General features: G+C 72.0%; 50 protein-coding genes and 1 pseudogene (1 of these 51 running past the window's edge). 17 read left to right on the top strand and 34 right to left on the bottom strand.

The window, feature by feature from the left end:
- From HNQ58_RS11430 to HNQ58_RS11400, 7 genes are all read right to left on the bottom strand, one after another.
- Positions 1–53 carry the start of an SEL1-like repeat protein gene (locus tag HNQ58_RS11430; protein ID WP_183949057.1) on the bottom strand. 607 nt of this gene lie to the left of the window's left edge, so 53 of the gene's 660 nt are visible here — the first part of the coding sequence; the start codon lies at positions 51–53; its stop codon lies off the left edge, out of view.
- A gap of 229 nt (positions 54–282) precedes the next feature.
- Positions 283–1824, bottom strand: coding sequence for a F0F1 ATP synthase subunit alpha (gene atpA / locus HNQ58_RS11425; RefSeq protein ID WP_183949056.1), 1542 nt, complete (start codon positions 1822–1824; stop codon positions 283–285).
- Between the two features lie 55 nt (positions 1825–1879).
- Positions 1880–2410, bottom strand: a complete 531-nt coding sequence (locus HNQ58_RS11420; protein WP_183949055.1) for a F0F1 ATP synthase subunit delta — start codon at positions 2408–2410, stop codon at positions 1880–1882.
- A 17-nt stretch (positions 2411–2427) separates the two neighbouring features.
- The gene (locus HNQ58_RS11415; protein WP_183949054.1) at positions 2428–2898 is read right to left on the bottom strand and encodes a F0F1 ATP synthase subunit B; all 471 of its coding nucleotides are present in this window, start codon (positions 2896–2898) and stop codon (positions 2428–2430) included.
- A 102-nt stretch (positions 2899–3000) separates the two neighbouring features.
- Positions 3001–3288: a F0F1 ATP synthase subunit C gene (gene atpE, locus HNQ58_RS11410; RefSeq protein WP_183949053.1), complete on the bottom strand. Its 288-nt coding sequence runs from the start codon at positions 3286–3288 to the stop codon at positions 3001–3003.
- A gap of 42 nt (positions 3289–3330) precedes the next feature.
- Positions 3331–4128, bottom strand: a complete 798-nt coding sequence (gene atpB / locus HNQ58_RS11405) for a F0F1 ATP synthase subunit A (protein ID WP_183949052.1) — start codon at positions 4126–4128, stop codon at positions 3331–3333.
- Between the two features lie 23 nt (positions 4129–4151).
- Positions 4152–4520 (bottom strand): ATP synthase subunit I, encoded by a 369-nt coding sequence (locus HNQ58_RS11400; protein WP_183949051.1) that lies wholly within the window; start codon positions 4518–4520, stop codon positions 4152–4154.
- Positions 4521–4740: 220 nt separating this feature from the next.
- On the opposite strand from HNQ58_RS11400, the gene HNQ58_RS11395 reads away from it, so the two are divergent.
- On the top strand, positions 4741–4953 hold the full coding sequence (locus HNQ58_RS11395; RefSeq protein ID WP_183949050.1) for a DUF2061 domain-containing protein: 213 nt from the start codon (positions 4741–4743) through the stop codon (positions 4951–4953).
- A gap of 88 nt (positions 4954–5041) precedes the next feature.
- On the opposite strand, the gene lpdA is transcribed toward HNQ58_RS11395, so the two are convergent.
- The 4 genes from lpdA to HNQ58_RS11375 all read right to left on the bottom strand — a co-directional run bounded on the left by lpdA (position 5042) and on the right by HNQ58_RS11375 (position 11120).
- Positions 5042–6808, bottom strand: a complete 1767-nt coding sequence (gene lpdA / locus HNQ58_RS11390) for a dihydrolipoyl dehydrogenase (RefSeq protein ID WP_183949049.1) — start codon at positions 6806–6808, stop codon at positions 5042–5044.
- Between the two features lie 266 nt (positions 6809–7074).
- Complete coding sequence (locus HNQ58_RS11385) at positions 7075–8637, bottom strand: bifunctional GNAT family N-acetyltransferase/carbon-nitrogen hydrolase family protein (RefSeq protein WP_183949048.1); 1563 nt, start codon at positions 8635–8637, stop codon at positions 7075–7077.
- A 161-nt stretch (positions 8638–8798) separates the two neighbouring features.
- Positions 8799–10184 (bottom strand): dihydrolipoyllysine-residue acetyltransferase, encoded by a 1386-nt coding sequence (locus tag HNQ58_RS11380; protein ID WP_183949047.1) that lies wholly within the window; start codon positions 10182–10184, stop codon positions 8799–8801.
- A gap of 189 nt (positions 10185–10373) precedes the next feature.
- Positions 10374–11120 carry a DUF2884 family protein gene (locus tag HNQ58_RS11375; protein ID WP_183949046.1) on the bottom strand — a complete coding sequence of 249 codons (747 nt, stop codon included), beginning with the start codon at positions 11118–11120 and terminating at the stop codon, positions 10374–10376.
- A 187-nt stretch (positions 11121–11307) separates the two neighbouring features.
- Here HNQ58_RS11375 and HNQ58_RS11370 point away from each other — a divergent pair, with 187 nt between their 5' ends.
- On the top strand, positions 11308–11925 hold the full coding sequence (locus HNQ58_RS11370; RefSeq protein WP_183949045.1) for an OmpW/AlkL family protein: 618 nt from the start codon (positions 11308–11310) through the stop codon (positions 11923–11925).
- A 35-nt stretch (positions 11926–11960) separates the two neighbouring features.
- Here HNQ58_RS11370 and HNQ58_RS11365 read toward each other — a convergent pair whose 3' ends face one another.
- The 4 genes from HNQ58_RS11365 to HNQ58_RS11350 all read right to left on the bottom strand — a co-directional run bounded on the left by HNQ58_RS11365 (position 11961) and on the right by HNQ58_RS11350 (position 15207).
- Positions 11961–13031, bottom strand: a complete 1071-nt coding sequence (locus HNQ58_RS11365) for a GGDEF domain-containing protein (protein WP_183949044.1) — start codon at positions 13029–13031, stop codon at positions 11961–11963.
- Between the two features lie 60 nt (positions 13032–13091).
- Positions 13092–13646, bottom strand: a complete 555-nt coding sequence (locus tag HNQ58_RS11360) for a phosphoribosyltransferase family protein (protein ID WP_183949043.1) — start codon at positions 13644–13646, stop codon at positions 13092–13094.
- Entirely contained in the window at positions 13643–14515 is an 873-nt protein-coding gene (locus HNQ58_RS11355) for a CHAD domain-containing protein (RefSeq protein ID WP_183949042.1), read from the bottom strand. The genes HNQ58_RS11360 and HNQ58_RS11355 overlap by 4 nt, the downstream gene beginning before the upstream one ends.
- A 110-nt stretch (positions 14516–14625) precedes the next feature.
- Positions 14626–15207: a hypothetical protein gene (locus HNQ58_RS11350; RefSeq protein WP_183949041.1), complete on the bottom strand. Its 582-nt coding sequence runs from the start codon at positions 15205–15207 to the stop codon at positions 14626–14628.
- Positions 15208–15362: 155 nt separating this feature from the next.
- Here HNQ58_RS11350 and HNQ58_RS11345 point away from each other — a divergent pair, with 155 nt between their 5' ends.
- The gene (locus tag HNQ58_RS11345; RefSeq protein ID WP_183949040.1) at positions 15363–16034 is read left to right on the top strand and encodes an SDR family oxidoreductase; all 672 of its coding nucleotides are present in this window, start codon (positions 15363–15365) and stop codon (positions 16032–16034) included.
- A gap of 97 nt (positions 16035–16131) precedes the next feature.
- Here the strand turns inward: HNQ58_RS11345 and HNQ58_RS11340 are convergent, their stop codons facing one another.
- Positions 16132–16803, bottom strand: a complete 672-nt coding sequence (locus HNQ58_RS11340; protein ID WP_183949039.1) for a Bax inhibitor-1 family protein — start codon at positions 16801–16803, stop codon at positions 16132–16134.
- A gap of 133 nt (positions 16804–16936) precedes the next feature.
- Here HNQ58_RS11340 and HNQ58_RS11335 point away from each other — a divergent pair, with 133 nt between their 5' ends.
- The gene (locus HNQ58_RS11335) at positions 16937–17707 is read left to right on the top strand and encodes a hypothetical protein (RefSeq protein ID WP_183949038.1); all 771 of its coding nucleotides are present in this window, start codon (positions 16937–16939) and stop codon (positions 17705–17707) included.
- A 22-nt stretch (positions 17708–17729) separates the two neighbouring features.
- Here HNQ58_RS11335 and HNQ58_RS11330 read toward each other — a convergent pair whose 3' ends face one another.
- The 4 genes from HNQ58_RS11330 to HNQ58_RS11315 all read right to left on the bottom strand — a co-directional run bounded on the left by HNQ58_RS11330 (position 17730) and on the right by HNQ58_RS11315 (position 21251).
- A complete protein-coding gene (locus tag HNQ58_RS11330) occupies positions 17730–18512 on the bottom strand; it encodes an NRDE family protein (RefSeq protein WP_183949037.1) in 783 nt (260 codons plus the stop codon).
- A 52-nt stretch (positions 18513–18564) separates the two neighbouring features.
- On the bottom strand, positions 18565–19845 hold the full coding sequence (locus HNQ58_RS11325; RefSeq protein ID WP_183949036.1) for a Xaa-Pro dipeptidase: 1281 nt from the start codon (positions 19843–19845) through the stop codon (positions 18565–18567).
- Positions 19846–19971: 126 nt separating this feature from the next.
- Positions 19972–20571, bottom strand: a complete 600-nt coding sequence (locus tag HNQ58_RS11320) for a DUF924 family protein (RefSeq protein WP_183949035.1) — start codon at positions 20569–20571, stop codon at positions 19972–19974.
- Positions 20568–21251, bottom strand: coding sequence for a sterol desaturase family protein (locus tag HNQ58_RS11315; RefSeq protein ID WP_183949034.1), 684 nt, complete (start codon positions 21249–21251; stop codon positions 20568–20570). Before HNQ58_RS11315 ends, HNQ58_RS11320 begins: the two co-directional genes overlap by 4 nt.
- 174 nt (positions 21252–21425) lie before the next feature.
- Between HNQ58_RS11315 and HNQ58_RS13570 the strand changes: the two genes are divergently transcribed.
- The 5 genes from HNQ58_RS13570 (at position 21426) to HNQ58_RS11290 (ending at position 28079) form a co-directional block, all read left to right on the top strand.
- Positions 21426–23645, top strand: a complete 2220-nt coding sequence (locus HNQ58_RS13570; protein WP_183949033.1) for a methyl-accepting chemotaxis protein — start codon at positions 21426–21428, stop codon at positions 23643–23645.
- 193 nt (positions 23646–23838) lie between these two features.
- Positions 23839–24636 carry an MOSC domain-containing protein gene (locus tag HNQ58_RS11305; protein WP_183949032.1) on the top strand — a complete coding sequence of 266 codons (798 nt, stop codon included), beginning with the start codon at positions 23839–23841 and terminating at the stop codon, positions 24634–24636.
- A 291-nt stretch (positions 24637–24927) separates the two neighbouring features.
- On the top strand, positions 24928–25332 hold the full coding sequence (locus HNQ58_RS11300; protein ID WP_183949031.1) for a host attachment protein: 405 nt from the start codon (positions 24928–24930) through the stop codon (positions 25330–25332).
- A gap of 293 nt (positions 25333–25625) precedes the next feature.
- Complete coding sequence (locus tag HNQ58_RS11295; protein WP_183949030.1) at positions 25626–27467, top strand: diguanylate cyclase domain-containing protein; 1842 nt, start codon at positions 25626–25628, stop codon at positions 27465–27467.
- 240 nt (positions 27468–27707) lie between these two features.
- Entirely contained in the window at positions 27708–28079 is a 372-nt protein-coding gene (locus HNQ58_RS11290; RefSeq protein WP_183949029.1) for a transcriptional regulator, read from the top strand.
- A gap of 3 nt (positions 28080–28082) precedes the next feature.
- Here the strand turns inward: HNQ58_RS11290 and HNQ58_RS11285 are convergent, their stop codons facing one another.
- Positions 28083–28466, bottom strand: a complete 384-nt coding sequence (locus tag HNQ58_RS11285) for a GFA family protein (protein ID WP_183949028.1) — start codon at positions 28464–28466, stop codon at positions 28083–28085.
- Between the two features lie 25 nt (positions 28467–28491).
- Here HNQ58_RS11285 and HNQ58_RS11280 point away from each other — a divergent pair, with 25 nt between their 5' ends.
- On the top strand, positions 28492–29352 hold the full coding sequence (locus HNQ58_RS11280) for a hypothetical protein (RefSeq protein ID WP_183949027.1): 861 nt from the start codon (positions 28492–28494) through the stop codon (positions 29350–29352).
- Between the two features lie 6 nt (positions 29353–29358).
- Here HNQ58_RS11280 and HNQ58_RS11275 read toward each other — a convergent pair whose 3' ends face one another.
- On the bottom strand, positions 29359–30237 hold the full coding sequence (locus tag HNQ58_RS11275; RefSeq protein ID WP_246417318.1) for a DMT family transporter: 879 nt from the start codon (positions 30235–30237) through the stop codon (positions 29359–29361).
- A 231-nt stretch (positions 30238–30468) separates the two neighbouring features.
- On the opposite strand from HNQ58_RS11275, the gene HNQ58_RS11270 reads away from it, so the two are divergent.
- Positions 30469–31761, top strand: a complete 1293-nt coding sequence (locus tag HNQ58_RS11270; protein WP_183949026.1) for a metal-dependent hydrolase family protein — start codon at positions 30469–30471, stop codon at positions 31759–31761.
- A gap of 33 nt (positions 31762–31794) precedes the next feature.
- Here HNQ58_RS11270 and HNQ58_RS11265 read toward each other — a convergent pair whose 3' ends face one another.
- From HNQ58_RS11265 to HNQ58_RS11245, 5 genes are all read right to left on the bottom strand, one after another.
- Positions 31795–32508, bottom strand: coding sequence for a pseudouridine synthase (locus HNQ58_RS11265; protein ID WP_183949025.1), 714 nt, complete (start codon positions 32506–32508; stop codon positions 31795–31797).
- Positions 32505–33581 carry a class I SAM-dependent methyltransferase gene (locus HNQ58_RS11260; protein WP_183949024.1) on the bottom strand — a complete coding sequence of 359 codons (1077 nt, stop codon included), beginning with the start codon at positions 33579–33581 and terminating at the stop codon, positions 32505–32507. Before HNQ58_RS11260 ends, HNQ58_RS11265 begins: the two co-directional genes overlap by 4 nt.
- A 169-nt stretch (positions 33582–33750) precedes the next feature.
- Positions 33751–34560, bottom strand: a complete 810-nt coding sequence (locus tag HNQ58_RS11255) for a DUF3014 domain-containing protein (protein WP_221301276.1) — start codon at positions 34558–34560, stop codon at positions 33751–33753.
- 178 nt (positions 34561–34738) lie between these two features.
- The gene (locus tag HNQ58_RS11250; RefSeq protein ID WP_183949022.1) at positions 34739–35476 is read right to left on the bottom strand and encodes a zf-HC2 domain-containing protein; all 738 of its coding nucleotides are present in this window, start codon (positions 35474–35476) and stop codon (positions 34739–34741) included.
- Positions 35473–35949, bottom strand: coding sequence for an RNA polymerase sigma factor (locus tag HNQ58_RS11245; protein WP_246417317.1), 477 nt, complete (start codon positions 35947–35949; stop codon positions 35473–35475). The genes HNQ58_RS11250 and HNQ58_RS11245 overlap by 4 nt, the downstream gene beginning before the upstream one ends.
- Positions 35950–36165: 216 nt before the next feature.
- Between HNQ58_RS11245 and HNQ58_RS11240 the strand changes: the two genes are divergently transcribed.
- From HNQ58_RS11240 to HNQ58_RS11225, 4 genes are all read left to right on the top strand, one after another.
- Positions 36166–37530, top strand: a complete 1365-nt coding sequence (locus tag HNQ58_RS11240; protein WP_246417316.1) for a S8 family serine peptidase — start codon at positions 36166–36168, stop codon at positions 37528–37530.
- Between the two features lie 94 nt (positions 37531–37624).
- Positions 37625–38338 carry a hypothetical protein gene (locus tag HNQ58_RS11235; protein ID WP_183949020.1) on the top strand — a complete coding sequence of 238 codons (714 nt, stop codon included), beginning with the start codon at positions 37625–37627 and terminating at the stop codon, positions 38336–38338.
- Positions 38339–38418: 80 nt separating this feature from the next.
- Positions 38419–39225: a transporter gene (locus HNQ58_RS11230; RefSeq protein ID WP_183949019.1), complete on the top strand. Its 807-nt coding sequence runs from the start codon at positions 38419–38421 to the stop codon at positions 39223–39225.
- A 218-nt stretch (positions 39226–39443) separates the two neighbouring features.
- Positions 39444–40538, top strand: coding sequence for a hypothetical protein (locus tag HNQ58_RS11225; protein WP_183949018.1), 1095 nt, complete (start codon positions 39444–39446; stop codon positions 40536–40538).
- Between the two features lie 108 nt (positions 40539–40646).
- Here HNQ58_RS11225 and aceE read toward each other — a convergent pair whose 3' ends face one another.
- The 5 genes from aceE to rhlB form a co-directional block, all read right to left on the bottom strand.
- The gene (gene aceE, locus HNQ58_RS11220; RefSeq protein ID WP_183949017.1) at positions 40647–43352 is read right to left on the bottom strand and encodes a pyruvate dehydrogenase (acetyl-transferring), homodimeric type; all 2706 of its coding nucleotides are present in this window, start codon (positions 43350–43352) and stop codon (positions 40647–40649) included.
- A gap of 303 nt (positions 43353–43655) precedes the next feature.
- A complete protein-coding gene (gene gspE, locus HNQ58_RS11215; RefSeq protein WP_221301278.1) occupies positions 43656–45125 on the bottom strand; it encodes a type II secretion system ATPase GspE in 1470 nt (489 codons plus the stop codon).
- A 4-nt stretch (positions 45126–45129) separates the two neighbouring features.
- Positions 45130–47130 (bottom strand): type II secretion system secretin GspD, encoded by a 2001-nt coding sequence (gspD, locus tag HNQ58_RS11210; RefSeq protein ID WP_183949015.1) that lies wholly within the window; start codon positions 47128–47130, stop codon positions 45130–45132.
- 14 nt (positions 47131–47144) lie between these two features.
- Positions 47145–47996 (bottom strand): type II secretion system protein N, encoded by an 852-nt coding sequence (locus tag HNQ58_RS11205; protein WP_183949014.1) that lies wholly within the window; start codon positions 47994–47996, stop codon positions 47145–47147.
- Between the two features lie 62 nt (positions 47997–48058).
- Positions 48059–49837 (bottom strand): ATP-dependent RNA helicase RhlB, encoded by a 1779-nt coding sequence (gene rhlB / locus HNQ58_RS11200; protein ID WP_183949013.1) that lies wholly within the window; start codon positions 49835–49837, stop codon positions 48059–48061.
- Positions 49838–50005: 168 nt separating this feature from the next.
- On the opposite strand from rhlB, the gene trxA reads away from it, so the two are divergent.
- Positions 50006–50332: a thioredoxin TrxA gene (trxA, locus tag HNQ58_RS11195; protein ID WP_183949012.1), complete on the top strand. Its 327-nt coding sequence runs from the start codon at positions 50006–50008 to the stop codon at positions 50330–50332.
- 430 nt (positions 50333–50762) lie between these two features.
- Positions 50763–52169: pseudogene (gene rho, locus HNQ58_RS11190) on the top strand (transcription termination factor Rho); the annotation flags it as partial.
- Positions 52170–52253: 84 nt separating this feature from the next.
- On the opposite strand, the gene HNQ58_RS11185 reads toward rho, so the two are convergent.
- Positions 52254–55565 (bottom strand): ankyrin repeat domain-containing protein, encoded by a 3312-nt coding sequence (locus HNQ58_RS11185; protein WP_183949010.1) that lies wholly within the window; start codon positions 55563–55565, stop codon positions 52254–52256.
- Complete coding sequence (locus HNQ58_RS11180; RefSeq protein ID WP_183949009.1) at positions 55558–55809, bottom strand: YcgL domain-containing protein; 252 nt, start codon at positions 55807–55809, stop codon at positions 55558–55560. Before HNQ58_RS11180 ends, HNQ58_RS11185 begins: the two co-directional genes overlap by 8 nt.
- Positions 55810–56123: the final 314 nt, after the last annotated feature.

The raw sequence follows: 56123 nt of genomic DNA, 5'->3' as shown, positions 1-56123 counted from the left end.
AGGTCTGGGTACGACTCCGCGATCGAGTTACGTGTTTGCACGATTGAGGTCACGGCGCGCTGATCATTGTGCTGGGGAGTTGCCCCGGCACGCCCGAGTGCTGGAACTTGCTTTGCGCCGCCCGGCTCAGCCGCAGTCCGTAGTGTATTTCGGTGCACTCGGTCTGATTCACTAGTGGCCCAGTGGAAGGCAATCAACGCGGCCAGCCCCATCGAAATGCCGGCCGCAAACATAAGCATTCTCTTTCGAGCCATTGGTCGTCCTCAAACAAAAAAGCTGGAACTACCAAGTCTGCTTGAACTCTTCGATGCCCTTCTTGAAGCCGGCCTCGATGTCCTTGTTCCAGTCGCCGCTGGCGTTGACCTGCTCGATCAGCTCGCCATAGTTGTTGGCGAAATGGGCGTGCAGGCCGGCCTCGAAGGCGCCGATCCTGGCCACCGGCACGTCGTCAAGGTAGCCCTCGTTGACGGCGTACAGCGACAGCGCCATCTGCGCAATCGACATCGGGGCGTACTGTTTCTGCTTCATCAGCTCGGTGACGCGCTGGCCGCGCTCGAGCTGCTTGCGGGTGGCCTCGTCCAGGTCGGAGGCGAACTGGGCGAAGGCCGCCAGCTCGCGGAACTGCGCGAGCGCCAGGCGCACGCCGCCGCCGAGCTTCTTGATGATCTTGGTCTGCGCGGCGCCGCCGACGCGCGACACCGAGATGCCGGCGTTCACCGCCGGGCGGATGCCGGCATTGAACAGGTCGGTTTCCAGGAAGATCTGGCCGTCGGTGATCGAGATCACGTTGGTCGGCACGAACGCGGACACGTCGCCGGCCTGGGTCTCGATGATCGGCAGTGCGGTCAGCGAGCCGGTCTTGCCCTTGACGGCGCCGTTGGTGAACTTCTCGACGTAGGCCTCGTTGACGCGCGCGGCGCGCTCGAGCAGGCGCGAGTGCAGGTAGAACACGTCGCCAGGGTACGCCTCGCGGCCCGGCGGGCGGCGCAGCAGCAGGGAAATCTGGCGGTAGGCGACGGCCTGCTTGGAGAGGTCGTCGTAGACGATCAGCGCGTCCTCGCCGCGGTCGCGGAAGTACTCGCCCATCGCACAGCCGGCGTAGGGCGCGATGTACTGCATCGCGGCCGACTCGGACGCGGTGGCGGCGACCACGATGGTATGCGCCAGCGCGCCGTGCTCTTCCAGCTTGCGCACGACGTTGGCGATCGAGCTGGCCTTCTGGCCGACCGCCACGTAGATGCACTTAACGCCGGTGCCCTTCTGGTTGATGATCGCGTCGATCGCCAGCGCGGTCTTGCCGGTCTGGCGGTCGCCGATGATCAGCTCGCGCTGGCCGCGGCCGACCGGAATCATCGCGTCGACCGACTTGTAGCCGGTCTGCACAGGCTGATCGACCGACTTGCGCCAGATCACGCCAGGGGCGACCTTCTCGATCGGCGAGCTGACCTTGGCCTCGATCGGGCCCTTGCCGTCGATCGGGTTGCCCAGCGCGTCGACGACGCGGCCGAGCAGCTCGGGGCCGGTCGGCACTTCCAGGATGCGGCCGGTGGTCTTGGCGGTGTCGCCCTCGCGCAGGTGCTCGTAGTCGCCGAGCACCACGGCGCCGACCGAGTCGCGCTCCAGGTTCAGCGCCAGGGCGAAGGTGTCGCCGGGCAGCTCGATCATCTCGCCCTGCATCACGTCGGCCAGACCATGGATGCGCACGATGCCGTCGGAGACGGAGGTCACCGTGCCCTCGTTGCGGGCCTCGGCGGCGAGCTTGACCTGCTCGATGCGGGTCTTGATCAGTTCGCTGATTTCGGACGGGTTGAGCTGGGTCTGCATGGGATTTTTCCCTGATTGCCCGGCGCCGGGGCCGGGGCTTGGCTGAAAGAAATCGTCAGTGGGCGAGCGCGGACTGCAGGCGCGCCAGCTTGGTACGCAGCGAGCCGTCGATCACCACCTCGCCGGCGTCGATCACCGCGCCGCCGATCAGCGCCGGATCGACCGCCGTGGTCAGCTCGACCTCACGACCGAAGCGCTGCTTCAGCGAGGCCTTGAGCTTGTCCAGCGCGGCAGCATCGAGCGCCGTGGCGGAGGTGACCCTGGCCTTGACCACGCGCTCGGCCTCGGCGCGCAACTGTTCGTACAGCGCGGCGATCTCGGGCAGCAGCGGCAGGCGGCGGTTTTCGGCCAGCGTGGCCAGGAAACGGCGGAACACCGGATCGACCTCGCCCGGCGGGCTGATCAGATCGACCAGGGCCTCGTGCGCGAGCTTGGGGTGGCCCAGCAGCGCCGCAACGCGTGCATCGGACACCGCCTGGGCGGCGAAGCCCAGCGCCTGCGACCAGGCCGGCAGCCCGCCGTGGTCGCGCGCCAGCGCGAAGGCCGCGCGGGCATACGGACGGGCGAGGGTGATGGCGTGGCTCATGTCAGTTCGCTCTCATCTCAGAGCTGGGTCGCCAGCTCGTCGAGCAGCGCCTTGTGGGCGTTGGCGTCGATCTCGCGACGGAGCAGCTTCTCGGCGCCGGCCACGGCGAGCACGGCGACCTGCTGGCGCAGTTCTTCCTTGGCGCGGAACACGGCGGCAGCGATCTCGGCTTCGGCCGCCGCCTTCTGGCGGTTGGCCTCGGCGATGGCGTCTTCCTTCGCCTTGTCGATGATCTGGTTGGCGCGCTGGTGGGCCTGTTCGATGATCTCGTTGGCCTTGCCGCGCGCCTCGCGGAGCACCGCGTCGACCTTCTCCTGCGCCTGGGCCAAGTCCTTCTGGCTGCGCTCGGCCGCCGCCAGGCCCTCGGCGATCTTCTTCTGACGCTCCTCGATGGCATTGAGCAGCGGCGGCCAGATCCGGGTCGCGATGATCCAGATCAGCGCGGCGAAGGCCAGAGCCTGGGCGAAGAGGGTGAGGTTGATGTTCATGGGGTTCGCTCAGCCAGGTGTGACGGGCATGGGCGCGAATGCGCCCCGTGCTTCATCCGATGGTGCGGACCGGCCGCACGGCCGGCCCGCACCCGACCAGGTTCAGCCCAGGCGCTCGGCGATCGCGGTGGCCAGCGGGTTCGCGAAGGCGAACATCAGGCCGACGGCGACGGTGATGATGAAGGCCGCGTCGATCAGGCCGGCGGTGATGAACATGCGGACCTGCAGCACCGGGATCAGTTCCGGCTGACGGGCAGCGGACTCCAGGAACTTGCCGGCCATCAGGGCCATACCGAGACCGGCGCCCAGCGCGGCGAGGCCGATCATGATGCCGATGGCCAGCGCGGTCGAGGCCTGGACGTTGGCGAGGATGGACAGAATGGCTTCCATGGTTTTTCTCCGGAACGGATGTCTGAGGGTTGAACGAAAGGGTCAGTGATGCTCTTCCATGAGGCTCAGGTAGACGATCGAGAGCATCATGAAGATGAAGGCCTGCAGCGGGATGACGAGCAGGTGGAACAGCATCCAGCCGAGGCCGAAGGCGCCGCCGGCCAGCGCACCGAAGATGCCGGCGCCGCCGAGCATCCAGATGAGCAGGAACACGATCTCGCCGCCGTACATGTTTCCGAACAGTCGCATCGCCAGCGACACCGGCTTGCTCAGCAGCTCGACGAAGTTGAGCAGCAGGTTGGCCGGAAACATCCACTTGCCGAACGGCGCGGTGAACAGCTCATGGATGAAGCCGCCCAGCCCCTTGGCGCGCAGCGCGAAGAAGATCATCAGGAAGAACACGCTGATCGACATGCCGAGCGTGGCATTGACGTCGGCGGTCGGCACCGGCTTCCAGTAGTGCACGCCGACCCACTCCAGCGGCTTGGCGATGAAGTCGGCCGGAACCAGCTTCAGGCCGTTCATCAGCAGGATCCAGCAGAACAGGGTGATCGCGATCGGCGTCACCAGTTTGCTGCTGCCGTGGTAGGCGTCCTTGGCCTGCTTGTCGATGAACTCGAGCACGATCTCGACGAAGGCCTGCCACTTGCCCGGCACGCCGGCGGTGGCCTTGCGGGTGGCCAGCCAGAACAGGAACACCATCACCAGGCCGAGCAGCACCGCGGTGATCAGGGTGTCCAGATGCAGCGTCCAGAAACCGCCCTCGCCGACCTTGAAGGTCAGGTTCTGCAGGTGGTGCTGGATATAACCGGTGGGAGTCAGTTCCGCCTCGCCCGCCATGTGTGCCGAACCCCGAAAGTCAGTCAATTCCGTCTGGCGGCCGCCAGCACGAAGGCCAGCTCAGCCGCGAGCAGCCCCGCCAGCAGCGGCAGCGGCGGCAATCGCCACAGCGCCAGCCCCAGCAGCAGCCCGAGCAGCACGACCAGCCACTTGATCAGCAGTCCGCCGACCAGCCGCCAGAGCGCATCGCCCGCCGCCGGCGCCGCGCGCGAAAATCCGCGCCAGCCCGCCACGGCCGTCCCCGCCGCCATCACGCCACCACCGAGCGCCGCCGCCAGCGCCGCCGGCGCCGACCAGGGCCAGAACAGCAGCCCGAGACCCGCCGCGACCGCCAGCTGGGCCAACACACAACGCCGGGTCAGGCGCTTGCCTGCGGCCATCGGTGCGTGCACGGGCCTGTCCGGATGCTCGGTGGATTGATTTGCGACCAGAAACGGCCAGTCAAGACGCAAAAGTATAGCAGTGGCTCCGGAAGCGGGACAACACGGCCGTCCGCCACGGTGACCGCCCCATATGATAGTCAACATCGATTGAAACTTGCGAAACGATCGACTTTACGGCGGGCCCAGCATCGCCAAGAATGGAAACCATTCCGGATAACGGAGCGTCGTCATGGCAAAGACACTGTCCTTCACCGCCGTGCACATGACCATCGCCTTCGCCGTCGGCTACGCGATGACCGGCAGCGCCTGGGTCGGAGGCGCGCTCGCGCTGGTCGAGCCGCTGTGCAACGCCGTGGCCTATCACTTCCACGAGCGGCTGTGGAAGCGGATCGAGTCGCGTCGCCGTGCAGCCTCAAGCCCTCGCACCCTGCTCAACGCCTGACACCGCACGCACGCTTGCGGAAAAGGCAAAGGACGGAAGCCGGCCCGCGCCGCCATGCGCCCGCCCTCGCCCACCCGCCTGCGCGGGGTCACTTCTTCTTCGGGATGTACAGGTCGGTGATGGTGCCTTCGTAAGCCTCGGCCGCCATGCCCACCGATTCGCTCAGCGTCGGATGCGGGTGGATGGTGTGGCCGATGTCGCCGGCCTCGCAGCCCATCTCGATCGCCAGCGCAACCTCGGCGATCAGGTCGCCGGCATGCGGGCCGACGATGCCGGCGCCGATCACGCGGTGCGTGGCCTCGTCGAAGATCAGCTTGGTGAAGCCTTCGGTGCGGCCCAGGCCGATGGCGCGGCCGGAGGCGGCCCACGGGAACTTGCCGACGCCGACCTGGAGCCCCTTGGCCTTCGCCTCGGTTTCGGTCACGCCGACCCAGGCGATCTCCGGGTCGGTGTAGGCCACCGACGGGATCACCCGCGCCACCCACTCGCGCTTCTCGCCGGCGGCGACTTCGGCCGCGAGCTTGCCCTCGTGGGTGGCCTTGTGCGCCAGCATCGGCTGCCCCACCAGGTCGCCGATGGCGAAGATGTGCGGCACGTTGGTGCGCATCTGCCGGTCGACCGGGATGAAGCCGCGCTCGGTCACCTGCACGCCGGCCTTGTCGGCGTCGAGCTTGCCGCCGTTCGGCGCGCGCCCCACCGACACCAGCACGCGGTCGAACCACTGCGCCTGCGGCGCGTTCTCGCCTTCGAAGGACACCTCGATGCCCTTCTTGCCGGCCCGCGCCCCGGCGGTCCTGACCTTGAGATGGACGGCCACGCCCTGCTTCTTGAGGCGGTCGGCCAGCGGCTTGACCAGATCCGGATCGGCGCCCGGCATCAGCTGATCCATCAGCTCGACCACGGTGACCTCGCTGCCGAGTGCGCGGTACACCGTCGCCATCTCCAGACCGATGATGCCGCCGCCGACCACGAGCAGCTTCTTCGGGATCTCGGCCAGCGTCAGCGCGTCTGTCGAATCCATCACCCGCGGGTCGTCCCACGGGAAGCCGGGCAGCTTCACCGGCTGCGAGCCGGCGGCGATGATGCAGTGCGCGAAGCGCACCAGCCTGGTGCCGTCCTCGCCGACCACCTCGACCTCGTGCGGCGAGACGAACTTGCCGATGCCCTGCAGCACGCGCACCCTACGCTGCCTGGCCATGCCGGCCAGACCCTTGGTGAGCTGGCCGACCACCTTGTCCTTGTAGACGCGCAGCGCGTCGAGTTCGATCTTCGGCGCGCCGAAGCTCACGCCGTACTCGCTGGCATGCGCCGCCTCGTCGATCACGGCGGCGGCGTGCAGCAGCGCCTTGGACGGGATGCAGCCGACGTTGAGGCAGACGCCGCCCAGGCTCGGATAGCGCTCGACCAGCACCGTGTCCTGCCCGAGGTCGGCCGAGCGGAACGCGGCGGTGTAGCCGCCGGGGCCGGCGCCGAGCACCAGCACCTGGCATTCGATATCGGCCTGGCGACCGGAGGTCGCCGCGGCCTGCGGCGCGGGCGCGTGGGCCGGCTCGGCGGCGGGAGGCGCCGCTTCGGGCGCATCCGCCCTCGTGGCCGCCGGCCGGGCCGCTTCGCCTTCGGCGTCGAGCACCGCCACCACCGTGCCCTCGGAAACGGTGTCGCCGACCTTGACCTTGAGCTCCTTGACGACACCGGCCGCCGGCGCGGGCACTTCCATCGTGGCCTTGTCCGACTCCAGCGTCAGCAGCCCCTGGTCCTTGGCCACGGTATCGCCCGGCTGCACCAGCAGCTCGATCACCGGCACGTCGCTGTAGCCGCCGATGTCCGGCACCCTGACTTCGATGCGCTGCGCCATGCGCGTCTCCCTGCGGAAAAGATCCTGGATTCTACCGGAGCGCGCCGGCACCGCCCGCCCGGGCATGACCTTCGGCCCATGCCATCCACTGATTTAGTGTTATAGTTTAATACAACACTAAACAACGACTCGCAGAGGAGCCCCGCCATGTACCGGATGCAGCTCTACCGCGGCCTCGTCGCCCTCGCCTTCCTCACCCTGTGGCTGCTGGCCTGGGGCGTGGCCCACCTGGCCGGCCGCACACTCGGCTGACGCATGCCATCGCCTCATCCGCCACGCCGCTTCCAGCTGTATTGGTACAGGTCGTGGCGGCGGTCCTTGAGGTTCTGCACCGTGCCTTCGTTGCGCGCCACGGCTAGATCCTTCAGGCGCAGGTCGGCGAAGGCCACCTGCTCGACATTGGGCGTGGTGTCGGCGGCGACGCCGTCGCGGGCGAAGGGAAAGTCGCAGGGCGTCAGGATGCAGCTCTGGGCGTACTGGATGTCGAAGTTGTTCACGCCCGGCAGGTTGCCGACGTTGCCCGAGAGCACGACGTAGCACTGGTTCTCGATCGCCCGCGCGTGACAGGAATAGCGCACCCGCAGATAGCCTTCGCGGGTGTCGGTGCAGAACGGCACGAACAGGATCAGCGCGCCCTGGTCGATCAGGTGCCGCGCCAGCTCGGGGAACTCGCTGTCGTAGCAGATCATCACCCCGACCGGCCCGCAGTCGGTCATGATCGCCCGCGCGCTGTCGCCGCCCTTGATGCCCCACCACTTGCGCTCGTTCGGCGTGACGTGGACCTTCTCCTGCTCGTGCAGCGAACCGTCGCGCAGGGCGACGTAACAGATGTTGCGGATGTCGCCATCGGCGACCGCGGTCGGGTGCGAGCCGCCGATGATGTTGGCGTTGTATTTCACCGCCAGCGACGCGAGCAGCTCGCGGTAACGGGCGGTGTAGCCGGTCAGCGCCACCAGCGAATCGTGCGGCGACAGCGGCTCGTTCTCGATCGACAGCAGCTGCAGGGTGATCAGCTCGGGAAACACCACGAAGTCGGCACGGTAGTCCGAGGCGACCTCGACGAAGAACTCGACCTGCGTGGCGAACTCCTCGAAACTCTTCACCCGCCGCTGCTGGTACTGGATGGTCGCCACCCGCACCGTCTCGCGCATGCGGCCTTCGCGCTGGGCGGCGGCCACCCGCGGATTCGGATCGAAGCGCGGATTGCGCCAGACCAGATGTGCGGCGTGGCCGAGCGACTCGCGGTCGGTCGGCAGGTAGTCGCGCAGCACACCGATCGGCTCGAAGCCGTTGCCGAGCTGGAAGCTGAGCGCGCGGTCACGAACCCGCCCGGCCTTCACGTCCTCGACATAGGCAGCCGGGTCGCCGTGGTAGCGCTTGCGGCGCGACAGCCCGGGCAGGCGGCCGCCGAACACGATGCCCTTGAGCCTGAGGTCGCTGCACAGACGCTTGCGCGCCTCGTACAGCCGCCGACCGATGCGCATGCCGCGGTACTCGGGATCGACGCAGACCTCCATGCCGTACAGCCAGTCGCCGGATGGATCATGGCGCGAGCCATAGCCGTTGCCGGTGATCTCGCGCCAGCGGTGCGGCGACAGCGCCAGCGCTTCGCCGATGCGGAAGGTGGCGCAATAGCCGACGATGCGGCCGTCGTAGACGGCGACGAACTGCCCTTCCGGAAAATGCGCCAGGTGGCCGGCGACCATCTCGGGCGTGTAACCCCACTCGGGCGAATAGGCGCGCTCGGTCAGCGCGACCACGGCGGCGACATCGGCCGGCGTGGCGCGGCGCACGACGAGTTTTGGTTTGCTGTCGTTGACTTGGCTCATGCACGTCCTCCTGCGGATCCGTGTGGGGCCCTACCGAAACACAGCGCCGGTCAAGCCGGCGCGATGCGCTCCATGCCCGCAGGAACGCCGTGAGCCGCCACCGGCAGCGCGGCGGGCCTCCGCTCGCGGCTCACGCCGCTCCTGTCGCGCGATGGCGCCGCTCAGAGCAGCAACCGGCGCAGGTCACCCAGCACCTGTGCCAGGTAGCTGGTGAAGCGCGCGGCGTCGGCGCCGTCGATCACGCGGTGGTCGTAGGACAGCGACAGCGGCAGCATCAGCCGCGGCACGAATTCCTTGCCGTTCCAGACCGGCTTCATGCTGCTGCGCGAAACGCCGAGGATGGCGACTTCCGGCGCGTTGACGATCGGGGTGAAGGCGGTGCCGCCGATGCCGCCCAGCGAGCTGATCGAGAAGCAGCCACCGGACATCTCGGCCGGACCGAGCTTCTTCTCGCGCGCCTTCTTCGAGATCTCGCCCAGCTCCGTCGACAGCTCCAGCAGGCCCTTGCGGTCGCAGTCGCGGATCACCGGCACCACCAGGCCGTCGGGCGTGTCCACCGCGATGCCGATGTGGAAATACTTCTTCAGCACCAGGTTCTCGCCGGACTCGTCCAGCGAGGCATTGAACTGCGGGAACTTCCTGAGCGCGGCCACGGCCGCCTTGATCAGGAACACCAGCGGGGTGATCTTGGTGTCCTTGTTCTCCTCGCCCAGGCGCTTGCGGAAGGCTTCCATCTCGGTGATGTCGGCCTCGTCGTGCTGGGTGACGTGCGGGATCATCGCCCAGTTGCGAGCCAGGTTGGCGCCGGAAATCTTCTTGATCCGCGACAGCGGCCGGGTTTCGATCTCGCCGAACCTGGCGAAGTCCACCTTCGGCCACGGCAGCAGGTCGAGCCCGCCGCCGCCCGCGGCGGCGGCCGGACGCGCAGCGCCGCTCATCACCGACTTCACGTAGGCCTGCACGTCCTCCTTGCCGATCCGGCCGCCACGCCCGCTGCCGCGCACCTGCGACAGGTCCACGCCCAGCTCGCGGGCGAACACGCGCACCGCCGGGCTGGCATAGGGGACTTCGCCGGGCAGGATGCTCTCGGCACCGAAGGCCACCGGCGGTGTGCGCGCCTCACCGGCAGCGGCCGGACGCGCCTGCGCCGGGCCGGCGGCGGCTTCCGCCTTCGGCTCGGACCTCGGCTCGGACCTCGGCTCGGGCTTCGGCTCGGGCTCCGGCTCGGGCTTCGCTCCGGACTTGTGCCCGGGCATCGGCGCGGGTGCGGCGGGCTCCGTCTTCGCGGGCGCGCCGACGCCCTCGCCGGCCACCTCGATCAGCGCCACCACGGCGCCCTCGGACACGGTATCGCCCACCTTGATCTTCAGTTCCCTGATCACCCCGGCGAACGGCGCCGGCACTTCCATCGTCGCCTTGTCGGATTCCAGCGTGGCCAGACCCTGGTCCCTGGCGACGGTGTCGCCCACCGCGACCAGCAGCTCGATCACCGGCACGTCCGAATAACCGCCGATGTCCGGCACCCGAGCTTCCCTGATTTCGGCCATGTGCGTTCTCCCGAGGATGGTTCCGATGGACGGAAAGGGGCCATTGTCGCCGCGCCGGCGTGCGCCGCCAACCGTACCCGTCCATGCGGCCCGCCGCGAGGCGAAAAAAATCCCCGCCGGCAAACACCGGCGGGGTGGGGAGCGCAATCCCGCAGCGGGCGTGCAACCGCTGCGGGAGGTGTGCGGAACTCAGCGTGTCCGCCCGTCCATGCGCAGAAGCTGCAGGGCACGCCCATCGGCATGCCGGTATTCCAGGCTCGCGCCGAGCTCGGCCAGTCGGGCGAAGCGCGGGCACAGCCCCTCGGCGCGCGCTTCCAGGGCGCGCGCCCCGGTCTCGACCCGGGTTTCGATCTCGCGCTCCAGTCGGGCGGCGCGCGCCTCGATCTCCGATATCCCGGCCCGGTCGCCGGACAGGGCGGCCGTGATCGCGCTCGACACGACGTTGCCGACGACCAAGGGCACGACCTCGCCGACCAGTTGCTCGACGGTGCGCGCCACGAACCGCTCGTCGAAGTGCGCAGTGCTGTCGGCCGTGCGGACCCGGGTGACGAGGTCGGCGCGGGCGTGCTCCAGCCGCGCATGCGCCGGGGCGCTGTCGTCGCTGAAGCTGCGCACCACTTCGGTCAGTGCGGCGAAGGCGATCTCCACCGCATCCAGGGCGATCGCCTTGACCTCCGGCACCAGCGCGCGGACCTCGCTCTCGAACGCCGCGATCCGGCGCACATCGGCCGGATCGAGCGCGACCTCGCGACCGTCCACGATCAGCCGCCCGCCGCGCATCAGCACACTGGCCGGCACACCCTGCGGGCGGGTGAACTCCAGCTCCTGCGCACCGATGCGCAGGTCGTAATCGCTGTCGACGTCACAGCCGCGCACCCCGGCCTGGGCGCCTGCGGCGGACAGGATCGACACCAGCATGAGAACGAGACGGTACATGGGACCTCCGGGCGGCGATATCCGGTATGGACGCAAGCATGGGGGCAAATGGTTGCAGTCGACCTGTGCCTTTGGGTGGGGTGACTTCCGTCCCGGCTCCGTCACGGCCGCGTCGACGCGCCCTTGAGCGGTCACCGCGCATAATCGATCGGCGCGCGCCCCTTGCCCGGCGCGATGGGAGAACGTCATGTCGACTGCTTTGCGGCCACTCGCCGCCACCCTGCTCGCCACCGGCCTGCTCGCGCTCGCGCCGGCCGCCACGGCCGCCGACTTCGCGATCCGCATCGGCGGCCACAGCGTCAATCCCAAGTCCGACAACGGCACCCTGGCCGGGCTGCCGGCACGGGTCGGCAACCAAACCGCCCTGACCGGCGGCATTTCCTGGCACCTGGATCGCCACTGGTTCACCGACCTGTGGCTCGGGCTGGACAAGTTCGGGCACGAGGTGCGCCTGGATGGCGCCGGCACGGTGGCCACCGTCGAGCATCGTCCGATCGCCCTGGGCATCAACTATCGGGCCGGTATCGGCGCGTTCCGTCCGTTCGTCGGGCTCGGCTACGGCTGGGTGCGGGTATCGGGCGAACGCGCCTTCGGCATCCTCACCGGCAGCCGGGTCGAAGCCGGCAACGCCAGCGGCATCACCTACGTGGTCGGCGCCGACATCCATCTCGGCGAGGCGTGGTTCCTGCGCGCCGATGCGCGCCGGCTCGACTTCGACACCCGGGTGCGCGTCGACGGCGCCGACGTCGGCACCGCCAATGTCGACCCCTGGGTGTACGGACTGAGCGTGGGCGTGCGTTTCTGAATGCCCGCCGCGGCCGTCCGCCCCGCGGCGGACGGTCAGTCGGCCGCCACCACCCGGTTGCGACCGGCGCGCTTGGCCTCGATCATCGCCAGATCGGCGCGGTGCATCAGATCGTCGAGCGACTCGACCCGATCCCAGGCCGCCAGCCCGCCGCTGAGGGTGATCCTGACCGCGGCGTTGGCCTCGGAGACGCGCAGGCGGATGCGCTCGGCCACCGCCAGCGCCTGCTCGATCGACGCGCCCGGCAACATCACCACGAACTCCTCGCCACCCAGCCGCGCCACCAGGTCCTGTTCGCGCAGCGTGCTGCGGATCGCCAGCGCGGCGCGCTCCAGGACCTCGTCGCCGGTGGCGTGACCGTAGCGGTCGTTGACCTGCTTGAAATGGTCCAGGTCGAGGTAGAGCATCACCAGCGGCAGCGCCGACTGCCGTGCCACGTCCATCAGCTGCTCGGCACGCGATCCCCAGCCGGCGCGGTTGAGCACGCCGGTGAGCGCGTCGGAATCGGCGCGCCGGAGCAGTTCCCGGCGCAGCCGGTAATCGCGGATCGACAGGCCCTGGCTGAGCCGGAACAGCAGATAGGCGACGCAGGCCGCGACGCTCAGGTAGGACACGTAATCCAGCCAGGTCGGCCCCGGCGCCGCGATCAGCCAGAGCATGGCGAGCGGCGGCAGCAGCAGGGCCACGGTGCCGGCGACGAACAGGCGCGGCCGCGGCCAGAGCGGCCCGAAGGCGACCACCAGCATGCTCAACCCGGCCAGCGCATGCATCACCCAGCCGTTGGGGCTCAGCGCCGCCGTGGCGCAGATGCCGGTCGCGAACAGGCCCAGGTAGGCCACGCCCAGCCACAGCGCCGCCTCGCCGCGAAAGCGCCGCGCCAGCAGCGCCAACAGCAGCAGACCCGCCGCGAAGCCGCCGCGCATCAGCAGCACCGGCCCGGCCCGGTCGCCGTAGATCGCGATCTCGCGCAGGCCGAAGGCGAGGAAGATCACCACGCCGGCCAGCAGCAGGGCGCGGTAGGGGCGCTCGTAGGTCGCCACCAGTTCGGTGACCAGGCCCTCGTACTCGTCGCGCGCGACGGCTTCCGGCTTCGGCGAAGCGGTCATGGATGGATGGGCGGCCGGGACATCGGCATCGTTAGCGGTCGCGGGCCGAAAAAATGTTCTTCAGGGCGCCCCGCTTTGCCGACACAGGGTTATCGCCCATTCAGCCTCGAACGGCGGCACGCTGCATTCGATCACGTCGTCCGGGGCGATCCGCAGGGTGGCGCCGACCACCTGCGCGCGCACCGGCCAGCGCGCGGCCTCCCGGTCGACCAGCACCGCCGCGTACACCGCCTCGGCATGGCGGCCGCGCAGGTACTCGAACACCCGCATCAGCGAGTGCCCCTGGTAGAGCACATCGTCCACCACCAGCAGCACCCGCCCGGAGAAATCGGCGGCAGCCTGCTCGGGCGTGGCGTCCAGACGGGTTTCCGGATGCAGCAGCCGCAGGTCGTCGCTGTAGCGCTTGACATGCAGGTCGGTGCGCTGGATGTCGAGCGCGGGGTCCAGCGCGTGCAGCCGCTGCGCCAGCCGCTCGGCCAGCGGCGCACCGCGCCGCAGCACGCCGACCAGGGTCAGCGGCCGCCCGGCCAGCAGCCCGTAGGCCTGCCGCGCCATGCCCTCGATCAGCACATCGACGCCGGCCGCGTCGTAGAGGCGAAACCGCGATTGCGTCATGCCGTCTCCTGCTCCGTCGGTGGGGTGGCTTGTCCTGCCGCAAGGATGGCTTGCAGGCGCACGGCGAGCCGGGCCTGTCTGCGGTCCAGTTCGGCGTCCACCAGCGCGGCGAGCGGGCCGCAACCGGCAAGGCCAAACGGCGCGCGGTCGCTGCAGCGTGCACGCAACAGCTGCAGGTCCTGCAACCATCCGAGTGCGGCGGCCAGATGGCGGTCGGGCGGTGCGCCGATCATGCCGCCGTGACCGGTCCGGCGCAGCGCCGTGGCCTGCTGCGCCAGTCGTCGCAGTCGCCGTCGCAGCCGGTGCCAGTCGGCCGGCTTGCCGCGCCGCAGTGCGCGCGCCGCCGCCCTGCCGACACGCCCCCGGCTGCGCGCCAGTCCGGCCTGTACGGCATCGGCATCGAGCGCCCGCCACTCCAGGGCCGGCAGCGCGGCCAGCAGCACCCGCAGCCGCGCGCGCCGTCCGCCCAGCGCCGGGTCGGCGGCCAAGGTGTCGCGCAGGGTTTTGGCCCGCAACGCGGCCGCCTGTCGCCGCGCGCGGCGCAGATGCGCCGCCATCGCTTCACTGCGGGTCCGCGACCGCAGGTGATCCAGTGTTTCCACCAGCGCCTGGGCGTCGCGCTCGGCCGACAGGCTGCGGCAGATCCGCCGCAGCTCGCGGTCCAGCAGCGGCATGCCCGGTCCGAGCCGCTCGCCGCCCAGCGCGAGCACGGCACGCACCCGCCGCAGCGACTTGCGCCCCTGATGAACACCGGCATGCACACGCCCGCCGCGCCAGCCGAAGCAGTCGATGGCGCGGCGCAGCTCGGCCTGCGCGTAGTCGCACAAGGCATCGCCAAGTGGCGGTGGCGGATCGGCAGGCTGGGCCATGAGCGGCGCGAATGATCCCGGGAGCCGACTGGCTGTGTCCAGGGCAGCCTAAAGGCTCAGCGGCCGTCACGGCATGATCCGGATCAACCCCAGGCCACCGCGTGCCCCGCTCAACGCTGGTCGCGCTTGCCCTGGTTGCGTCGTCCCTGCGCGCTGACATGGCCGAGGATGGCGCGGTTGCCGGCTTCCTGGAAATGACGCTGCCGGGCGACCGCGGCCGCCTGCGCATCGACGAAACCGGTCTTCGTCGGCCGGTGACGCGACTCCGGCCGGTTCGCCGGAATCCGGCCGCGCGTCGCCTCCACGCGCGCCGCCGCCTGTTCGATCTCCGCGCGCGCGCCGCGCACGGCCGGACCACCCGGCAGCGTGGCGCGTCGTGCCGCCGCCTGCGTCATCTGCTGCTGGCGCGCCTCGAAACGCGCCAGTACCTCGCCGAACAGCTTGGCCTTCTGCCACGTGCGCTGGTTGGCGTTGCCGCTGCGCCCCTGCTTGCTGCCGCTGCGCTCGCGGCTGCCGAGGCGCTGACGGCGGTAGGTGTCGGTGTATTTGTCGCGCAGCTTGCGGGCACGCGCTGTCAGCGCGCGCAACTGCGCGGCGGTGTGGCCGGCGAGCGCCTCGCGCCGGCTGGCATCGAACAAGGCCAGTTCGGCGTCGGAACACAGTGTCCTGGCGTGACTGCGGTTGTAGGCCATCTCGTCCTCCTCGTGGCGGGATAAGGTGACAAGCCGCCCTGCGACTGTGCCTGTCACGCCACCCTACGCCGCGCGCCGTTAAGCCAGTGCGACGTGGGCTTGATGGCGGCATCGTCCGGCGCCATCTCCGCTCCTGTCATCCCGAGGAGAACGCCATGCACACCGTCCTGATCACCGGCGCCAACCGTGGCATCGGCCTGGCCCTCGCCCAGCAGTACAGCGCCCGCGGCGACCGCGTCATCGCCGTCTGCCGCCGCGCCAGCCCTGCGCTCGACGCCACCGGCGCGCAGGTCGAGAGCGGCATCGACGTCACCGACGACGCCGCCCTGGCCGCGCTCGCTCGCCGCCTCGGCGACACCCGCATCGACACGCTGGTGCTCAACGCCGGCATCCTGGCGAAGGAGTCGCTGGGCGAGATCGACGCCGCCGGCTTCGACAGCCTCCGCCGCCAGTTCGAGGTCAACGCGCTCGGCCCGCTTAAAGTCGCACAGGTGCTGCTGGGCCACCTCGCCGACGGCGCCAGGATCGGCATCGTCACCAGCCGCATGGGCTCGATCGCCGACAACGGCTCGGGCGGCTACTACGGCTACCGCGCCTCGAAGGCGGCGGTGAACGCCATCGGCAAGTCGCTGGCCGTGGACCTGAAGCCGCGCGGCATCGCCGTGTTCCTGCTGCACCCGGGCTACGTCGCCACCGACATGGTCGGCGGCCGGGGCGACCTCACGCCGGAGCAGGCGGCCAGGCAGCTCATCGAGCGCCTGGACACCCTCACGCTGGAGCAGACCGGCACCTTCTGGCACGGCAACGGCACCCCGCTGCCGTGGTGAAACCCGCCGCAGAATCGGCTTCGGCCACGCCACGGAAGCCATGAACGAACAAGGGCCGGCAAGGCCGGCCCTTCGCGCATCGCTCCAGCCGCCGCGCTCAGTCGTCGCCGCCGAGCAGGGCGAACAGGTTGAGCAGGTGGGTGAACAGCACCGTGATGCTGGCGAACAGCGACACCACGATGAACACCGGGTTGGCGTTGCCGTCGTGGATCAGCCGGCTGGTGTCGTACAGGATCAGGCCGCACATCAGCATCACCGCCACCGCCGAGATCACCAGCGACAGCAGCGGCATGGCCAGGAAGATGTTCGCCACGATCGCCAGCAGCACCACGATCAGGCCGGCGAACAGGAAACCGCCCATGAAGCTGAAGTCCTTGCGCGAGGTCACCGCGTAGGCCGACAGCGCCGCGAACAGCACCGTCGTGGTCGCCAGCGCGTTGAACACGATGCCGGGGCCGCCCGGCAGGCGCAGGTAGGCGCCGACCAGCGGGCTGAGCAGGAAGCCGACCACGCCGGCCCAGGCGAAGGTCATCCAGATCGCGGCCTGCCCGTCCCTGGCGCGCTGGATGGCGAACGGGCCGCCGATGAACGCCACCATGAACAGCACCCACATGCCGATGCTCCAGCCGATGTTCATCAGCAGGCCGGCGCCGGCACCGACGGTGGCCACGCCCAGCACCAGGCTGAGCAGGAGGTAGGTGTTGCGGACGACGCGGTTGAGGCGTTCGCCCTGCAGCGCGCCCTGGGCGACGGCGTAGTGTTCGGTCATCGGGATTCCTCCGTGGGGGATCGTCAGGCAACCCCGGCAGTGTCCCCGCCATTGGCCGGCGAATCAACCGCCGGCTTGGCCGCGGCACGCGCGCGCACTACCCTGCGCGCTGCCGTCCGGGAATCGGGGTCGCATGTTCCGCACGCCACGCCCACGCTTCGCCCACCGTCTGTGGCTGCTGCTGGCGCTCACGCTGGCGCTGCTGTGGGCGCATTCGCCGTTCACGCCCTGGGCGGGCAGCCGCGCGCCGATGTGGGCGCTGTACGACGGCCTGTTCTACGCCCGCTACGTGCTGCTGTTCTGGTGGGCCTTCGAGGCGCTGCGGGTGCTGTTCCGGCAGGTGCGCCGCGAGGCGCGGCGCTCGCGCGGGCTGGCCGAAGCGCTGCTGCTGGCGCTGATCGCCGCACTGGCGCTGGCCGGCGGCCGCGCTTACGACAGCGATGCCGGCCTGCGTCTGCTGCTGCGCGCCAGCCTGTCGGCGCTGGACGCCGAGGCCGCCGCGCACGCCACCGACGACGACCGCCGCCATCGCGTCGGCGCCTTCCTCATCGACAGCCGCCGCCACCCCTGTGACGCCGCCCAGCCCTGGCTGTGGCTGGGCCGACCGTTCGGCGCCGGCACCGGCATCAACCAGGCGCTGGTCCGGGTCGAGGCCGGCGCACCGCTCACGCCGTATGCCGAGGCGTTCCGCTTCCGCCACCTGCACGCCGGCTGGTGGCTCGCCTACCAGGACGCGCACGAATACCTCACCGGCTGGCATGCCGACCAGGCTGCCGGCACGGTGCCAGCCTGCCGGCCCGGCGTCGTGATCGCCCGCCACGGGGAGGGTCGCGGATTCATCGCCGAAGGCCGGCGCAAGCTCGCCACCCGGCCGCTGAGCGATGGCCGCCGGCAGGCGCCCTGACGGCAGAGTCGGTGGCGCAGGCTCAGGCCGGCGTTCGCGGCAATGCGGCGTCGGTTTCGCCGAGCACCGCCCCCTCCGGCCCGAAGCGGCGTTCGACGAAGCGGATGCTATCCGCGCCGGCCAGCACCACCGTGCTGCAGCGCGTGCCGTAGTCGCGGCCGACGATGAACGGCGGCGAGAGGAAGCGTTCCAGCTCCAGGCCGACGCCGGTATCCGGCAATGCCGCGTCGGGCGCCGGCTGGGTGTCGGCCAGCGCGGCGAACAGCGGCGCCGGGTCGGGCGCATCGGCGAGCGAAGCCGGCGAATCCAGCCAGGCCGACAGCCCGGCCACCGCCCGGCTGGCCTTGGGCCAGGGGGCGTCGAACGGGCCGTTCGACATCGCATGCCGGCCGGGCGCGACCTCGCTCATGGAAAAGCGCGGATGATTGGTCGCCAGCCACAGCGCCGTGCCGTCCCACAGCAGCAGGTTGAAGCGGCCGTAGTCGCCGGCCCGGGATGCCAGCGCCTCCAGATGAACCGGCGCGGGCGAACGGTCCCGCACGAACGCCGCCACCAGTTCGCCGCGCGAGCGCGGCGCCGGCGACGGCGGCCCGGCGCGCACATTGGTCACCGCCGCCAGCCGCCCGCGCGTCGAGGCAAGCAGCCAGCTGCCACCCGCTTTCAGATCGCGCCCGCCGTACACGCCGGGCGCGTCGGCATGGAACGCCGCCGCCGCGCTCGGTCGCGCGTGGTACTCGTCGCGGTTGGCGATCAGCGCCAGCGGCCAGCGCGGATGCGCGCGCCAGGAGAAGGCGATCAGGCACATGCGGGGCACATCCTCCGCTCGACTGCGCCGCGTGTCCGTAGCGGCGCCGCCGTTACCGGGCGTCCTTGTAGACCTCGCCGCCCTTCATCACGAAGCGCACGTCCTCCAGCACCGTCACGTCGGCCAGCGGGTCGCCGGCGACGGCGATCAGGTCGGCGTGGAAGCCGGGCTTGAGCTGGCCGATCTGGCCATCGAGGCCGAACAGCCTCGCGTTGACGACGGTGGCGGCGCGGATCGCCTCGATCGGCGTCATGCCGAAGCGCACCATGCGCGAGAACTGCCGCGCGTTCTGCCCGTGCGGGTAGACGCCGGCATCGGTGCCGAAGCCGAGCGTGGCACCGGCGGCGTGGGCCTTGCGGAAGTTCTCGCGCTGGGTGGCGCCGACGCGGCGCTCCTTCTCCAGCGACTCGGGCAGGATGCCGGCCTTCTCGCCTTCGCCGAGGATGTACTCGGTGTTGTAGATGTCGAACACCAGCACCGTGCCGCGTTGCCTGGCCAGGCGGATGCCCTCGTCGTCGATGAAGCTGGCATGCTCGATCGAATCGACGCCGGCGAGGATGGCGTTGCGGATGCCGGTGGCGCCATGGGCATGCGAGGTCACCTTGCGGCCATGGCTGTGCGCCTCCTCGACCAGCGCGGTCAGCTCTTCCAGCGAGTACTGCGGCGCGCCGACCTCGGTGCCGCGGGAGAGTACGCCGCCGGTCGAGCAGGTCTTGATGAAGTCGGCGCCAAACTTCACGTTCTGGCGCACCTTCTGCCGTACCGCCCACGGGCCGTCCGCGACGCCCTCGCCACTGTGGCGGTACTCGTAGGGCAGCAGGTTGTTGTCGCCGCAGTGCCCGCCGGTGATGCCGATGGCGATGCCGGCGGCCAGCACGCGCGGCCCGACCGCGTCGCCGCGGGCGATGGCCTCGCGCAGGGCGACGTCGGCGTAGCCCGGCGCGCCCGGCACGCGCACGGTGGTGAAGCCGGCCTCCAGGGTGAGGCGGGCGTTCTTCGCCCCGGTCAGCGTGGCCTGCGGCAGCGAGATGCCGAGGCGGCGGTAGCCGTGCACGTCGGCATCGGTGAACAGGTGGACGTGGGCATCGCTCAACCCGGGCAGCACGGTGTGGCCGGCCAGGTCGTGCACGCGCGCGCCCGCGGGCGCCGGCAATGCGGCGGCGGCGTCGACGCGGACGATGCGGCCGTCCTCGATCAGCAGCGCGCGGTCGGGCAGCAGACGGCCGGACTCGACGTCGAGCAGCTGCCCGGCCCTCACGTAAACGGTTTCGGCGGCGGCGGGCAGGGCGAGCGCGAACAGGGCGGCGCAGGCCAGTCGGGCAATCGGTCGCATGGAGTCCTCCGGGAAAGCGTCGAATGTACCGCTTCGCGGGCGGGGCTGCGGCACGCACAGCCGGCCCGTGCCTGCCCGCCCCGCTGCGTGGCCGGCCGACCCAGCGGCTCGAATGTCGGGCGGCGGCTAGAACCCCGCGCCCGGCTGCGCCAGGTAGGTCTCTTCGTCCGGTGTGTTCGTGCGCCCGAGCACGGCGTTGCGGTGCGGGAAGCGCCCGAAGCGCGCGATCACCTCGCGATGCCGCACGGCATAGTCGAGGAAGCTCTCGTAGTGCGACCGCAGCGCCTCCGGCGCCTCGTCGCGCAGCGCCGCGAACAGTGCCACGCTGCAGTCCTGCAGCGACAGGTTCTCGGCATGCTCCAGCGGCAGGTAGAAGAACACCCGCTGCGGGCGGCTCAACTGGCGGTCATGGCCCAGCCGCAGCCCCTCCAGGCACAGCGCCTGCGCCAGCGCGTCGGCGGCGAAGGCCGCGCCGTTGCCGCGGTGCAGGTTGCGGCCGAACTGGTCGATCAGGATCAACAGCGCCAGCCGGCCGTGCGCCTCGCCCGCCCAGTACGACAGCTCGCCGCGCCGCGCCGCCTCCACCCAGGCGCCGAAACGCGCGCCGATCTCGCGGTCCAGCGCCTCGCCCCCGTTGAACCAGCGCGGCCGCCCCTGCGCGATCGTCCCGCCCTCGTCACCACTGTCGCCGAACCAGAACCGCAGCACGTCGTCCGGACCGATCATCCTTTCGCCTCCTCGCGCGGCGCCAGCGTGCCGAACAGCCGGTCGCCGATCGGATAGGTGATGTTGAAATTGACCCGCGTCATCCGCGCCGGGTCGTGATGGATGCGATGCAGCCGCTGCAAACGGCGCAGCCACCGGTTGCGTGCCGGCCACGACCCGGCCGGCGCGTGCCAGGCCAGATGCAGCAGCTCGTAGTTGAGGTAATAGGCGAGCGCGGTGGCGAGGAACAGCCAGGCCACGTTGGGCGAGGCCGCCCAGGCCAGCAGCAGCCACACCGGCAGGCCGAAGGCGCCGAAGAAGAAGATCACCAGCAGCGGCGGAAACAGCACCGCCCGCAGGTCACGCATCCCCTCCAGCGGCATCGCCTCGTGGGTGAAGAAGCGGTGGTGCTGGCCGGCGTGACGGCGATAAATCAGCCCGAGGCCGCGAAACGGCCGGTGCATCGGGTAGCGGTGACCGAAATACTCGGCCAGGTTGGCGTAGAGGAAGGTCAGCGGCACCGTCAGCCATTCCAGCGGGCGCACGTCCTGCAACTGCCACAGGCAGGCGAACAGCGCGAACGCACCGCCGCCGAAGGTGAACAGCGCATGCAGCCCGCCGCGATAGCCGCGCGGGATCTGGGTGGCCCGGTACTCGGCGCGGTAGCGCCGCACCGCCTCGGGGAGGGGGAGATCAGCCATGTTCGCCATGCCCCGAGTCTAGCCAAAGGCCGCGACCGCCGCGCCATGCGCGACCAGCCGCACGGATTCCGCATCGGCCCGACCGGCTTTGACTTCGATCAAGGAGCCCGCACGCCGCGATCGGGAACATGCCGCGGCCCGGCGAAATGCAGCGCAACGACCGAAGACGTACCCATGACATCCGAGCTGTTCCTCTCCGGCACGGAGGTCGCGCTCGAAGACGATGCGATGCTGGTGTCGCGCGTCGACGGCGACGGCGTCATCACCCATGCCAACCGCGAGTTCCTGCGTTTCAACGGCTATGACCGGGAGGAACTGATCGGCACCGAACACCGCCTGATCCACCACCCGGACATGCCGCGCGAGGTGATCGAGGATTTCCAGCGCACGCTGCGCGCCGGCAAGCCCTGGGTCGGGCTGGTGAAGAACCGCACCAGGGCCGGCCACCATTACTGGACGCAGACGCAGGTCGCACCCCTGTTCGAGGACGGGCGCGCGGCCGGTTTCCTGTCGATGCAGCGCAAGCCCGCGCCGGCCGACGTGGCGGCAGCCGAACGCGCCTACGCGGCATTGCGCGAAGGACGTGCCGGCGACCTGCGGCTGCACCAGGGCGCGATCGTGCGCGAGGGCTGGCTGCACCGGATCAACCCGCTGTGGCGGCTGTCGCTGGGCGTGCGCCTGATGCTGTTCGGCGCATTCGGCGGCGGCTTCGCCGTGCTGCTGATGCTGCTCGCCGGATGGGGCGTGCCGGCCGCCGCGCTGTGGACGCTGATCGCCATCGGCACCGCGTTCGGCATCTACAGCGGCTGGTGGCTGACCGGCGACGTGGTCGGGCGGCTGGACAAGGCCGTGGCGGCGTTCGACCGGATCGCCGCCGGCCACTACCACGACCCGATCGACATCGCGCGCGACGACGAGGTCGGCCGCGTGCTGCTGGGCCTGAAGACGATGCAGATCCGGCTCGGCTTCGAGGTGCAGGAAGCGCACCGCCGTGCCGACGAGATGGCGCGCATCCGCATGGGCCTGGACGTGGCCGCCACCAGCGTGATGATCGCCGACGCCGAACGGCGGGTGATCTACGCCAACCGGGCGCTGGAGCGCATGTTCGCCCGCGCCGAGACCGACATCCGCACGGCGCTGCCGGCCTTCCGCGCCGACCGCATTCTCGGCGGCGAGCTGGGCGGCTTGCACCCGGATCTCGCGCCCGGGAGCGACGCCCTGCGCGACCTGCGCGCGCCGCGCCATGCCACCCTGCGCATCGGCGGCCGGGTGTTCGACCTGGCGATCAACCCGGTCTCGGGCGAGCAGGGCGAGCCGCTGGGCCTGGTGGTCGAGTGGAAGGACCGCACCGAGGAGGTGCGGGTCGAGGAGGAGATCGGCGCCGCCATGCGCGCCGCCGCCATCGGCGATTACTCGCGCAGCGTCCCGCTGGAGGGCAAGGAAGGCTTCGTGCGGGTGCTGGCGGAGAACCTCAACGCCAGCCTGTCGGCGCTGTCCGAGGGCATGGGCGAGCTCGACCGCATCCTGGCCGCGCTGGCGCGGGGCGACCTCGGCCAGCGCATCGGCCGCGCGTTCCAGGGCCGGCTGGGCGAGATGACCCGCAACGCCAACGCCACCGTCGAGCAACTGGCCGCGATGGTGCGCGAGATCCAGTCCACGGCCGAGTCCATCCGCGGTGGCGCCCGGGAGATTGCCGCCGGCAACGCCGACCTGTCGGCGCGCACCGAGCAGCAGGCCGCCGCGCTGGAGGAGGCCGCCTCGTCGCTGGAGCAGCTCACCGACACCGTGCGCCGCAATGCCGACAACGCCACCCACGCCCAGCGGCTGGCCGGCGAATCGGCACAGATCGCGCGCGACGGCAACGAGGTGGTGGCGCGAGTGGTGGAGACGATGGGCCGGATCAGAGCCTCCTCGCGCCGGGTCGAGGAAACCATCGCGGTTATCGAAGGCATCGCCTTCCAGACCAACATCCTCGCCCTCAACGCGGCGGTCGAGGCCGCCCGTGCCGGCGAGCAGGGCCGCGGCTTCGCCGTGGTGGCGTCGGAGGTGCGCGCGCTCGCACAGCGCGCCGCCGAGGCCGCCAAGGACATCGCCGCGACCATCACCGACGCCTCGACCCAGGTCGATCATGGCGCCCGCCTGGTCGGCGACGCCGGCGACACCATGTCGCGCATCCTCGCCGCGGCGCAGCGGGTGAACGGCATCGTCGGCGACATCTCCGCGGCCTCGCTGGAGCAGACCGCCGGCATCGAGCAGGTCAACTACACCGTCGCGCACATGGACCAGACCACGCAGCGCAACGCCGCGCTGGTCGAGGAAGCCTCGGCGGCGGCCGACAGCCTGGCCGGACAGGCCGACCGGCTGGCGACGCTGGTGCGCGGCTTCAAACTGTAGAAGCGCGGGCAGCGGGAGCGGCCATGGCCGCGATCGTTTTAGCGCGCGGCCACGGATCGCGTCCATGGCCGCTGCCGGCACCATGGACGGACGCCTGCGGGTGCGACGCCCGCAACGGCCACCGCATCCACGCCGGATTGCGGCGCCGCCGCCGACGCGCCATGCTCGCGACCCGCTCCCGAGGACGACGACGATGCGGCTGTCCGCGCTCTACATCCATCCGGTCAAGTCCTGCGCCAGCCTCGCGCTCGACGAGGCCGAGGTGCGGCCGCGCGGACTGGCCCACGACCGCCGCTGGCTGATCGTCGACGCGACCGGCCGCTTCCTCACCGGGCGGCAACTGCCGGCGCTGGTGCGGCTGCGGGCGACGCCCCGGGCCGACGGGCTGACGCTGGACGCGCCGGACATGCCCACGCTCCACGTGCCGCACCCGCCCGCCGATGCGCCGCGCGTGCAGGTGCAGGTGTGGAAGGACAGCGTCGATGCCGCCCTCGCCGACGCGGCGGCCGCGCACTGGCTGACGCAATGGCTGGGGCGGCCGGTGCGGCTGGTGCACATGGATCCCGGCGCGCGGCGCCCGGTGCGGCCGGATCTTTCCCGGCCCGGCGACCTGGTCAGCTTCGCCGATTCCTTCCCGCTGCTGGCGCTCTCGCAGTCGGCGCTCGACCAGCTCAACGCGAAGCTCGCCACGCCGGTGCCGATCACCCGATTCCGTCCCAATCTGGTCATCGACGGCTGCGGGCCGCACGCCGAGGACGGCTGGAGGCGGATCCGCATCGGCGCGGTCGAGTTCGACGTCAGCCGCCAGTGCGTGCGCTGCGTGTTCACCACGGTGGACACCGAGCGTGGCGCGCCCGATCCCTCCGGCGAGCCGCTGAACACGCTCAAGGGCTACCGCCGCGGCGACTCCGGCGTCACCTTCGGCGTGCACCTGATCGCCCGCGGCGGCGGCACGCTGCGGGTCGGCGACGCGGTGACTGTGCTCGCCTGAGCCGGCCCCGGCAAGGACGGCGGCGAGCGCCGGCTGCGCTTCGACTTCTACCAGCCCTGCGCTCCAGCGCCCAGGCAACGACACCCACGTGCAACCGCCGCCTGCCCGATGGGGCGGTGAGCGGGTTGTTCACACCCCGGGATGCGCACGCGAAGTCGTGATCGCAGCCACACTTGGCGGCTGCCGGCCGCGCATCGGCTTTCCGAAGCTTGACCCGTGTCATAACCCGTGCCGATGGGCCGGCATAGCCTGAGCTCCGACCACCACCGGCCGCCCCCGCCCGCAGCACGCATGAAGCGCACCTGGATCCTCGTCGCCAACCGCACGCACGCCCGCCTGTTTATGGGCTGCGAGGGTGACGACGCCGTGGCCGAACTCGATGCCTTCGTCAACCCCGGCGCGGCGCAGATGCCCTGCCCGAGGCACGCACCTGGCACTGTGCATCCGCAGACCGAGGCCAGGTTTGCGCGGCGCTTCGCACTGATGCTCGACGCGGTGCTCGACCAGGGCCGCGTCGAGCGCCGCTACGACCGCCTGCTGCTGGCCGCGCCCACGCCCTTCCTCGACGTGCTGCGCGACAGCCTGAGCACGCCGGTGCGACGCAAGCTGGTCGGCGAGTGCGACAGCGACCTGATCACCCTCACCCCGCCGGAAATCGCCGCCCGTCTGTGTCCGCGGCTCAAGGCGATCGCCTGAGCCCACGCACACGGGACAGCGCGCGCCACGCGCCGGCGGCATGGTGCAGCCGCCGCTGTCCGGTCGAGCGCCGGGGATCGGGGATCGGGGATCGGGAAAGCTTCGGTGCAGCCGTGTCCCGGCGCTGACCTCTTGCCCGCCCCGATCACGGTCGCGGGCACACCCCTCCCCGAAACCTTTCGTCCCTTGGCCGCCGCCAGCACCGGGGGGCGTTGTCCCGACCATGGCGGCACGCTGCCGCATCGCGCCGCCCGGAGACGCCGCGCCACCGGAGTCCACGCACCGGGTCAGCCATGGTCGATCTTCCCAACACCGCGCAACCGTTGCCTTCCGGCGACGAGGCCGCGCGTCTGCGCCAGGTGCTCGCCGCGCTCACCGACCTGTGCGAACTGCAGTCCTCGGCCGAAATCCTGATGGAGGCGGTTGTGCGCACCGCCCAGACCCTGACCGGCGCCAGCGGTGCGGCGGTCGAGATCGTGCAGGGCGAGACGATGGTCTATGCCACCGCCTGCGGCACGCTGGCCAGCTTCAAGGGCCTGCGCCTGCCGCGCACCGGCAGTCTGTCGGGACTGTGCGTGAGCAGCCGGTTGCCGCAATCCAGCCGCGACACCGAGCACGACCCGCGCGTCGACCGCGAGGCCGCCCGCCGCACCGGCCTGCGCGCGATGCTGCTGGCGCCGCTGCTGCACGGTCCGCAGGTGCTGGGCGCGCTGAAGGTCGGCGCCGACCGCCCGGACACCTTCGACGCCCAGGACGCGCAGACCCTGCGTCTGCTCGCCGGCGTGATCGGCGGCGTGCTCGGCAAGCAGCTGCTGGTCGACGAGAACCGTCGCCTGCTGCACGAGCTGGCCGAGGCGGTGGCCGACGCCCACGCCGCCGCCGGCAAGCTGCGCACCGTCATCGACGCCTCGCCGCTGGCGATCACCGTGCACGATCTGCGCGGCCGGGTCCTGGAGTGGAACCCGGCGGCCGAGCGGCTGTTCGGCTGGCGTGCCGACGAGGTGATCGGCCACCGGCCGCCGCTGGAGTCCTTCGCCGAGCGGCGCCGCTTCGTGCGGACGATGCGACGGGTGATCGCCGAGGGCAACGTCGCGGTCGGCGAGACACGCCGTCCCTGTCGCGACGGCCACTGGATCGACGTGCGGGTGAACGCCGCCGCGCTGCGCAATGCCGAGGGCCGCGTGGTCGGGGTGGTCCGCACCCACGAGGACATCGGCGCGCTCAAGGAGCAGCAGGCGCGGCTGCAGGCGGTGGCCGACCGCAACCGGCGGATCGTCGAGCGGTCCATCGACGCCTTCGTCGAGATCGACCAGGACTCGACCGTCACCGAATGGAATTCGCGCGCCGAGCTGCTGTTCGGCTGGTCGCGCGAGGAAGCGCTCGGGCGGCGGCTCGACGAACTGGTCATCCCGGACGAGCTGCGCGACCGCTACCGCGAGAACATGCGGTGCTACCTCGCCACCGGCGAGAGCCCGGTGATCGGCCGCCGCGTGGAGATGGAAGCGGTACGCCGCGACGGCAGCCGGTTGACCGTCGAGGTGCTGATCAACGCCTACCGGATCGGCGACCGCCACCTCTTCGATGCCTTCCTGCACGACGTTTCCGAGCGCCGCCGCGAGTACGAGCACCTGCGTCGGCGCGCCCTGTACGACCCGCTGACCAACCTGCCCAACCGCTACCTGTTCCGCGACAACCTGCAACGCGCGCTGCTGCTCGCCGGCGACACGCCGGACCGGCTCGCCGTGGCCTTCATCGACATCGACGACTTCAAGAGCATCAACGACCGTTACGGCCACGACGTCGGCGACGAAGTGCTCTGCACCACCGCCAGCCGGCTGCGCGAGACGGTGCGCCCGCGCGACACCGTGGCGCGGCTGGCCGGCGACGAGTTCGTGATCCTGCTCGAGGGACTCGACTCGGCCAGGATCCACGCGGCGCGCATCGCCGAGAAAGTGCTCGCGGCCTTCGCCGCACCCTGCCGCATCGGCGGCCATGAACTGTCGATCGTGCTGAGCATCGGCGTGGCCGTGCACGGCGACGTGCGGGATTCACTGGAAACCCTGCTCAGGCGCGCCGACCAGGCCATGTACGCCGCCAAGCAGGCCGGCGGCGGCTATCGCATCGCCATGCGCTGATCGCGGGCCGCCCAGCGGCCGCCCGTCCCTGCGGGCCGCGGATTTTTCGCGGCGCCGCGGTGCTACGCGCGCAGCCTGTACTGCTCGGTGCTCGTCCGGTCGTTCGACGTCGGCGGCTGGGACGAGGCCGCGCCAGCATCGCGTGCCGGCATCGGCAACCGGAAGTTTGCCAAGCCGCTGCGCCTGGCGAACAATCGCGCGGTCCCCGTTGCGCCCGCCGGACCGCCGGGAGTCGTCGCCATGACCTCGCCGCACGCCGCCTTCGCACAACGCCTGCAACTGGCCCTCGACCTGGCCGGGATCGAGAAAGGCCGCGGCCGCACGGCGCGCCTGGCCGCGCTCTACGGCGTCTCCCGCGAGACCGCGCGCAAATGGCTCGGCGGCCTGTCGTTGCCGGAGCTGGAGCGGATGATCGACATGGCCACCCGCTTCGGGGTGGCGCTGGAATGGCTGGCGACCGGCCGCGGCGCGCCCGCCCCGGGCGCACACATCGACGAGCCGCACGCGCTGTACAGCGTGCAGGACCGCGACGAGGCGCGTCTGCTCGGCCTGATCCGGCGCCTGCCGCGCCAGCAGCGGATGGCGCTGCTGACCCTGCTCGACCGCGACTGACGCCTACTCCGCGACCTGTTCGCCCGAGCCGCCGGCCTCGGCCGGCAGGTCGCGGTACTTCGGCAGGCCGTCGCGGATCGGCAGCACCGTCTCGCGGTAGTGCACGTGCACCGCCGGCTTGAACGGGAACCCCTCCAGCACCGCGGCATAGACGTCGGTCAGCCCCATGCCCGGGTGCTCGGTGAGCACGTGGCCGCCACAGCGGCGGCACCATTTGCGCAGGCTGCGCACCGCCAGCGTGTTGCCGACGGTGGCGAGGAGGCTGTGGTTCTTGCCGGCACGGGGGTTTTCCTCCGCGTGGAGGATGGAGCCACATCGCACCGGCTCGCAGAGGCAGAACGCGGTTGCGCCGACCGTCCGGCCCAGTACGGATTTATCCTTGTCCACGCACCTGCCCGGCAGGAGCCTCGCCATGACCCGCCCGCGCCACCTGTTCCGCCTTCCGCTGCTGCTGCCGCTGGCGGCCGCGGCACAGTCCGGCCCCGCGTTGCAGGCGCATTACCGCGACCTGTCCGGCACCGCCTTCGGCGACGCCCGACTGCACGGTCGCGAGCACGGCCTGCGCCTGCGGACCGGCGAGTTGACGCTGGGCGGCGGCCGGTTCGTGCCGGCGCTCGACTATGCCTACACCCGCTACGAATACACCGGCCTGCCCTCGCGCAACCGCGACCTGCACCGGCTGGCACTGGACCTGGCCTGGACGCGCCACGACGCGGGCGTGCTGCACGTCGCGCTCACGCCCGTGGTCGCGACGTCTTCCAACGTGTTCAAGGACCTGTTCGCGCGCGGCAGCGGTCGCGACCTCGACCTGCACGCGCGGCTGTGGCTCGCGCAGCCACCCGCGGCCGACGGCATCGGCTGGCGCGCGGGCCTGTTCCGCGACGACGCCTTCGGCCGCCCGCGCGTGTACCCGCAAGTCAGCGCGCTGTGGCGGCGCGACGACGTCCGCGCCGAACTGGGCTGGCCCACCGCACGGATCGACTGGGCGCCGGCCGCACGCTGGGCCATCGGCGCGCGCCTCGCGCCTGCTGGCCGCCGCTGGCACGTGGTCAGCGACGAACGCGACGGCGCCCGCTTCCATTACCGGCAGGAAGCCTGGCGGGCCGCGCTCATGGCGGACTGGATGCCGGCCGCGCGCTGGCGGCTGTCGCTGCAGGGCGGCGTCGAATTCGAGCGTCGCCACCGCTTCGAGGACGACACCGGCGCGCCGGTCGACCGCCGGCCCGGCGATGCGCGCTTCGTCGAACTGGCGCTGCGCTACGGACTCGACTGATGCGACTCAGGGATGCTCCGCCTCGACATGCACCCGCTCGCGGTGCAGCAGGTACAGGCCGCTGAGCACGATGATCGCCGCGCCCAGCCAGGTGACGCCGTCCGGCAGCACGCCCCACAGCGCCAGATCCAGCCCCAGCCCCCAGGCCAGCGCGGTGTATTCGAACGGCGCGATCACCGACGCCTCGCCGTGGCGGAACGCCTCGGTGATCGCGTACTGCCCGAGCGCCCCGGCCAGCCCGATGCCGGCGATGATCCCGACATGCGCCGCCTGCAGCGGCACCCAGCCGGGCGCCGCCAGCGCGCCGGCGCCGAGGGTGAGCAGCGTGAGCATCCAGAACACCATGCTCTGCGTGCTGTCGGTGCGCGCCAGCACGCGCACGGTGATCGCCGAGGCCGCGTAGCCGGCCGCCGCGCCCAGCACCGCCAGCCCGGCGAGGGTGAACATGCCCTCGCCGGTCGGCCGCAGCACCACCAGCACGCCGAGCAGGCCGACCGCGATCGCCGTCCAGCGCCGCGGCCCGACGTACTCGCCCAGCACCGGCACCGACAGCGCGGTGATCATCAGCGGCGCCACGAAGAACAGCGTGTACACGGTGGACAGCGGCAGCGTGCGCAGCGCGTGGATGAAGCACACCATCATCGTCACCGCCAGCACGCCGCGCAGCAGGTGCAGGCCCCAGCGCACCTTCCACAGCGTGGCGAAGCCGCCGCGCAGGCCGATCCACAGCAGCACGAACGGCAACGACGCCGCCCCGCGCAGCGCCGCCACCTGCAGTGGCGGGTAATGCGGCGAGAGCAGCTTCAGGCCGGCGTCCATCAGCGAGAACAGGCCGACGGCGGCGAGCATGGCGAGGATGCCGGCGAGATTGGGGTTGCGCGACATGGCGGCGGACGGGGAATGCGGAGCGCGAAGCCTACACCCGGACGCCAGCGGACGATCCGGCCGGCTGCAGCGACAGTGAAACCCGGCGGCCTGCGCCGCGCCCCGCCGCGACGGATGCATCGTCTGCCGGCGCGGCGGAAATCACGAACGGGTGCCTGCGCGGTTCCCGGGTCGCGGCTCGCCACCGTCCCTCTGCTAGCCTTGGCGCTCCACGACCCGCAGGCCGCCGCCATGAGACACGCCCGCCTCGCCCTGCTCGCCCTCGCGCTCGCCGGCGGCCACGCCGTCGCCGCCGAAGTCGCCGTGATCCGTGCCGACCGCGTGATCGTCGATGCCGCCGCCGCGCCGCTGGGACCGAGCACGCTGGTGGTCCGCGACGGCCGCATCCAGGCGCTGCTGCCCGGCCTCGCCGCACAGCCGCCCCTGGACGAAGGCGACACCGTCCGCGAGTTCGATCTGCGCGGCAAGACCGTGCTGCCGGGCCTGATCGACAGCCATGTCCACCTCACCCTCGATCCGGGCAGCCCGTGGTGGCGGCAGGCCGTGACCACGCCCGAGTTCGCCGCCGCGGTCGGCATGAAGAACGCCGCCGTGACGGTGCGTGCCGGCTTCACCACCGTGCGCGACCTCGGCTCGCCAGGCCGCGCAGGGCAGGCGGTGCGCGACGCCGTCGCCGCCGGACTGGCGCCCGGCCCGCGCATCCTGGTCGCCGGGCCGATGATCTCGATCGTCGGCGGCCATGGCGACGCCACCGGCTTCCGCCCGGAAGTCACCGAGGCGATCCAGGGCCATGTCTGCACCGGGGCCACCGAATGCGCCCGGCGCGTGCGCGAGTCGGCGCGCGCCGGCGTCGACGTGATCAAGTTCGCCGCCACCGGCGGCGTGCTGTCGCAGCAGGACCGCGGCCTCGGCCAGCACTTCACCGACGAGGAGATGCGCGCGATCGTGGATACCGCCCGCTCGCTCGGCCTGAAGGTGGCCGCGCACGCGCACGGCGCGCGCGGCGTCGAGGCAGCGGCGCGCGCCGGGGTGGACTCGGTCGATCACGGCACCTTCGTCGATGACGACGCGATCCGGGCGATGAAGGCGCACGGCACCTACCTGGTGCCGACGCTGTCGCCTACCATCGCCTACCGCGAGCATGTCGGCACCGGCCGCTACACGCCGGTGGTCGAGGCCAAGATCCGCATTCGTCTGGAAGCCACCGGCCGCAACATCCGCGCCGCCCGGCAGGCCGGCATCCCGATCGCCTTCGGCACCGACGCCGGCGTGTCCGACCACGGCCGCAACGCCGAGGAGTTCCCGCTGATGCTGGAATACGGCGGGCTGACCGCCCGGGAAGCGCTCGTCGCCGCCACCCGCAACGCCGCCGAGCTGCTCGGCGTGGCGGCGGAAACCGGCACGCTGGAGCCCGGCAAGGCCGCCGACATCATCGCCGTCGACGGCGATCCGCTGGACGACATCACCGCCCTGCAACGGGTGCGTTTCGTGATGGCGGACGGGCGCATCGTCCGCGCGGACTGAACGCCCCGGCTGGCCGGAGACGGCCGCCTCGCGCTACGACGACGGCGGCGACGCGAACACGCGGGCGATGTCGTCGGCATCGAGCACCCGCCACTCGCCGGGCGCGAGGCCGTCCAGCGTCAAGCCGCCGACGGCGACACGATGCAGGGTCTCGACGTGGTTGCCGGTCGCCGCGAACATCCGCCGCACCTGGTGGTAGCGGCCTTCGGTGAGGGTGAGCCGCACATGGCGCGGGCCGAGCACATCGAGCGTGGCCGGCGCCAGCGGCGTCTTCTCGCCTTCGAGCAGCAGGGTGCCGGCGGCGAACAGCGCGCCCTCGTCGCCACGCAGGTCGGCGGCGAGGGTGGCTTCGTACACCTTCGCCACCTGCGCGCGCGGCGAGATGATCCGGTGCAGCAGTTGGCCATCGTCGGTGAGCAGCAGCAGGCCGGAAGTGTCGCGGTCGAGCCGCCCGACCGTGGACAGCACCGGACGGCGCAGACGGAAGCGCGGCGGCAGCAGGTCGTACACCAGCCGGCCCTGGTCCCTGGTGGAACAGGTGACGCCGACCGGCTTGTGCAGCGCGATCGTCACGCCCGGCGCCGGGTCGAGCGGCTCGCCATCGATGCGCACGGCCGCGTGCGGCACCTGGTCGTCGGCGTACAGCACCTCGCCGTCGGCATCGGTGACGCGGCCCGCGCGGAACAGCGCGGCGACTTCCTTGCGGCTGCCGTAGCCGAGGTTGGCGATCAGCTTCAGGAGCTTCATGCCTTCAGCGCCTCGATCACCTTGAAACCATCGCGCTCGGCGACCACGCGCGCCGACGCGAAGCCCTCCCGCAGCGCGGATTCGTAAGGCAGGTGGCGATTGGCCACCAGCCACAGCCGGCCACCGGGCCGCAGCGCGGCGGCGGCGGCGCGGATGAAGTCCTGCCCGATGCGCGGCTCGTCGGCGCGGCCCTGGTGGAACGGCGGGTTGCTGACGATGAAGTCGTAGCGCGCCGGCAAGCCGGCGCGCACGTCGTGCCAGTGGAAGCCGACCGGCACCCGCGCCTCGGCGAGGTTGCGCCGCGCCAGCTCGAGCGCGCGCGCCTGCGCTTCGTAGAGATCGATCGCCGTCACCCGCGGACAACGCGCCAGCACCTCGGCCGCCAGCCAGCCCCAACCGGCGCCGAGATCGGCGCCGCGCCCGGCCAGTTCGTCGGGCAACCGTGCCGCCAGCAGCGCCGAGGCGGCATCGACGCGATCCCAGGCGAACAGGCCGGGACGACTGACGAAACGGCCATCGAGGATCGGCCGCGGCGCATCCAGCGCGCGCCACTGCGCGTGCAGCGCGGCGTCGAGCGCGTCGGCGCGCGTCCAGTAGACGCGGCATTTGTGCTTGCTGAGATTGCCGGCGAGGCCAGCGAGCCGATCGAGATCGTCCTCGCCGGAACGCGCACCCTCCAGGTTCGATTGGCAGGCGACCAGCACGCCGCCGGGTTCGAGATGGTCGAGCGCGCGGGCCAGCAGTGCGCGCGCTTCGTCGCGCTGGCGCGGCGGCAGCGCCAGCACCAGCGGAAAACGCCCCCCGGCCTGCGCCACCACCGCTAGCCCGGTCCGCGCGAGCGCATCGGCGAACGGCTTGAAGCCCTGCTCGCAGACCAGCCCGGCCAGCGGAAAGCGGCGCAGCGCCCAGCCGTCGCGCGCGTGCAGGAACAGCACGCGGCCATCGGCCGGCCAGCGCAGCATGCCGTCGGCGAACGGCAGCAGCAGGGTGTCGAGGGCGGGATCGTCGTGCGCGGACACACCACGGCCTTCAGATGGCGGGGCCGCGATTCTACCGCCGCGCGTCGCGCGCATTGCCCGCGCATCGCCACACCACCGAGAGCAGCCAGCCGATCACCTGCGTGGCCAGGCTGAAGTCCAGCAGGCCGGCCAATGCGATCCGCTTCATGAGTCCCCGCCCCCGATCGTTCGAACCAGGATGGGTTCGAACCCGCGCCGAGTCCACGGCAACGCGGTGGGCCGTTCAGCGCGGCAGCGATTCCCCGGTCAGCACCGTCCGCAGCTCGCGCAGCTTGGCCTTGGCGCGGCGCGCATTGTCCGGGCCGATCCGCAGCAGGATCTTGTGGCCGGACGACAGCGACTCCAGCGCCGGGTCGGCGAAGGCCCAGCCGCCCTTCTCCGGCACCAGCGCCAGCGGGGCGTCGATCTCCGGTGCCGCCAGCAGGTGGTCGATCACCTCGACCAGGCGGTCGTTGAAGTGCGCGCCCGGATAGCCCAGCTCGCGGTAGGCCTGCTGGAACAGCGGATAGAAGCGCACGTACAGGGCCACCGCGCGCTCGCTGTCCACGGCCTCGGCGACGCTGAGGTGGCGCGCGTAACGCTCGGCATTGGCCGGGTCGAGCACGACCCGGCCGTCGGCCTCCTCGCGCACCCGCAGCGTACCGGGCGCCGGTTTCACCGGCCGCAGCGGCAGCGCCAGTTTCTGCCGCGGCAGGTTGTCGACGGTGGCGACGAAGCGCTGCACCAGGTACTGCGGGATCCACAGCGGATCGCCGTCGTCGGCCAGCGCCTGCAGGGCCTCGATCACCGCGGCGTCGCTCTCCGTCAGCGGCGGCAGTGTCTCGGGCGATTCCGGTTCGGCATCCACCTGCGCCTGCCCGATCGGATGGCGCTCGCCGGTCTCCGCCTCGACCACGGGATCGGCCGGCGGTGCCGGCGGCAGGACCACCGGCGCCTCACCCTGGCGCGCGAACCACACCCCGACCGTGATCGCCGCCGCCACCGCCGCGACGCCGACCGCTCGCTGCCAGACCGGACGCTGCTTCCTGACCATGAGCCTCGCTCGCACCGAAGACGTGGGGGGAGGGGTGTGACTCGCCGCGGGCGGATTCGTTCCATCCACGGCGACCCGGGACGACCCGCAACGACGATAGCGCAGGCCGGCGGCGGGCGGCGCGACGGCCGCGGTCGCCGGATGTGCGGCGTTCAGGCCGCTGCGAGGCAGGCCCGCTTCAGCGCCAGCCGGCCGCGCGCGCCGCCCGCTCGGCGGCGGCGTCGAGCGGCTCGCCGGCGATGCGTGCGTCGATCTCGCCCAGCACCGCCGGCGGCAGCGGGGCCGAGGCCAGACGCAACTCGCCGCCGGCGGCCGGCTCGGCTTCGCTCAGCACCGGCACCCGCCAGCCATCCTCCTGGCGGCAGGCCAGGCCGGCCAGCGGCTGCGGCCGCTGCAGCACGAAGCTGCGACAGTAGCCGCCGTCGCCGGTGCGGAAGCTCAGACCCAAGGCGATGCGATCGGTGCTGTCGCCACTGAGCCGGGTATCCAGCGCCTGCGCCAGCTCGCCGCGGGCGAGCAGGCGGCCGTCCGGCGCGGTGGCCAGCAGGTCGTCATCGTGCAGCGGCAGCCACTGCGCCAGCACCAGGCCGAGCACCAGCGCGGCGGCCAGCGCCGCCCATTCCGGCAGCGACCAGCGCCGCGGGCGATCGCGGCGCGCGGCAACGGCGTGCAGATCGACCACCTGCGCTGCGCACGATGTCGTTGCACCACGCGCCGCGGCCAGCAGCCGCTCGGGCACCGGCTGATCGAGCACCGGATCGAAGGCCGCGCGCAAGCGTTCGCGCAGCCGGCGCTGGCGCGCGACGGCGGCGGCGAGCGCGGGATCGGCGGCGATCGCCGCCTCCACCTGGGCTGCCTGCGCGGCGTCGAGCTCGCCGTCGACGTAGGCCATCAGTCGTTCGTCGGAAATCCTCATCCGTCCCCCTCGCCGAGCATGCGCTGCAGCGCCTCGCGACCGCGCGCCAGCCGGCTGGTCAGGGTGCCGATCGGGATGCCGAGTGCATCGGCCGCCTCCCGATACGACAGTCCCTCGATCAGCACCAGCGCCACCGCCATGCGCTGCTCCTCCGGCAGCGCCGCCAGTGCGGCCTCCACCGACATCGCCACCATCCGGGCCTCGACCGGCGCGGTGCCGACCTGGCCGCCCTCGTCCTCCGGAGCGAACAGCTGCCGGCTGCGCGTACGCGCCCGCAGCTCGTCCACCCAGGCGTTCTTCATGATCCCGAACACCCACGGCGCCAACTCGCGGTCCGCCCGCCATTGCGACGCCCGCGCCAGCGCCCGCTCGACCGCGACCTGGACCAGGTCGTCGGCGTCGTGCGGATCGCCTGCGATCGAGCGCGCGAAGCGGCGCATGCGCGGCAGCAGCTCGCACAGCTGTTCATGCATGTGACTGGCGGAGTCCGGAACCGTCATCGCTGTCTACGTTCCTGCGGGGCACTTTCTTCCCTGAACCGGAACCGTCTTTTCGTGACCCGACCGGCTCGGCGCACGGGGCCCGGATGCTAGCATCGGCCGGCATGCCCCGATGCGGGGGAAATCCCCCATTGGCGTGCCCCGACCCGGCGTCGACACTGTCCGCAGCGCGAGGTCCCGGAAACGATGATGCGCCTGCACCGATGGCCGACGATTGCGCTCATGCTGGGCGTCGCGCTCGCGACGTCGGGCGCGTCGGCGCAACCGCCGGCAGCCGCGCCCCGGCCAGCACTGGCCGCCGATCCGCTGCGCCCGGCGATGGCCGGCGCGCGGCTGCCGGTCGATGCCGCGCAGCCGGCGTCCGACGTCGCCCGCACGCTCCCCGCGCAGGCACTGCGCCCGTTGCCCGCGCAGGCCCGCGTCGCCGTGCGGAGCGTGCCGGGTCTGGTGCAGCAGGTGGATCTGCGCAGTTATGTGCGCATGCATCGCGACGTGCTCGACCTCGACCGTCACGGCGCGCCGATCGTGCGCAGCGAGATCCTCGCCATCGACCCTTCGCCGGCCGCGCTGGAACGCGCCCGTGCCGCCGGTTTCGCCGTCACCGGCACGCGCGAGCTGGGCGCGCTCGGCCTGCGGGTCGCCGTGCTCCACGCCCGCCCCGGGCAGGGCACGCGCGCCGCGCTGCGGCAGCTGCAGCGGCTCGACCGCGACGGCGAGTACGTCTTCAACCACCTGTATTTCGGCTCGTCCGCGCCGGTGGCCATCCCCGCAACGAGTGCGCCGAGCGCGCCCGGCGCCGCCGGCACGCCGCTGCGCATCGGCCTGGTCGACAGCGGCGTGGACCGCACGCACCCGGCGCTGGCCGGGGTGCGCATCGAGCCCTGGGGCTGCGACGGGGACTCCCGGCCGGACCGCCACGGCACCGCGGTGGCCTCGTTGCTGGCCGGCGGCGACCGCGACGCCACGCCGACCGTGCTGTACGCCGCCGACATCTACTGCGGCCGGCCGACCGGCGGCGCGGTCAGCGCGCTGGTCGAAGCGATGGCCTGGCTGGCGGATGAGCGGGTGGCGGTGATCAACCTCAGCCTGGTCGGCCCGGACAACGCGCTGCTGGCGCGCGCCACCCGTGCGCTGGCCGGGCGCGGCCACGTGCTGGTGGCCGCGGTCGGCAACGACGGTCCGACCGCGCCGCCGCTGTTCCCGGCCGCCTATCCGGAGGTCATCGGCGTGACCGCCGTCGATGCCCGCCAGCGCGCACTGCCCGAGGCGGTGCGCGGCCCGCAGGTGGACTTCGCCGCACCCGGCGCGGCGCTGCGCGCGGCCCGCCCGGGCGGCGACTGGGCGACGGTGCGCGGCACCTCGTTCGCCGCGCCGCTGGTCGCACGCGCCGCTGCGCGCCACGCCGCCGCCCCGGGCGAGGGGCTGGTCGAACATGTGCGCACGCAGCTGGCGGCGCAGGCGATCGACCTCGGCGAGCGTGGCCGCGATCCCGTGTTCGGCCACGGCCTGATCGGCGCCGAGGCCGCGCTCGCGTTGACCGAGGCCGGCCGCTGAACGAATCCGGGGCGCGCGGGAAGAAAACCCCGCCCCGGTTCGTAGTCCCTGATGCGAGCCGCGGATCGCCCGCGGCCTTCATGGAGGCACGATCATGAATCCGAAGCAATTTCTGGCTGCCGCCACGTTCGGCGCCCTGTGCGCCCTCTTCGCCGCGACCGCGCCGGCGCAGGCCCAGGAGGTCGAGGGCGACAGCGAGGCCGCCGCCCATGCCGCGGTGCCGACCCAGCGCATCGCCGAACGCCATGCGCACCTGCTGGACGACGACATCGAGGCGGCCACCGCGCTGGTCGAGCGGCTGCGCAGCGGCGGCGAATCCGGCGAGGCGATGGGCTATGGCGAGATCGACATCACGCTCGGTCTGGCCGGCGCCATGATCGAATCCGGCAGCGCCGCCGATCTCGATGCGGCACTGGACAGCCTGCTGCAGATGCGCGCCGACGGCATGGGCTGGGGCGAGATCGCCCAGGAACTGGGCTTCAACCTCGGCCAGATCGTCAGCGCGGCCAACCGGGGCAGCACCGGCGCGCAAGGCCAGGCCGGCCTGGACATCGCTGCCGAGGCGCGCGGCACTGCCGGCGGTGGCGCCGGCGCCACGACCGCTGCCGACGCGCGGGTGCGCGGCGAGCTGGGCCGCGGCGTGGCCGCGGAAGCGCGCGGCAACGCCCGTATCGAGGCCGGCACCCGTCCGGTCACGCCGGCACGCCCGGAGAATGTCGGTCGCCCGGTCCTGCCCGAGCGCCCGCTGATGCCGGAGCGGCCGACCCGGCCGGAACGTCCCGACCGTCCCCAGCGCGGCGGCCGCTGACCGCCACGCCGTCCCCGACAGCAGGCGGGCACCCGGGGGTGCCCGCCTTTGCGTCATCCCGACACCGAAAAGGAGATCCGATGATCCGTCCCAGCCTGATCTGCGCGGCCCTGCTCGCGGCCGGCCTCACCCATGCCGCCGACGGCCTGAGCGTCGGCGCCGGTCTCAACTACAGCACCGGCGACTACGGCAGCGACACCACCACCGAGATCTTCTCGGTGCCGATCACCGCGCGCCTGGACAGCGGCAACTGGAGCTTCCGCGCCAGCCTGCCCTGGCTGCGCGTCAGCGGTGATCCGAACGTGCTGCCCGGGGTCGGCCTGGTCCCGAACCTCAATCCGGTCGGCCGCGGCCGTCTCCCGGTGATCGGCGGGCCGCCGCCGGCCGGCCAGGACACGCCGGAGCGCGGCACCGCCTCCGGCATCGGCGACCTGACGCTGGCCGCGACCTGGTCGATGCCGACCGGCACCGCGCTGGGCGTGGACTTTTCCGTCAACGCCAAGATCGCCACCGCCGACGAAGACAAGGGCCTGGGCACCGGCGCCAACGACTACGGCGTGGCGGTGGACCTGTACCGCGACTTCGACGGCACCCTGCTGTTCGGCGGCCTCGGCTACACCCGTCTCGGCTCCTCGCGCTTCATCGACGTCGACGACGTGCTCGGCGGCAACCTCGGCATCGGCCGGCGCATCGGCAGCGGCCAGCTCGGCCTGATGTACGACTACCGCGAAGCCGCCAGCAGCGGCTTCGACGCGCGCCGGGACCTGATGGCGTTCTTCAACGCGCCGGCCGGCGCCGCCGGCAAGCTGCAGGTGTACCTGAGCAAGGGCCTGTCCGACGGCAGCCCGGACTGGGGCGCCGGACTGAGCCTCACCCGCAGTTTCTGATCCCGCCCCGCCCGGCGGGCACCCGTCCGCCGGGCCTCTCCTCGCGCCACCCGCCGGCCGAACGCTCCGCGGGCGCGCCGGCTGCACCGCGCACACGCCGCGGCCACGCCGCTGAATCGCTCCCGAACCGCCGCCCGCGGCCATGGAAGAAGCCACCGCAGCGCCTCGTAGTTCCCAGTGAGAGCCGCAGGTGGGCTGCGGCAGACAAGGAGATCCCCATGAGCAAGCAACCCCTGCTGACCACTGCCATCTTCGCCGCCCTGTTCGCCTTCGGGCCGCAGGCCCAGGCGCAGTTGCTCCAGGGTGGCGGCGCGGTCGGTGCCGGCGGCCGTCTGGTCGGCGGCGTGACCGGGGCGCCCGCTGCACTGACCGGCGACGTCGCCGGCCGTGTCGGCGGTACACTGGACGGACGCGCCGGCACGCTTCCACGCGTCGATCCGGCGGATCCGCGCGCCAGCCGTCGCGTCCACGGCACCGCCCGTGGCGCGCTCGACGCCGCTGGCGAGCTGCGCGGCGTCGCCGGGACGGCCGCAGCCGGTGCGTCGGAGGCGGCCATCGGCGGCGAGGTCGCCGGCCGGGCGATCGCCGGCGCCGCCGGACAGGTCGATGCCGAGCGCGCTGCGCTGGCGCTGGAGCATGCGGCCGAGACCGTCGCCGCGGCGACCGGTCGCGCCGAGGCCGGCCACGCGGCCGCGGACCTGAGCGCTGCCGCCGCCGCGCAGGCGGAAAGCGCCGTACAGGCAGGCAGCGAGGTCGAGCGCCGTGGCCGCGGCCCGATCTCGCGCCTGTTCCGGCGCGGCGGCGAGGCCGCCACGCAGGCCGGCGCACAGGCGGAAACGCTGACCGGGCACGGCCAGGCGGCGCTCGCCACGGCCGCCCGCGGTGCGGTCGAGGGTTCGGCCGCCACCGGCACCACCGCGACGACCGCGGCACGCGGCGCCAGCGGACTGGCTGGTGAACTCGCCGGCACGGTGTCCGGCCGCACCGCGGGTGAGGGGCAGGGCGACCTGGGCGGCCGCCGCGACGGACTGGCACTCGACGGCGCCAGCGCGTTGAGCGGCCAGGCGCTGGGCGAGCTGCGCATGACGGGCGGCGAACGCCGCGACGGCGGCGAGGACGCCGCCCCGGAATCGGGCGAGGCCAGGCCGGCCCCGTCCCGTCGCGGCGGGCTGAGCGCCCACGCCGAGGCGGACGCCAGCGCCCGCGGCGAGGCCGACCTGCGCGCCTCGCGCGACGGCCGCGCCGCGGCCCGCGCCGAGGTCGATGCGTCCGCGCGCACCGAGGCTTCGCTGCGCGGTCGTCGCGGCGACTGAGCCGAGCGGCAGCCGTCGCGGCGGTGCCGGGATGACCGCCGCGGCGGCATCACGCGAAGGGGCGGCCCATGGGTCGCCCCTTCGCGCATCCGCTCCCTCGACGCTGCCTCACACCGTCAGCGGGTTGGGCTTGTCCGCATCGATGCCGTACAGCCGGATCGCGCGGGCGGCGTCGCGGGCGCTGAACTTGCCTTCCTTCGCCAGGGCCTCGATGGCGGCCTGGGCGATGTAGTACCGGTCCACCTCGAAGAAGCGCCGCAGGTTGGCACGGGTGTCGGAACGGCCGAAGCCGTCGGTGCCGAGCACGGTGTAGCGCATCGGCACGAAGGCGCGGATCTGGTCGGCGAAGGCGCGCACGTAGTCGGTGGCGGCGATGGCCGGGCCCTCGCGACCTTCCAGGCACTGGGTCACATAGGCCTTGCGCGGGGTCTTGGCCTCGGGGTGCAGCCGGTTCCAGCGCTCGGCGTCGAAGCCGTCGCGGCGCAGCTCGGTGAAGCTGGGGCAGGACCAGATGTCGGCGGCCACGCCGAAGTCCTTCTCCAGCAGCTCGGCGGCGGCGATGGCCTCGCGCAGGATGGTGCCCGAGCCGAGCAACTGCACACACGGCTGCCTGCTCTTGCTCCTCCCCGAGCCCCGGGTCCCGACCCCCGAGTCCCGCAACAGGTACATGCCCTTGATGATTCCCTCTTCCGCGCCCTCCGGCATGTCCGGGTGCGCGTAGTTCTCATTCATCAGGGTGAGGTACCAGTACTCGTCGATCTGCTCGCCGAGCATGCGCTGCATGCCGCGCTGCAGGATCACCGCCACCTCGTAGGCGAAGGTCGGGTCGTAGGCGCGGCAGTTGGGGATGGCTCCGGCCAGCAGGTGGCTGTGGCCGTCCTCGTGCTGCAGGCCTTCGCCGTTGAGGGTGGTGCGGCCGGCAGTGGCGCCGAGCAGAAAACCGCGCGCGCGCATGTCGGCGGCCTGCCAGGCCGAATCGCCGATGCGCTGGAAGCCGAACATCGAGTAGTAAATGTAGAACGGCAGCATCGGCAGGTTGTTGGTGCTGTAGCTGGTGGCAGCGGCCATCCAGCTGGCGAAGGCGCCGGCCTCGGTGATGCCCTCCTCCAACACCTGGCCGGCCTGATCCTCGCGGTAGTACATGAGCTGGTCGCGGTCGACCGGTTTGTACTTCTGGCCGAACGGGGAGTAGATGCCGATCTGGCGGAACAGCCCTTCCATGCCGAAAGTGCGCGCCTCGTCGGCGACGATCGGCACACAGCGCGGGCCGACCTGCTTGTCGCGCAGGATGATGTTCAGCGCCTGCACGAAGGCCATGGTGGTGCTGATCTCGCGCTCGCCGCTGGACTTGAGCAGGCGCTCGAACTTGTCGAGCGAGGGCACTTGCAGCGATTCGTCGGCCTTGCGCCGGCGCTGCGGCAGGTAGCCGCCCAGCGCGGCGCGGCGCGCCTTGAGGTATTTGACCTCCTCGGAGTCCTCGCCCGGATGGTAGAACGGCACCTCGCCGAGCCGCTCATCCGGGATCGGGATGTTGAAGCGGTCGCGGAAGGCGCGCACGGCCTCGTCGTCCAGCTTCTTGGTCTGGTGGGTCGGGTTGAGCGACTCGCCAGCCTTGCCCATGCCGTAGCCCTTGACCGTCTTGGCCAGGATCACGGTCGGCATGCCGGTGGTACGGACGGCTGCGTGATAGGCGGCGTAGACCTTGTGCGGATCGTGGCCGCCGCGGTTGAGGCGCCAGATGTCCTCGTCGGACAGGTTGGCCACCATGGCGGCGGTCTCCGGATACTTTCCGAAGAAGTGCTCGCGCGTGTAGGCGCCGCCAAAGGCCTTGCAGTTCTGGTACTCGCCGTCGACGGTCTCCATCATCAGCTTGCGCAGCACGCCCTTGTGATCGCGCGCCAGCAGCGGATCCCAGTAGCTGCCCCAGATCAGCTTGATCACGTTCCAGCCGGCGCCGCGGAACACGCCTTCCAGCTCCTGGATGATCTTGCCGTTGCCGCGCACCGGGCCGTCCAGGCGCTGCAGGTTGCAGTTGACGACGAAGATCAGGTTGTCCAGCCCCTCGCGGCCGGCCAGCGAGATCGCGCCCAGGCTCTCGGGCTCGTCGGTTTCGCCGTCACCGAGGAAGCACCACACCTTGCGGTCGGTCCTGGGCATCAGGCCGCGCGCCTCCAGGTACTTCCAGAAGCGTGCCTGGTAGATCGCGCCGATCGGTCCCAGCCCCATCGACACGGTCGGGAACTGCCAGAAGTCCGGCATCAGCCACGGGTGCGGGTAGGAGCTGATGCCACGGCCGTCGACTTCCATGCGGAAGTGGTCGAGCTGGTCTTCGGTCAACCGGCCTTCGAGGAAGGCGCGGGCGTAGATGCCGGGGCTGGAGTGGCCCTGGATGCCGATCAGATCGCCCGGATGGTCGGCACTGGGCGCGCGCCAGAAATGGTTGAAGCCGACGTCGTAGAGCGTCGCCGAGGAGGCGAAGCTGGCGATGTGGCCACCCAGCTCGCCGGGCTTGCGGTTGGCCCGCACCACCATCGCCATCGCATTCCAGCGGATGATCGAGCGGATGCGCCACTCCAGTGCGGCGTCACCGGGACTCCTGGCCTCGCGCTCCGGGGGAATGGTGTTGATGTAGTCGGTGGTCAGCGAGAACGGCAGGTTGCCGCCGGCACGGCGGGTTTCCTCGATCGCCCGGTCGAGCAGGAAGTGGGCGCGCTCGGGCCCGTCGTGGGCGATGACCGCGCGCACCGCCTCGACCCATTCGCGGGTCTCGGTCGGATCGCAGTCCTGTTCGAGGGCGTCGTTGAGCCAGTTCATTGCTTGTCTCCGCGGACCGCGGGCGGCCCGTGTCTTGATCGTTGTCGTGGGTGATCCGGCGGCCGCGCGGCCAAGGCGTCGAGTTTAGCGTATGGCCGCGGCCGCCGAGGCGGTACGGGGAGGTACGGCGCGGCGGAGATGACGTGCATCGAGCAGCCACTGTGGCGGCGGCGAGCCGCTTCGGCGAGCAGGCCGGTGTCCAGGGCGCCGGTCCCGGCCTGGTGCCCGCGGGCGCGGGGCAAGGCCTTGCGATCGCCAGCGAGGCCGCCGCTCGCGGCTTGCACCGCTCCTTCAGGTGCGCGCTCAATCCTCGCGGGTGACGCGCAGCACCTCTTCCACCGATGTCGCCCCGGCGCAGACCTTGGCCCAGCCGTCGGCGAGCAGCGAGGGCGTGCGCCGGCGCGCCTGCGCGAGCAGGTCGGCCTCGCTGGCGTTGTCGTGGATCAGGCGGCGCATCGCCTCGTCCACCAGCACCAGTTCGTACAGGCCGCAGCGGCCCCGGTACGGGCGCGCGGCGTCGGGGTGCGGGCGGCGGAAGCGCAGTTCGGGCGACCATGCGCCGCCGAGCGCGGCGCATTCGGCCTGGCTGGGGGCGTACACCTCCGACTGCGCCGGGTCGAGCACACGCACCAGACGCTGCGCCAGCACGCCGATCAGCGAAGAGGCGAGCAGGAACGGTTCCACACCCATGTCGCGCAGGCGGGTCACCGCGCCGACGGCGGAGTTGGTGTGCAGGGTGGAGAGCACCAGATGGCCGGTGAGGCTGGCCTGCACGGCGATCTGCGCGGTCTCCAGGTCGCGGATCTCGCCGACCATCACCACGTCCGGATCCTGGCGCAGGATGGCGCGCAGGCCGCGGGCGAAGGTCATGTCCACCTTCGGGTTGACCTGGGTCTGGCCGATGCCGTCGAGGTGGTACTCGATCGGATCCTCGACGGTGAGGATGTTGCGGCTGCCGTCGTTGAGCCGCTGCAGCGCGGCGTACAGGGTGGTGGTCTTGCCCGAGCCGGTCGGGCCGGTGACCAGCAGGATGCCGTGCGGGCGGTGGATCAGCGCGTCGACCTGATCGCGCAGCGCGGCCGGCATGCCGAGCGCGTCGAGGTCGAGCCGGCCGGCCTGTTTGTCGAGCAGGCGCAGCACCACGCGCTCGCTGCCGCTGCCGCCGCCGACCGGAATGGTGCTCACGCGCACGTCCACCGGGCGGCCGGCGATGCGCAGGGCGATGCGGCCGTCCTGCGGCAGGCGGCGCTCGGCGATGTCCAGCCGCGCCATCACCTTGATGCGCGAGACCACCGCCGGCGCGACGGCCTTCTGCGGGCTGAGCACTTCGCGCAGCACGCCGTCGACACGGAAGCGCACCACCAGCCGGCTCTCGAACGGCTCGATGTGGATGTCGGATGCGCCCTGCCGCACCGCCTCGGTGAGCAGGGCGTTGATCAGGCGGATGATCGGCGCGTCGTCCTCGCTCTCCAGCAGGTCCTGCGGCTCGGGCAGGCTGTCGGCGAGCGCGGCGAGGTCGGCCTCGCCGAGGTCGGCCGCCGCGGCGGCGGTCGCGCCTTCGCCGCCCTCGCCGTAGAGCGCGCGCAGCAGGCGCTCGAAGCCGGCCTCGTCGTGCGGCTCCAGCAGCAATGGCGCGGCGCACAGGCGGCGCAGCTCGGCGAACACCTCGGGGGCGACCCCGGGGCGGTGGGCGATCACCGCGCGGCCGTCGCGCCAGCCGGTCACGGTGGCGCCGTGCCGGCGCGCGAAGCCGTATGGCGGGCGCGGCGGCAGGGGGTCACTCACGCGGCGGCTCCACCGGCGGCGGCTGGCGGAACAGGTCCTGCGGCAGCTCCGGCAGCAGCGGCTGCTCGCCGCCGCGCACGCGGCCTTCGAAGCGCTGCCGCATCTGCAGCTGCTCGGCGCGCAGGAAATTGTATTTCTCGCTCGACACCGCCGCCTCGGCGGCGGCGTCGCGCAGGATCACCGGGCGCAGGAAGATCATCAGATTGCGCTTGCTGCGGCTGCTGGCGCGCGACTTGAACAGGTTGCCGAGGCCGGGGATGCGGCTCAGGCCCGGCACGCCACGCACGCTCTCGCCGACTTCCTCGGAGGTCAGCCCGCCGAGCACCAGGAAGCCGCCGTCCGGCACCAGCACCGAGGTGCGGATCTCGCGCTTGTTGGTGATCAGGTCGACCGCGCCGGCCGCGCGCGGCGCCAGCGTGGACACCTCCTGCGAGATGTCCAGCCGCACCGCGTCGCCCTCGTTGACGTGCGGGGTGACGCGCAGGATCAGGCCGACGTCCTTGCGCTCGATGGTCTGGAACGGGTTCTGCGGCAGGCTGCCGCCGGTGCCGGTGTTGGTGTACTGGCCGGTGACGAAGGGCACCTCCTGGGCGACCTTGAACTCGGCCTCCTGGTGGTCGAGCGTGATCACGCTGGGCCGAGACAGGATGTTGGAGCGACCGTCGCCGCGCAGCGCCTTGACCAGCGCGCCGATCTGGAAGACGGTCACCTCCTCGCCGTTCTCGCCGATCGGCAACGTGATGCGGCCGCCGAGGTACCCCAGCCGCAGACCCTCGCCGCCGACCGCGTTGAGCGGATTGGTCAGGCCGCTGACGATGCCGCCGCCTCCGCTGCCGTCGGGAAAGTTGGTGCCGCCGATCACGCCCTTGTCGTCGCCGGTGTCCAGACTGGTGCTCTGCCACTGCACACCCAGCTCGTCGGCGATGTCGTCGCTGACCTCGGCGATCACCGCCTCGACCAGCACCTGCGCGCGACGCACGTCGAGCGCGCGCACCACCGCGGCCAGCTCGCGGTAGACCGCCGGCGCGGCGGTGACCACCAGCGCGTTGGTTTCCTCGTGCGCCTGGATGGTGGCCGGCCGGGCGCCGTCGCCGCCGACGGGGGTGCCGGTGAGCGTGGCGGCCACGCCTTCGAGCACCGGCACCAGGTCGGCCGCGCGGGCATTGCGCAGGTAGATCACCTGGGTGCTGTCGCCTTCGCTCAAGGGCGTGTCCAGATGGGCGATCAGCGTGCGCAGCCGCAGCCGCGCCGCGCGGTCGCCGGACAGCAGCACCGAGTTGCTGCGCGCGTCGGCCACCAGCCGGCCGCCGCCGCCGGGCAGGCCCGGCACCGCCTGCGGTTCGAGCTGCGCCAGCGTGCGCGCGATCTCGGCGGCGTTGGCGTGGCGCAGCGGGATGACCTCGACTTCGGTGTCGGCGGCAGTGTCGATGCGCTGGACGATGCGCGCCAACCGCTCGACGTTGCCGGCGCGGTCGGTGATCACCAGCGTGCTGCCCTGCGCGACCAGCTGCGCGCTCGGCGGCATCAGCGGGCGCAACAGCGCGGCCAGCTCCTGCGCCGGCACCTGGCGCACCTCGACCACCCGCGTCACCAGCGCGTCGTGACTGGCGGCCGCGCTCAGCGGCACGCCACCGTCGGTGGCGGCCACGCCCTCGGGCACCACCTTCCACATGCCGCCGGCGGGGACCACCGCGTAGCCGTGCACCTTCAGCACCGACTCGAAGGTGCGCCAGATCGCGTCGGCGTCCATCGGCGTGGCGGAGATCACCGTCACCTTGCCCTCGACGCGCGGATCGACGATGAAGCTGCGGCCGGTGATCTCGCTCACCGTCTGGATCAGCACGCCGATGTCGGCGGCGCTGAGGTTGAGCGTGTGCCGGCTGTCGCCGGTGGCGGGCGCGGCGCCCGGCACGATCGGCGCGACGGTCTGCGCGTGGGCGGGCAGGGCCAGCGCGAGGGAAACGGCGAGCAGCAGCGCGGAGAGTCTTGGCATCGTTTTCATTCTCGTTACAGGCCGAGCGTGACCTGGCGTTCGGAGCCGCCGCGGCGGACGGTGAGGACGACCGGGCCGCCGGCGCGCAGCACGTTCTGCAGCGCGTCGCGGCGTTCGGGGTCGTCGAGCGGGATGCCGTTGACGGCGGTGACGATGTCCTCGCCGTCGAGGCCGAAGCGCGCCAGCAGCGCCGGGTCGCGCACGCCCAGGCGCACGCCGACCAAGCGGCCGTTCTCGACCACCGGCAGCACGTTGGCACCCTCGGCCAGCGCGGCCAGCTCCGGCGCGCGCGCGGCGCGGTCGGTGGCCAGGTCGGGCGCGCCGAAGCTCAGCGGGCCGGTGAGGTAGCCGCCGCCGGGATCGACCGGCGCGGCCGGCGTCGGATCGCGCGGCGGCGGCGTCGCCGTGCCCTCGCGCGGCAGGGAGAGCATCTCGCGGCGACCCTCGCGACGCAGGATGACGTGCTCGGCATGCACCTCGTCGAGGATCGCGCCATCGGGCAGGCGCTCGCCGACGCGATAGGCGCGCTCGCGGCCCGCGGCTTCGGCGATGAAGGCCAGCCCGTTGGCCGGATCGGGTGAAGCGAAGGTGCCGCGCAGCAGCAGCCGCGACTGGCTGGCCGGCGCCGCCACCGGCGCCACCCCGCCCTGCCCGAACAGATGGAAGCCGGCCAACGGCGCGCGCTCGGCCGCCGGCGCCATGCCCGGCGCGGCGGACGGCGCGACCGGAATCTGCGGCCCGGCCACCAGCAACCACAGCAGCCGCGCCGCCAGTACCGCGCACAGCGCACCCAAGGCCAGCGTCGCCGCGCGCGCGGGCACGGGCGAGACGAAGAGCGAATGGAGGCGGTCGGCGAGCGCGGTCATGCGCGGCAACGGGTTCCCCTGGGCCGCGTCAATTTAGCAGAGCCGGGAGCCGGCACCCGGCCTCAGTGCTGCCGCGGCGGCCGCTTGATCAGCGCGGCCAGGCCCCGCCTGATGCGGGCCAGCAGCGAGGGCTTGCCGCCTTCGCCGCCTTCGCCGCCTTCCGGCGCCGGCTTGGGCTTGTGCTTGGGCTTGTCCTTGTTGGGACGGAACTCGCCCTTGCCGCGCCCCTCGTCCTTGCCGCTGCGCGGACGGCCGGCGGTCGCCGTGGCCGGCGCGGCGGCATCGCCGCCCTGGCCACGCCCGCGGCCGCCACGGCGGCGGCGGCGCTTGCGCGGCGCGCCTTCGCCACCGCCCACCGCGCCCGCCTCGGCTGGCGCCGGCGCATCGAGGCCGGGAATCGCCTGCTGTGCCGGTGCCTCGGGCTCGGCTTTCGGTTCGGCTTTCGGCTCGGCCGGTCGGCGCTCGCGGCGCGGGCCTTCGCGGCGGCCGCCGGCACGTTCGCCACGTTCGCTGCGTCCGCGACCACGACCGCGACCACCGCCACCGCGGCGCTCCTCGTCCGCCGCGGCCTGCTCGCGCGCCTCGCGGAAGATCTGGCCGACGCTCTCGGCCTCCTCGCTGTCCTCGCCCTCACCCTCCACCACCGGGCGCGGGGCGCGCGGCAGTGCGGTCAGCAGGTCCGGCGTCACCGGCTCGACCGGGATCTTCTGCCCGATGTAGGCCTCGATGTCCGGCAGGCTCATCGCGTAGCGCTCGCAGGCGAAGCTGATCGCGTCGCCCTCGGCGCCCAGGCGGGCGGTACGGCCGATGCGGTGGACGTAGTCCTCGGCGTCGAACGGCAGGTCGTAATTGAAGACGTGGCTGACGCCGTCGATGTGCAGGCCGCGCGCGGCCACGTCGGTGGCGACCAGTATCTCCAGCTGGCCGGCCTGGAACTTCCGGAGCAGCGACTCGCGCTTCTTCTGCGGCACGTCGCCGGAGAGCACGCCGACGCGGTAGCCGGCCTTCTCCAGCGCGCGGGCGACGCGCTCGACGAAGGCCTTGGTGTTGACGAACACCATCGTGCGCGCGCCTTCCGAGCGCGACAGCAGGCCCAGCAGCAGCGGCAGCTTTTCCTCGTCGGCCGGGAAGTACATGCGCTGACGCACGCGCGCGGCGGTGACCGTCTCGGCCTCCACCACCAGCTTCTCCGGCTCGTTCATGTGCTCGTAGGCCAGCTCCAGCACGCGGTGGCTGAGCGTGGCCGAGAACAGCAGGGTCTGGCGCTCGGTGCGCACCGGCATCCGCCGCAGCAGGAAGCGGATGTCCTTGATGAAGCCGAGGTCGAACATGCGGTCGGCCTCGTCCAGCACGCACACCTCGCAGGCGTGCAGCGAGACGACCTTGTGCTGCTTGACGTAGTCGATCAGCCGGCCCGGGGTGGCGATGATGACGTCCACGCCCGCCTGCAGCAGCGCGCGCTGCTTGTCGTAGTCGACACCGCCGTACACCAGCGCGAAGCGCAGGCCGAGGTCGGCGGCGAACTTGACCGCGTCCTTGTGGATCTGGATGGCCAGCTCGCGGGTGGGCGCGAGGATCAGCGCGCGCGGATCCTCCGGCTTGCGCTCGGCCAGCGCCGGACGGGTCAGCAGGCGGTTCACCACCGCGATCAGGAAGGCCAGGGTCTTGCCGGTGCCGGTCTGGGCCTGGCCGGCGACGTCGCGCCCCGACAGGGCCACCGGGAGAGTCAGTGCCTGGATCGGCGTGCAACGGGAAAAGCCGGCGCGTTCCAGGCCCGCCAGCAGCGCGGGATGAAGGTCGAAATTGGAGAATGCGATATCGGTGAGCGGCTTGTCGGTCATGTCTGCTTCGGTCGTGGCGCGGTGGCTTCGCGCTTGCGCCCCCGGCGCGTCGACCGCAAACTTCGGCCGGACATCGTGTTCAGGGCGGGCTGATTGATTCGTTCGGTCGTCGCCCCCAGTTTACCGCAGCGAAGGCCTTCTCCGGCCGTACTTCCCAGGAGTTTTCCCGTGAGCGACAAGGTTCTGCACGTCGGCGACGCCGATTTCGAAGCCCAGGTGCTCAAGTCCCCCGAGCCGGTGCTGGTCGATTTCTGGGCCGAGTGGTGCGGCCCCTGCAAGATGATCTCGCCGATCGTCGACGAGCTGGCCGAGCACTATGCCGGCAAGGTCAAGGTGGTCAAGCTCAACGTCGACCAGAACCCGGGCACCATGCGCCAGTACGCCGTGCGCGGCATCCCCACGCTCATGCTGTTCAAGGACGGCAAGGTCCATTCGACCCAGGTCGGCGCGGTGGGCAAGGCCCAGCTCGCCGCCTTCATCGACAAGGCGCTCTGAGGGACCGGGGGAACCGTCATCCCGGCACAGGCCGGAATGACGGCTCGCCACGCCGCCATCCGGCCCCACCCGGGCCTGAACGCCTCGCCGGGCGTCGCTTGCCGGCGCCCCCGGCTCGGTGTTAGCTTCATGACCGCGCAGGCGCCGGACGGCGCCCCATCTCTTCTTCCGCAACACTCCCTTCCTCTTCACGCTCGCACACCGCGAGGTGCACTCCGTGTCCGATCCCTCCCCGTCTGACAGCCAGACCGACAACGGCGAGGCCGCCAAGCGCGCGTCCGCCGGCAACGAAGCCGCGGCCGAGAAGCCGACGCCCGCCACCGACAGCAACCCACCCCAGGCCAACCAGGCCAACCAGACCGGCCAGACCGGCCAAGGCGAAGGCGGCGACGCCGGCAGCAGCGAAGGCGAGCCACGCGAGGGCCGCCGCTCCCGCCGCGACCGTTTCCGCGACCGCCGCAACCGTGACCGCGACCGCAATCGCCAGGGCGGCCAGGGTGGCGGCGATGACGACGGCGACGAGCGTTCCGAGCCGCAGCGGCCGATGCCGGTGCTGCCGCCGGACTTCCCCAGCTATTCGCTGGCCGACCTCAAGCGCATGCCGGCGCACAAGCTGCTGGACATCGCCGAGCAGCTCGGCATCGGCGAGGGCGTGGCCCGCCTGCGCAAGCAGGACGTGATCTTCAACCTGCTCAAGGTGCTCACCCGCCATGCCGATGGCGTGGCCGCCGACGGCGTGCTGGAGATCCTGCCGGACGGCTTCGGCTTCCTGCGCTCGGCCGATGCCAGCTACCTGGCCGGTCCCGACGACGTCTACATCTCGCCCAGCCAGATCCGCCGCTTCAACCTGCGCACCGGCGACGAGCTGGCCGGCCGCATCCGCAGCCCGAAGGACGGCGAGCGCTACTTCGCGCTGCACAAGGTCGACACCATCAACGGCGAGCCGCCGGAGGCGTCGAAGAACAAGGTCCTGTTCGAGAACCTCACCCCGCTGTTCCCGCGCGAGCGCTTCAAGCTCGAGCGCGGCAACGGTTCGACCGAGGACATCACCGGCCGCATCCTCGACCTGATGGCCCCGATCGGCAAGGGCCAGCGCGGCCTGATCGTCTCCCCGCCCAAGGCGGGCAAGACGATGCTGATGCAGAACGTCGCCCAGGCGATCGTCAACAACCACCCCGAGGTGCACCTGATCGTGCTGCTCATCGACGAGCGGCCCGAGGAAGTCACCGAAATGCAGCGCACCGTGCGTGGCGAGGTGATCTCCTCGACCTTCGACGAGCCGGCCGCGCGCCACGTGCAGGTCGCCGAGATGGTGATCGAGCGCGCCAAGCGCCTGGTCGAGCACAAGAAGGACGTGGTGATCCTGCTCGACTCGATCACCCGCCTGGCGCGCGCCTACAACACCGTGGTGCCGAGCTCGGGCAAGGTGCTCACCGGTGGCGTGGACGCCAACGCCCTGCACCGCCCCAAGCGGTTCTTCGGCGCCGCGCGCAAGGCCGAGGAAGGCGGCTCGCTGACCATCCTGGCCACCGCGCTGGTCGAGACCGGCTCGAAGATGGACGAGGTGATCTACGAGGAGTTCAAGGGCACCGGCAACATGGAGGTGCACCTGGACCGCCGCATCGCCGAGAAGCGCGTCTACCCGGCGATCAACATCAACCGCTCCGGTACCCGCCGCGAGGAGCTGCTGATCGAGCCGGACTTCCTGCAGAAGATCTGGATCCTGCGCAAGCTGCTGCATCCGATGGACGAGCTGGCGGCGATCGAGTTCCTGCTCGACAAGATGAAGAACACCAAGACCAACGACGAGTTCTTCAACTTCATGAAGCGCGGCTGATCCGGCCGGCTCCACGAACGACAAACGCCGGCGAAAGCCGGCGTTTTCGTTGCGGCGGCCGCGCGGCGCGGCGGCGGGCCGCCGCTATTCGCGCGGCGGCTCGCGCAGGAAGCGGGCCAGACTGACCTGGCCGCGGGCCGGTTCGAACTCGGCGGCGACATCGACGAAGCCGCGCAGCACGGCGATATCGTGCGGGGTACGGTTGAGGGTGTCGCGCAGGCCAGGATCGGCGCCGGCACGCAGCAGACGCCGCACGACACGGCGCAGACCGTGCAGGCAGGCCAGGTGCAGCGGGCCGAACCCACGCCGCTCCTGCACGTCGAGGGCGACGTTCTCGGCCAGCAGGCGCTCCAGCGCGGCCAGCACGGTGTCCTCGTCGCAGCTGCTGCCCGGCTCGGCGCGTGCGCCCAGCACCAGCAGCAGCGGCGTCAGGCCGCCCTGGGCCGGGGCGTCGGCGCCGGCGCCGGCGCGCAGCAGCAGGTCGAACAGGCGCACGACGCGGTCGCGGTCGCGCGACTGGAAGGCCTGGATCGCCGCGCAGTGCAGCGCACCATGGCCCTGCCCGTCCTGCGCGGCGATGTCCGCGCCGCCGGCGAGCAGGCGCCGGCACATGTCGTCCAGGCCGAGCGCGGCGGCGACCATCAACGGGGTGATGCCGCCGGGCAGGGCCTGGTCGACCGCCGCGCCGGCGACCAGCAGGCGCTCGACGATCTGCGGATGACGCATGCTCACCGCCGCCGACAGCGGCGTGGCGCCAGTGCATGCCGACAGCGCGACGTCGGCGCCGCGTGCCAGCAACAGCTCGACCAGCGCCGCGTGACCGCCGCCGGCGGCACGCAGCAGGGCGCTGCAACCCTGCACGTCGACCGCATCGATCGGCAGCCCGAGTTCGAGCAGGCGCTCGACCGCGTCGCGATCGCCGACCATGGCGGCGGCCGGCAGGTCGGCCGGCTGCAACGGGCGGCCGGGCAGGCGCCATTGCCGCCATTCCAGCCAGTGCGCCAGTTCGCGGCGGCCGCTGGCCAGGGCCAGCCCGAGCGGGGTCTGTCCGTCCGGACTGCGCGCCTCCGGCGAGGCGCCGTGGCGCACCAGCGCCTTCACCAGCGCCGCGTCGCCACGCGCACAGGCCAGGTGCAGCGGCGAGAGGCCGCGGGCATCGCGCTGGTTGGGGTCGGCGCCGGTCGCCAGCAGGGCCAGCGCCAGCCGCGACCAACCCAACCGCAGCGCCAGCGCCAGCGGCGGATCGCCGGCCGGGTTCTTGCCGAAGGGGTCGGCGCCACGGGCAAGCAGATCGAGCGCCAGCGCCTCGTGCTCGCCGGCATGGGATCGGTCACCGGCGCAGGCGGCCAGGAACCGCGCCAGGCCACCGCGCCCGCCGATGCCGACGCCGCGCGCCAGCAGGCGGCGCAACGCCGGCGCGGCGTGGCGGCCACGCGCCAGCAGGCGGAAGGCGACGCCGTCGCCGCCGCCGGGCAGCGGCCGCTCGGGATCGACGCCGTGCCGCAGCAGCCAGTCGAACAGATCCAGGTCGCATTCGTCGGCGAAGACCGGCAGCAGCGCACTCGCCGCCTCGGGCGGCGCCAGCGGCAGCATCCGCGCGGCCTCGTCGAAACGGCGTGCGATCAGCGCGTCGCGCAACAGCGATTCGGGCGACTGCTCGGGCTCGTCCAGCGCGTCCTCGCTCTCGTCGAGCAGGCTGGACGGCAGCGGATGCAGCGGATCGAGCGCGCGCACCAACCGCCAGCGGCCGGCCGCCACCGCCAGATCCAGCGGACGCCGCCCGTCGCGGTCGCGCTGCCCGGGATCGACGCCGAGCCGCAGCAGCAGCGGCACGATCTCCGGATCGGCCTGGCGTGCCTGCATCAGCAATGCCAGCGCGTTGCGGCCGGCGGCATCGACGGCGCCGGGGTCGGGCTGGGTCGGGATCAACACCCGCAGCGCGGCCAGGCTGCCTGCGGCGCTGGCGGCGAGCAGCGGGGTGAATCCCTCGTCGTCGTGGGCGTTGCGGTCGGCGCCGGCGGCGAGCAGGGCGGCGACGATCTCGGCGTTGTCGGCGCGGCAGGCGACCAGCAGCGCGGTCCGGCCGCGCTGGTCACGGGCGTCGACACGCGCCTTGTGCCTGAGCAGCAGATTGACGCCGGCCGGGTCGTCGTCGCCGCCGGCCGCCGCCAGCAGCACCGGCTGGCCGCCGGCCGGCTCGTTGTGCGCGCCACGCTCGATCAGGAACTTCGCCAGCCGCCAGTTGCCGGCGGCGCAGGCCACGCCCAGCGGACTCAGGCCCTCGTGGTTGACCGCATCGAGCGCGGCGCCGGCATCCAGCAGCAGCGCCGCCACGCCCGGATCGGTGCTGCGCGCGGCATGGTGCAGCGGGGTGTTGCCGTCGGCATCGACCACGCGCGGATCGGCGCCGTTGGCGAGCAGGGTCATCACCGCCTCGACCCGGCCGTGCCAGCTGTCGCGGGTGGCGGCCAGCAGCGGAGTCAAACCGGCGTGGGCCAGATTGAGATCGACGCCGGCGGCGATCAGTGCGCGCAGCAGGCGCAGGTCGACGTGCACCGCGGCCAGCATCGCCAGCGTGCGCTGGTCGCGGCCCCCCGGCGGCGGCAGCGCGTGCGGGTCGGCGCCGGCCTCGAGCAGATCCAGCGCCTGCTCGATCCGGCCCAGGCGGGCGGCCAGGTACAGGCGCGACTCCAGCGACAGTCCGGCATCGGCTTCATCCTCGACCACCGCCATCGTCTCGCCACCGTAGGCGCGTGCCGTGGTGACCGGCAGGAGCCCGACCGTCTCCGCGACCTCCGGCGGCTCGCCCAGCCAGGCGGCCAGCAGCGGCATGGTCGCGACCGCGACGATGCCGGCCGGCAGCAGCCAGTCGCGCGCTGCACCCTCGACCAGCCCGGGCCAGGCCAGCAGCAGCACCGGCAGCAGTGCGCCCGCCAGCGCCAGCGCCACCCCGAAACCGCGCCATGCCAGACCGGCGCCGTGCCGCGCCGCGACACGCAGCTCGGCCAGGCTGCCACCCGTGCGCAGGGCCCGGCCGGTGGCCGGCCAGGTGCGCCAGAACGCGAACAGGCCGAGGCCGCACGCGGCGCCGAGCGCGAGGACCCCGCCCAGCGACGGCGCCTGCTGCAAGCGCTGCAGCGGCCAGGCCAGCAACAGTGCGAACGACAGCAGGGCCGCCGTCCACAGCAGCCCCAACACGACCGCGTCGCGCAGCAGCTCCCCCGGTGTGCGCGTGCCCAGCCACCAGCCGGCGGCCAGTCCGAACGGCACCCAGGCCAGCCACAGGCCGGCCAGCGCCGCCGGATGCGCCAGGAACAGGGGCAGGGCCGCCAGCGCCAGGCCGACCGCGGAAGCGATCAAGGCTGCCCCGACGCGGGTGTCGCCGCGGTCAGGCATCGGCGCGTGTGTGCTCGTCCGGCGGGAACTGGATATGGAAGCCGCGATCGGCGAGGTTGGCCCGCACGATGGCCGGGTCCTCCTTCGCCAGCCGCCGCTCTGGCGACAGCGTCACCTCCAGCACATAGCTGAGCGCGCCCAACCGCTCGCGCAACGGCGCGGGCAGCAGGTCGAAATTCTCCCGCTCGCGCAGGTAGACGTAGGTGTCGGCCTTGCGTTGGCTCTTGTAGACGTAGGCGTGCATGGGCTGGGGCAGCGTGGATGACGTCGACAAGGATACCGGCTGGGCGGGGGCGGCGGTGATGGTTCTTCGGCCAAGGCTTGGGCTGGCCGGTCTTCAGGGCACCCCGGACTCACGCCGCTCCTGCCGCGTGTGGGTTGGTTTCTCGCGACCGTGCCGGCGCTGCGCGCCGGGGGTTCAGCCCGCCTGTGGGGTCCTCCTCGCGAACTGGCCGGCCCTTCGGGCCGGGTGTTCCGTCCGCCTGCCGGCGGCCGGGTCACTTTCTCTTGCTTGCCCAAGAGAAAGTGACCAAAGAGAAGGGCACCCCAGGTGCTCGC

The sequence above is a fragment of the Rehaibacterium terrae genome (genome assembly GCF_014202935.1).
GTDB classification, from domain to species: Bacteria; Pseudomonadota; Gammaproteobacteria; order Xanthomonadales; family Xanthomonadaceae; genus Rehaibacterium; species Rehaibacterium terrae.
The sequence above is the reverse complement of the archived record's forward strand: the minus strand, read 5'-3'. Positions and strand labels throughout refer to the sequence as shown.

Bases quoted from the DNA above. Each gene is read 5' to 3' on its own strand.
- HNQ58_RS11415 (WP_183949054.1), bottom strand. From the start codon at position 2,898: ATGAACATCAACCTCACCCTCTTCGCCCAGGCTCTGGCCTTCGCCGCG.
- HNQ58_RS11355 (WP_183949042.1), bottom strand. From the start codon at position 14,515: ATGGCCCAGCCTGCCGATCCGCCACCGCCACTTGGCGATGCCTTGTGC.
- HNQ58_RS11375 (WP_183949046.1), bottom strand. From the start codon at position 11,120: ATGTACCGTCTCGTTCTCATGCTGGTGTCGATCCTGTCCGCCGCAGGC.
- atpB (WP_183949052.1), bottom strand. From the start codon at position 4,128: ATGGCGGGCGAGGCGGAACTGACTCCCACCGGTTATATCCAGCACCAC.
- atpE (WP_183949053.1), bottom strand. From the start codon at position 3,288: ATGGAAGCCATTCTGTCCATCCTCGCCAACGTCCAGGCCTCGACCGCG.
- HNQ58_RS11265 (WP_183949025.1), bottom strand. From the start codon at position 32,508: ATGAAGCTCCTGAAGCTGATCGCCAACCTCGGCTACGGCAGCCGCAAG.
- HNQ58_RS11240 (WP_246417316.1), top strand. From the start codon at position 36,166: ATGCGCCTGCACCGATGGCCGACGATTGCGCTCATGCTGGGCGTCGCG.
- aceE (WP_183949017.1), bottom strand. From the start codon at position 43,352: ATGAACTGGCTCAACGACGCCCTCGAACAGGACTGCGATCCGACCGAG.
- HNQ58_RS11380 (WP_183949047.1), bottom strand. From the start codon at position 10,184: ATGGCCGAAATCAGGGAAGCTCGGGTGCCGGACATCGGCGGTTATTCG.
- HNQ58_RS11350 (WP_183949041.1), bottom strand. From the start codon at position 15,207: ATGGCCTACAACCGCAGTCACGCCAGGACACTGTGTTCCGACGCCGAA.
- HNQ58_RS11305 (WP_183949032.1), top strand. From the start codon at position 23,839: ATGCGGCTGTCCGCGCTCTACATCCATCCGGTCAAGTCCTGCGCCAGC.
- rhlB (WP_183949013.1), bottom strand. From the start codon at position 49,837: ATGACCGACAAGCCGCTCACCGATATCGCATTCTCCAATTTCGACCTT.
- HNQ58_RS11280 (WP_183949027.1), top strand. From the start codon at position 28,492: ATGACCCGCCCGCGCCACCTGTTCCGCCTTCCGCTGCTGCTGCCGCTG.
- HNQ58_RS11370 (WP_183949045.1), top strand. From the start codon at position 11,308: ATGTCGACTGCTTTGCGGCCACTCGCCGCCACCCTGCTCGCCACCGGC.
- lpdA (WP_183949049.1), bottom strand. From the start codon at position 6,808: ATGGCGCAGCGCATCGAAGTCAGGGTGCCGGACATCGGCGGCTACAGC.
- HNQ58_RS11225 (WP_183949018.1), top strand. From the start codon at position 39,444: ATGAGCAAGCAACCCCTGCTGACCACTGCCATCTTCGCCGCCCTGTTC.
- HNQ58_RS13570 (WP_183949033.1), top strand. From the start codon at position 21,426: ATGACATCCGAGCTGTTCCTCTCCGGCACGGAGGTCGCGCTCGAAGAC.
- atpA (WP_183949056.1), bottom strand. From the start codon at position 1,824: ATGCAGACCCAGCTCAACCCGTCCGAAATCAGCGAACTGATCAAGACC.
- HNQ58_RS11335 (WP_183949038.1), top strand. From the start codon at position 16,937: ATGTTCCGCACGCCACGCCCACGCTTCGCCCACCGTCTGTGGCTGCTG.
- HNQ58_RS11340 (WP_183949039.1), bottom strand. From the start codon at position 16,803: ATGACCGAACACTACGCCGTCGCCCAGGGCGCGCTGCAGGGCGAACGC.
- HNQ58_RS11260 (WP_183949024.1), bottom strand. From the start codon at position 33,581: ATGCGCGCGACGCGCGGCGGTAGAATCGCGGCCCCGCCATCTGAAGGC.
- HNQ58_RS11395 (WP_183949050.1), top strand. From the start codon at position 4,741: ATGGCAAAGACACTGTCCTTCACCGCCGTGCACATGACCATCGCCTTC.
- HNQ58_RS11250 (WP_183949022.1), bottom strand. From the start codon at position 35,476: ATGAGGATTTCCGACGAACGACTGATGGCCTACGTCGACGGCGAGCTC.
- HNQ58_RS11300 (WP_183949031.1), top strand. From the start codon at position 24,928: ATGAAGCGCACCTGGATCCTCGTCGCCAACCGCACGCACGCCCGCCTG.
- HNQ58_RS11205 (WP_183949014.1), bottom strand. From the start codon at position 47,996: ATGACCGCGCTCGCCGACCGCCTCCATTCGCTCTTCGTCTCGCCCGTG.
- HNQ58_RS11365 (WP_183949044.1), bottom strand. From the start codon at position 13,031: ATGACCGCTTCGCCGAAGCCGGAAGCCGTCGCGCGCGACGAGTACGAG.
- HNQ58_RS11385 (WP_183949048.1), bottom strand. From the start codon at position 8,637: ATGAGCCAAGTCAACGACAGCAAACCAAAACTCGTCGTGCGCCGCGCC.
- HNQ58_RS11230 (WP_183949019.1), top strand. From the start codon at position 38,419: ATGATCCGTCCCAGCCTGATCTGCGCGGCCCTGCTCGCGGCCGGCCTC.
- HNQ58_RS11320 (WP_183949035.1), bottom strand. From the start codon at position 20,571: ATGATCGGTCCGGACGACGTGCTGCGGTTCTGGTTCGGCGACAGTGGT.
- HNQ58_RS11245 (WP_246417317.1), bottom strand. From the start codon at position 35,949: ATGCATGAACAGCTGTGCGAGCTGCTGCCGCGCATGCGCCGCTTCGCG.
- HNQ58_RS11185 (WP_183949010.1), bottom strand. From the start codon at position 55,565: ATGCCTGACCGCGGCGACACCCGCGTCGGGGCAGCCTTGATCGCTTCC.
- HNQ58_RS11325 (WP_183949036.1), bottom strand. From the start codon at position 19,845: ATGCGACCGATTGCCCGACTGGCCTGCGCCGCCCTGTTCGCGCTCGCC.
- HNQ58_RS11345 (WP_183949040.1), top strand. From the start codon at position 15,363: ATGCACACCGTCCTGATCACCGGCGCCAACCGTGGCATCGGCCTGGCC.
- HNQ58_RS11180 (WP_183949009.1), bottom strand. From the start codon at position 55,809: ATGCACGCCTACGTCTACAAGAGCCAACGCAAGGCCGACACCTACGTC.
- HNQ58_RS11275 (WP_246417318.1), bottom strand. From the start codon at position 30,237: ATGTCGCGCAACCCCAATCTCGCCGGCATCCTCGCCATGCTCGCCGCC.
- HNQ58_RS11360 (WP_183949043.1), bottom strand. From the start codon at position 13,646: ATGACGCAATCGCGGTTTCGCCTCTACGACGCGGCCGGCGTCGATGTG.
- HNQ58_RS11330 (WP_183949037.1), bottom strand. From the start codon at position 18,512: ATGTGCCTGATCGCCTTCTCCTGGCGCGCGCATCCGCGCTGGCCGCTG.
- HNQ58_RS11290 (WP_183949029.1), top strand. From the start codon at position 27,708: ATGACCTCGCCGCACGCCGCCTTCGCACAACGCCTGCAACTGGCCCTC.
- gspD (WP_183949015.1), bottom strand. From the start codon at position 47,130: ATGCCAAGACTCTCCGCGCTGCTGCTCGCCGTTTCCCTCGCGCTGGCC.
- HNQ58_RS11315 (WP_183949034.1), bottom strand. From the start codon at position 21,251: ATGGCTGATCTCCCCCTCCCCGAGGCGGTGCGGCGCTACCGCGCCGAG.
- HNQ58_RS11270 (WP_183949026.1), top strand. From the start codon at position 30,469: ATGAGACACGCCCGCCTCGCCCTGCTCGCCCTCGCGCTCGCCGGCGGC.
- HNQ58_RS11255 (WP_221301276.1), bottom strand. From the start codon at position 34,560: ATGGTCAGGAAGCAGCGTCCGGTCTGGCAGCGAGCGGTCGGCGTCGCG.
- HNQ58_RS11295 (WP_183949030.1), top strand. From the start codon at position 25,626: ATGGTCGATCTTCCCAACACCGCGCAACCGTTGCCTTCCGGCGACGAG.
- HNQ58_RS11235 (WP_183949020.1), top strand. From the start codon at position 37,625: ATGAATCCGAAGCAATTTCTGGCTGCCGCCACGTTCGGCGCCCTGTGC.
- HNQ58_RS11420 (WP_183949055.1), bottom strand. From the start codon at position 2,410: ATGAGCCACGCCATCACCCTCGCCCGTCCGTATGCCCGCGCGGCCTTC.